This window comes from Bacillus songklensis (genome assembly GCF_042649685.1).
Classification (GTDB): domain Bacteria; phylum Bacillota; class Bacilli; order Bacillales; family Bacillaceae_H; genus Bacillus_BA; species Bacillus_BA songklensis.
Map to the genome: position 1 here is coordinate 377,243 of NZ_JBHRZT010000020.1, position 57,146 is coordinate 434,388.

The following is a 57,146-nucleotide window of genomic DNA, read 5'->3' on the forward strand; positions in this document are numbered from 1 at the left end:
GCAGGCAGCGAATAGCCGATGCGTCCCTCTTTACTTAGTTCAAAAATGAGCGGTTGGTTTTCTTTATGCATGGAAATCCCCCAATTCCTTCACAAGTTGATCAATTTCTTGTTTTGTACGAAGTTCTGTCACAGCGAGTAACATATGATTTTCTAGTTCAGGATAATCGCGCCCTAAATCATAGCCGCCTATGATGCCTTTTGAAAGAAGATATGCGTTCACCTCTGAAATCGGTCGATTGAACGAAACGACGATTTCATTGAAGAATGGGCCGGTAAATGCGACATTCAATCCTTTTTCTTGGATTGCATTCATTGCATAACGCGCTTTATGAATATTTTGCAAAGCCATTTCTTTCACGCCTTTTTTTCCTAAAGCCGTCATGGCAACAGATGCTGCCAGCGCATTTAAAGCCTGATTGGAACAAATGTTAGAAGTCGCTTTATCACGGCGGATGTGCTGCTCGCGTGCCTGCAATGTTAGTACAAACCCGCGTTTTCCGTCTTCATCCGTTGTTTGACCGACAAGACGTCCCGGAATTTTTCTCATTAATTTTGTGGTTGTCGCAAAATATCCACAATGAGGGCCGCCAAACTGTGCAGGAATGCCGAATGGCTGTGCATCACCTACGACGATATCAGCTCCCAATTTCCCTGGAGGTGTTAACACCCCTAAAGCCAATGGATTGCTTGATACGATAAACATGCCTTTTTCCTGATGGGCAATTTTCTCAATTTCTTTTAACGGCTCAATTTGACCAAAAAAGTTTGGATATTGAACGACGACGCATGCCACATCGCTGTCCATTTTTGCAGCCAATCCTTCTACATCGGTCACTCCGCCTTTTGTTGGAATCTCGATAACCTCTAAATACTGACCTTTAGCATACGTTTTTAATACATCACGAGCTTCGGGATGAACGGATTTCGATACTAAAATTTTTTTATTCCGTGTCTGGCCTGCACTTAACATAGCGGCTTCCGCTAATGCTGTCCCTCCATCATACATAGAAGAGTTCGCAACATCCATTCCTGTCAATTCACAAATCATCGTTTGGAATTCAAAAATGGCCTGCAATTCACCCTGTGAAATTTCCGGCTGATACGGAGTATATGCCGTATAAAACTCTGAGCGGGAAATAACATGATCCACAATGATTGGCATGTAGTGATCATACACCCCTGCCCCTAGAAAGGAAGGATACTCTTTCATATTGATATTTTTAGCTGATAACTTGCTTAATTCTTTCACAAGTTCTGATTCAGATGCCGCTTCTTTTATGTTATATAATCCCTGAAAACGCACACTCTCCGGAATATCCGCAAACAACTCATCAACGGATTCTACACCAATTGTTTGCAGCATTTCTTTTTTGTCTTGTTCTGTCATTGGCAAATATCGATGCATCATACCTTTAGTTCCTCCCCTATTTGTACCGCTTATTTTGAACGCTTATAAAACGGTGTTGACACCACTCTTGCCTTTAGGCGTTTTTGTCTAATTTGCACTCCCACTTCTGTTCCAAGACCTGAAAATTCGGATTTTAAAAGCGCCACTCCCACATTTTTTTTAAGTGTTGGAGATTGAGTGCCTGTTGTAACCTCTCCGATTTTCTCATCTCCGATGAACACTTCGTAGCCATGTCGCGGAATGCCTTTATCAATCATTTCGATCCCCACAAGTTTTCTAGGAGCACCGCTTTCTTTCTGTTCTTTTAATACTTCTTTTCCGATAAAATCTTCTTTGTTCGTTTTCACGGCAAAGCCGATGCCCGCCTCAATCGGCGTAATATCTTTTGATAACTCCTGACCGTACAGCGGTAAATTCGCTTCAAATCGAAGAGTATCACGCGCACCCAGGCCGCAAGGAAGAACTCCCTCTTCTTTTCCAGCTTCTAAAATAGCATTCCATAGAGTTTGAGCGTCTTCTTTCCGGCAATAAATTTCGAATCCATCTTCCCCTGTGTAACCAGTACGGGAAACCAACGCTTTTACCCCCACCAATTCCACATCATCTTTAAAACGAAAAAACTTGATTTCTCCTAAATTTTCAGTTGTAAGTTTTTGTAAAACCCCTTCTGCCACAGGCCCTTGGAGCGCCAGCTGTGCGATATCGTCCGATACGTTCCTTAACATAACATCACCGCTTACATGCTGCTGAAGCCATTTGAAGTCTTTTTGAATGTTTGCAGCATTGACAACAAGCAGGTAGTCGCCATCTTGCTTTTTATAAATGAGCAAGTCATCTACTGTACCGCCGTCTTCATAACACATAGCCGTATATTGCGCCTTGCCGTCTGTTAATGCGGCAACATCATTTGTCATCACTTTTTGAAGAAACGCCAGGCTGTCAGACCCAATAACCGTTATTTCTCCCATGTGTGATACATCAAAAAGACCTGCTTTTGTTCTTACGGCTTCATGCTCTTCTTTAATGGAAGAAAACTGAACAGGAAGTTCCCATCCTCCAAAATCTATTAGTTTTGCACCTGATTGCTTGTATATATCATATAGCGGTGTTCTGTTCAGCTCTGTCATTTACAGCTCCCCCTTTAGTTCTTTTCAGTGAATATAAAAAAGGACAGACTACTCCCTAATATATTAGGAAGTCTCTGTCCTTTCACCTGAAAGTTTACCCGTCATCTGTCGTTTTATAGGTTTGCCTCGTGGGTGGCTTATATTGCAAGCACTCTCCAGAGTTGCGTCAAATAAGAGTCTTTTTGCCTGAGAGATTCGCTTTTTACTTGCTCCTTCGGCGCTGCATTTAAGCAGTCTCTCCCCTTATTCTCATTCGCCCATATAAAATTGTCATTTGTTGGTCATACTATTTGAAAACTACTTCAATACTCGATTCAAATCTTAAAATAAAAATAAGTTCGCAAAGTTCAAATGCATTGTTTATTTAAAAATTTCTGAATTACATTTACATCCTATCATTAATCTTTACAAAAGTTCAATAAAAATTTGAGGAAAGGGGTGTTTTACCATGAGCGTTGACATTTTGTTTGATGAAGAATGGACAAATCAGTTTCTCGAAAAGACAGAAGAAGACGGGCCTTGGGCTGATTGGGAACTGTATAAGCTGGCCTACCATATTCAAAAGCAAACGGTTATTCCTAAATTTGAAGGACTGCAAGCGCCCAAATATCTAGCTGATTTAGTTCCTCTTCCTCACCAATTAGAAGTAGCAAAACAAGTAGTAGAACAAATGAACGGAAAAGCCATTTTAGCGGATGAGGTAGGATTGGGAAAAACCATCGAGGCAGGTCTCATTTTAAAAGAATATATGATTCGCGGTCTCGTAAAAAAGGCATTGATTCTTGTTCCCGCTTCCCTCGTTTCCCAGTGGACAATGGAATTAAACCAGAAATTTTATATTCCTGCCGTTGCCCAGCGCAAATCATACGTATGGGACCAATGCGATATTGTGGTGTCATCAATCGATACAGCCAAACGCCCGCCTCACCGCGATCTTGTTTTCCAGCAAGACTACGATTTGGTGATTATCGATGAAGCTCATAAGCTAAAAAACAATAAAACCAAAAACTATGAATTTGTTCAGCAGCTGAAAAAGAAATTTTGCTTGCTATTAACAGCGACGCCGATCCAAAACAGATTGGAGGAAATTTTTAACCTTGTCTCCCTTTTGAAACCAGGGCATCTAGGAAACCAAACCTTTTTTGAAGAGTTGTTCTCAAAGAAAAACCGCGATGTGCAAAATGATGAGCACTTACGCGAACTTGTTAGCAAAGTCATGATTCGCAATCGGAGAGCAGACACAGGAATTGAGTGGACAAAACGAATTGTGCAAACAGTGCCGATTGAATTTTCAGCAGAAGAACGTGAACTTTATGAAAAAATTCTCTCTTATAAAGGAGATTTCCTTTCAAACAGTGCCTTTTCCATTTTAACGCTTCAACGAGAAGCTTGCAGCAGTCGTGAAGCGGTTTATATGACATTAAAAAACATGTTGAAACGCGAATCGGAAGAATACCAGCCTCCTCATCAAATGATTGAAGAGCTCTTAGAGATGATCGGGAATATTTCCCAAAATGCGAAAGCAGAAAAAGCGCTGGAACTTATTCAGCAAATTAATGATAAAGTCATCATTTTTACTGAATACCGTGCCACTCAGCTTTATTTACAGTGGTTCTTGAAACAACATGGCATTTCTTCCGTTCCCTTCCGTGGAGGATTCAAGCGAGGCAAGAAAGACTGGATGAGACAGTTATTCCAGCAAAATGCCCAAGTGTTAATCGCAACAGAAGCGGGCGGTGAAGGGATTAACTTACAATTCTGCCATCATATCATCAACTTTGATTTACCATGGAATCCGATGAGATTGGAGCAGCGCATCGGAAGGATTCACCGTCTCGGTCAACAACAAGATGTACACATTTATAATTTTGCTATTGCCAACACGATTGAAGAGCATATTTTAAAGCTTCTCTATGAAAAAATTAACTTGTTTGAACGAGTGATTGGTGAATTGGACGACATTTTAACACGACTTGAAATCAAGAACTTTGAAGAGCATATCCAGGATATTTTCCTGCACTCGAGCAGTGAAGGAGAAATGAAGATCAAGATGGATAATCTAACGTCCATCATCGAATTTGCCGAACAATTAAACGAAGGAGAGCCGCGTCATGCAGCAACATGAGATTCATTCTTTTTTAAAGCGCTACTTTACAGCCAACCATTGTGAGATTGTGGAGGAAACTCCTTTCTACTTAACAGTACAGCTTACCATTGAGATGGATAAGGAGCTCATGAATCGTCCTTTTTATTGGCACTATCTTGAAAAAACCGGGGGTATTCCAAATCCAGCAAAACTAACTCTCATTACGGATGCCAACTTTGATGATTCAAACATACGTGGAGAACGCATTCACTTTGGTTCTCCACGTTTACATCAAATATTTGCCTCTACTCAAAAATTTGGAGCATTTATCCGTTTATATGAGAATGTCCATCAAACCAAACCGGCCCAAATGCCCTTGCATCCTTGGGTCGGAATGAACGTAAAAATTTCTTATCACTGCAACTTAAAGAAAGATATTATGATGTCACTAGGGCTTCATCTGATTACCGGCTCAATTGTTTTATCTTTTCAAGAAAAACTGGAACAACAGGAATTATCAGCGAGAATTCCCGACTACTGTTTCACCCTTTCTCCTCTCATTAAACCGAAAAGCGGTTTAAACCGACTAAAGCAGTTTATTCGCGGGGAAATTGAACAAGATAATGATGAGTGGGCAGCCGAGGCCCAAAAAAAATGGAATGAAGATTTAGCACTGCTCAATCATTTTTATGAGGATATGGATGAAAAGCCAGAATGTTATGAAGTAGAAAAACAAGCGTTACAGGAGTTGTATGAACCTAAAATTATCGTCAACACCATTAACGGAGGTTTATTTTATTTAACGGATCAAACAACTAAGCAGCTCACTTCAGCTTAACCTCAACGACGAAAGGATGTGCCCCATTCTATGAGGCCGTTATGGACAGTTGTGTGCCTATGTTTAGGACTAATGCTCCCCCTCTCTGTTTCTCCTTCGATTATGATAACAGAGGCTGCTCCTCCGCCTGAGCCCATTCCTTCTTATGCAAAATGGAGCCGGCTGGCGATCAAAGAAGCTAAAAAACGATATCCGACTGCCCAAATTAAAGATTTCTTGTACGTGGGACGCGCAAAACAGGGAAGAGACAAGACATCAGAACGTTTTAAGCTTTGGGTCCAAAACCAAAATAAAGAATTTGGCTTATTGGTGACAGTTGTATTTGATACAAACACAGAAAAAGTGCAATCCATCTCATTTGTAGAAACACCGAATTAAAAGAATCCCCCAATATCGCTTTTGAATCAAAATTGTTACGGCATCCTTTGATTCAATGAATTTTTTATGATGATAAGATTTTAAAGGGTGCCCCCCGAACGACATGATTTGTGACGTTTTGGGACACCCCTTCTTTATGATTTCTTTTTTCGGTACCACATCATAATAGCAAAAGGAACGACTCCAAACCAACGGTGAATAAAAGAATCACGCTCTTCTTTTCGCTTTCGTCGTTGCTGTATCCGTTCTTCCTTCGGCTGGTCAATATAACGAACAAATTGCTGGGTCACAAATTTCACATAATCATTTGTAGACATCGTTCAATACCACCTCATTCATTATTATGTCCGAGGAGCTTCATCCTTAATCAATGAAAGGATTTCTTCACAAACATGGTCCACCTGTTTTCCTGTTGTGTGAATGGTAATATCCGCTTGTTCGTAAAACGGTTGACGCCACTCATATAATGCCTTTGCTTTCTCAAAATTTTGATGGTGGAGAAGAGGGCGTGTATGGTCATCTTGTAAACGGGCCCAGATTTCTTTAAAATCACAGTGCAAGTAAATGACAGTTCCGCCCTCTTTCATCCATCGGCGGTTCTCCTCTTTCATAAAGAGCCCTCCACCCGTTGTAATGATGATATCGTTCGTTGGAAGCTGTTCAAGAACAGCCGTCTCAAATAAACGGAATTTTTCTTCTCCTTCTTCTGCGAAAATATCATTAATGGTTCTCCCGGTTTGCTGTTCGATATAATGATCCGTGTCCACCACCGGAACATTAAGTCTTCTAGCTAATTCAGCACCAACAGTGGTTTTGCCAGAGCCCATGAATCCTACAAGATATAAAGCTTTCATTTTTCTTCCCCCTTGATTATAGCTTTTTCCATTTTATCATTTTACCGCTTTCTCTTTCTATTTCCGCTAATACTTTATGTTGCCTGTCAGAGGAAAGCTGACAATGAATTTCAATCGTCATCCATCCATCTTGCACTGACCGCAATATATAGGTCACCTCACCTTGAGGATACAATTGCGTTTCCCTCTCTCCTGGCACATCCTCTTCTCCAAAACTCCGAGGCGCATCCACAAGCGCCAGCTCCAATAAATTCTCCATCTCATAATAATCACTCACACTTTTTGAAAAAAGGGCTTCAGCTACATATACTTGCAGCTGCTGATGCACGACGAAGAAAATAAGCAATGACAGCAGTAACGCCAAGGGCAGCACGAAGCCCTTTTCATCACGAGGCACTTTGTCCCCCATCGCTATTGAAAAGACTGATTCTTTCCGCATACAAACGATTCTCCAAATCACGAACCTGAACTATAATTCCATGACTGACTTTGATAAACTGAACGGATGAAATGTTTTGCAGCAACACCTCATGTCCGGTTCCCACTACTCGCCGGCGTATCATCTGACCGTATCTCTCATATGTTACTTTTTGTTGTCTATAGTTGGTGAAAGTCAATTTCTGATCGTTACATTCAACATCATATCCTTCCCGTAATTCAAGCGTTAACTGCTGCAGAAAAATGTCCCATTCCAATTTAGATAAGGAAACAGCCACAACTTGCTGCTCCTTTGTCATTTTGATTATAACCGGCAAAAAAGACATCATCATTAAAAATAAAGAAAAAGTGATTAACATCTCTAAAAGTGTATAGCCGCCCTCTCTTCTCATCTTTTTATATAATCACACCTCTTTTTACTCTGTTTCGATAAATTTTCCCAGTAAATACACACTTTAAATAGCGATTGCTCTTCAACTTGCCAGCTCACTTCATATACAATTCCATTTAACAGTCGACGAGACGGGGAAGGAGAAGCCCCGTCATACTTATACTCCAGCACTTTCTCATGCAATAACTTCACAGCCGCTTTATCAATATCAATGTCCTTCCTCTCCTGCTTAATCTGGATATATAACGGAAGTATGTGTGCAAGCAGCAGGAAAAGAATTGAAAACGCAACGAGCATTTCAAGCAATGTATAACCCCTACAACTTTTCAGCATAAAAACGTCCCTTTCCGAGCATAAACACCATTTCGTAAGTAAGAGAACCAGATGAGATAAAAAACGTCCCTGATTTTGAAATATTGCCATTGCCAAGAAACTTAATTTGAGATCCTAATGTAGCAAACTGAATACGAAGACGTGAATCGTAAGATCGTGTGAAAAGAGGGCTCGATATGCTGCCTGCGACGATAAAATACTCATTTTTGTCCGATGAAAACCTTAGAGACACCGCTTGTCCTCTTGTGATAGCCGCCTCTTGTGCATAAAATATATCCGTTTCTAATTGCTTCATAAACCAATGCAGCCGGTAATACTCCATAAGCGGCTCTATTTTGACAATGGTTACAAACATGATGGCATGAACAATGGCCAGAACGATCAGCACCTCGAGGACGGTAAATCCGTTATGATGTAGTCGCTGTTGTGGCTGTGTCACTTTCTTTTACCTCTCCATTCACAATCTCAATTCCATCTCCGTTGGGACACTTGGTTTCCTTAATGTAGCCGTCAGTTTTTAATTGATCGAGGGTAGGAATTTTATTTTCATTTTCTATTTTATATACTTCTACTTGAGCTTGTACTGTTTTGATATAAGCCTCACATCCTTTATCATTAATCGCGCCATTGTTCTTCAATAAATTGGGAACCGTAATTAACAGCAAGATAGAGATCACCAACATGACCACGAGCATCTCGATTAATGTAAACCCGTTTTTCTTCACGAGCTGTCTCCTCATTTCTTTTCCTCCTTTTCTTTTATCCCGCATTAACGGGCAGTAAGACTCCCACTTCAAAACTTAGCGTAATCGAAGAAGTTTAAGTGGGGATAACTGCTCTAATCTGGCTGCGGCTCCTAGCTCCCACTACGTTTCACTCCTTCCTACAGAACCAAAAAGCGGTTCTTTGTCAGGAGCTCCAACGCACGTCGGAGCTAAACAGTCGCCTCGCTTTCTCGTGTAAAAGCCCGATAAGATCAACTAACCATCAGTGGGGGATGAAGCCCCCCCCCACTAATGGAGGTTTCCTTTATACAGTTGACATCATTTTCAGCATCGGAAGCATAATCGACAGGTACATAGCTAAAACAAGCAATCCAATCAAGGAAAACAACAAAGGCTGCATGATGTTTAACCATTTGAAGACGAGTTGCTCCAGTCTTTCTAAAATGAATTGGCTATGGTTTCCCAGCTCCTTTGCCAGATCACCGTTGGACTGGCCATGTGCAATCACATTGGCAAGCTGGGCATCATAATATTTTCTCTTGAACATGATTTGTTCTAAAGCAGCACCTGAAACAAGCTGTTCCTTCAGAAAAGCCGCTTCTACTTGAAAAAAAGGGTAATGCCGCTGTCGTTCAAATAAACTCAAGCAATCATTTACGGATAATCCTCCATTCAATAAATTGCTGATATGGGTCGAGAAGAAATAAGAATTGAACATAGGAACGATCTTTTTAATTCCAGGAATCTTCAACAAATAACCCATTCGTTTATATGGAGGCATTTTTTGCATATAGACACGGTACACCACAAAGGAAATCGTCAAAAACAAAAAGGAGAAAACACACCCGTATGGAAAAGCACCTACAAAATTGATTAGTAAAGCTAAAGGTAGTGACATTTCTGTCCCCATGGAGGAATATAACGTTTGAAACTGTGGAAGCAAAACGGTTGCCAACACAAAAAAGATGATAAATAAAAAGGAAAATAACATGAGAGGATACTGCACAACTTTTTTCATTTTTTCCATGCTTGCCAACTTCCGTTGCAGCATCCATGCCCCTTCTTTCAAAGCAAATGTCAAATCCCCGTGTCGTTCAGCAAAATATAAATAACCCAAAATATCACGATGAAATGCCAAAGATTCAAAAGTATCATGAAGGGACACACCATTTTTTAATTGTTTTAAACAACGATCAATATCTTCACCAAGCTTTTGAGGAATCTGAAAACGTAAAAATTCCATTGCTTGCGACAACGTGTAGCCGTGATCGAGAAGCTCGGATAATTTCAAGAGGAAGAGGGCTTGTTGTTCCAAACTCCATTTTCTTTGCAGGCTCTTCATTCATCACTCCCCCACCCATCCAATGCTTGCGGGTACAAGTAACCTAGAGCAATCCCTTTTTTAATGGCATCCCGTAATGTGGCATAGCAATAACTGACTTCTTCTCCTCTCGCCCCTTTCATAACCTGGTTCAATGTTTTTCCGTATAACAGCTCATACACACTTGCTTGCCGGTGCCTTCTCATTTTCCTGCATAATGGATGACACACATCCGTACAAAATGGACATTGCAGGTCGACCAGCCTTTGAGCTGCTACGGCAACAAGGGTTTGCTCAATTTCTTGAAATCCGACTCCAAATTCGAGAAGCCGGTAAATGGCTCCAGGTGCATCTCTTGTATGCATAGTCGTCAAAACTAAATGACCTGTCAATGAGGCTCTTACAGCAATTTGCGCTGTTTCATCATCCCGAATTTCCCCCACCATAATAATATCGGGGTCATGCCTTAAAATGGCTCGCAAGCCAGTCGCATACGTAATACCTGCCTTCTCATTGACCTGTACTTGCAATACTCCTTCGCTTCGGCGTTCAATCGGATCTTCAAGCGTAATAATATTGCGATTGAACAGCTTTTTTGATTCATTTAAAAGGGTATACAAGGTGGTGGTCTTTCCAGAACCCGTTGGACCTGTAAAAATAATGAGTCCATGCGAATGTTTTAAAAGGGAGATTAATTTTCTTGTTGTACTTGGAAAGAGTGAGAGCTGATAAAGAGGAGTGACGTGGTTTTGTAGAAGAACACGTATCACGAGGCTTTCATCAAAAAAGGTAGGTAATGTGGAAAATCGTAAGCTGACAGGAGCATCATCAATGGTAACAGTTAACGAACCGCTTTGAGGTTTTCGTTTTTCTCCAATATCCATCCCGCCTAAAAACTTAAAATGGGCAATCAAGCGTTCACATCTTTGTTTGGACATCACTTCCTTTACCATTAATTCTTTTCCCAGTCGCACTTGTATAACCGCATCTTCTTCCCGGGGAATGACATGCACATCGGAAACGCGATACGTACAAGCATAACGAATCAATTGTTCAGCCATTTTCTCGATATTGGCTACAATAGGAATCTCCTCCTTTTCTTTTTGATACATCTACACTATTCTCCATTTTCTCCCTTTTTCCTACAATATTTTTGTAAAGATATTGTAAATAAGAGACTGAAAGAGATTTTCTTATCTATTAAAACAAAATTGTATCCATAATTAACGCCTCCTGTTTTATTCCGCCTTTAATCAATTCATTTACATTGCATCCGCTTTGCATAACGTTTGTATAGTTATTTACATAGTCTCTTGTGAACTTTTTTTAAACTTAAGGCGTTAATTTGTTTCTTCCGTTTTCCACACTGGAAAGGTGTATTATAATGAAACTATATTGGGCACTAGGAGTGAGACCAAAATGGAAGAGACTTTAAAAGTAACAAGCATTCTTTCTGATCCGACCCGTTTTCATATTTATGAATACATTTCAAACCAACGAAAAGATGTAACTGTTCAGGAAATTGCCGATTTATTTCATATCCACCCAAATGTCGCAAGACTTCATTTATCAAAGCTGGAAGAGATTAATCTCATTATCTCTGAAACCAAAAAAACAGGAAAAGGCGGAAGACCAAGCCGCTTTTACCGTTTATCAGACGATGTCATTCAACTCTCTTTTCCTTATCGGGATTATCAACTGTTATCGAATATTGCGGTTCATGCTATTGGAATGCTTGACGAGCAAGGACAAAAATTATTCAATGACAGTGCTTACGAATATGGAATAACATATCTTAAGAAGCATTACTCTCACTTATATACAGACATCAACTCTTTAAGTGATGAAGAAAAATTGAACATCATCAAAGACGCTTCTGCCAGTACAGGCTTATTTCCCATGATATCGATAAAGGAAGATGGAAAAACGGTCATCTTCGAAATCCGAAACTGCCCTTTCAAGGAATCCGCTTTCATTCATCATGAGGCTGTCTGCAACATGCACAATGCTTTCCTAAAAGGAATGTTTAGCGTATTGTTTCCTAGTCTATTATTTGAAGTGCACGACAACATGGCTTTAGGTTGTGAAACATGCACCTATTACGTAAGTGTCACAACCTAGAAACAAAGTAATATTTACAATTGTATGAAAAATACATTATAATAATGTAAGTAATTGACATGTGGGTGTAAAGGAGGGGATGGATATGGACCGTATGTACCGTGTTTTGGCGTTTTGGACCGGGATTTTTTCCGTCATGTTCTATCTTGGACACATGCATACTACGTCTCTTATTTTCTTAGGTCAAACAGGCTTTTTTGCACTTTTAAGTTACTTAAAGCTTTCAGAGCGCATGTATATCTACATCTTTGGAGCTTACTTAACGGTTTTCTTTGCTGGCTTTACATATTGGACAACATTCATGATGGTTCCAGGTGCTGGCGGGCATTAATAAGAACGCCCCTTGTTGAATTACTTCAACAGGGGGTGTTCCTTTTTTATGGTGTTCTATTAAAAGAAAAGGGAGATGAAAAGAGCTTCTCTTTTTCCAGCCTTATTCCTTTTCCCTGAACGATTACATGAAAATGATTACTCATTCCATCATCCATTATTAAACTGCGAATTGCCCTGTTTTGCTTGCTTATTTCAGAAAAAGGATTCAAATCTACATTTTCTTCCAATAAATCCAGTATTCCAATCGATAACAAAAATTCATGCTGTCGACCAAAAGCAGCCACTTCCGCTCCCCATTGTTTTCCTTTATCAATAAAACTGTCGAAATGAATATGGGTTGTTAAATCCATTTGGCCAGCATACAACAGCGGGTTAGAAACGAGCTGGTGCTGAAAATAGCCGCGTAAACTCCCATGGCGGCGCAACGGATGACGAAGCTCTTGAAATGTGTAGCCGTAATCAACCGTTACCATCATGCCCTTTTCAAAAAGAGAATGTAGTTCTTCTAATTTTTCTAACATCATAAGCGGAATTTCCATCCGCTGGTTATTCGTTAACTGAATGTTGTAATCTGCTAAATATTGCTGAATGCATTCATTTTCGACCGGTGTAAATACTTCCGTCAACTCGCCTTCACTATCAATCGATATCCATACTTCATACAGTTGGTCCTCTGCTCGTTGAATAACTTCTACAGGCAGGGCATCAAACCACTCGTTAGAAAAAATTATTCCTTGAAAGGTGCCAATTGTTGATTTTAGTTCTTTTAAACTGCTGAAATACTTTAACCGGGAATATGATTCAAGCTCATCCTGCTGGAGTTGTTGATGGTAAAAGCTTTTTTCCACCACATAATACGTAACTTCCGGAAAAGTTTCTGGAGAGAAGCTTTCCCATTCCTTTAACACATACTTAGCGAAGCGTCCGTCCCCTCCTCCAATTTCACAAATCACAGGTGGAAGCTTCCCTTGATTGATAACTTTACAAAAAAAGCGGGAAAATACCTTCGCAAAAACCGGGAAAGCATGAGGAGTCGTAGTAAAGTCCCCTTCTTTTCCAATCTTCACATCTTTTTTCATATAATAACCGTGCACCGGATGGTACAATGCATTATGTATAAAAACAGAGTAAGGAATTCTCTTGAGCGGTGATTGTATAATGAGTTCTTTTATAAATTCCCTCATCTCATTTACCTATTTAAAATCCATTTAAAAAAGGATTGTTATCCATTTCGTTGCCGATTGTTGTTTCACGTCCATGGCCGCACAATACGATTGTATCTTCAGGCAAAACAAGGAGCTTATCGTGAATACTTTGTAAAAGCTGCTGATGATTCCCTCCTGGTAAATCTGTACGCCCGATACTGCTTTCGAATAAGACATCTCCTGAAGCAATCATTCCAGCTTTTTTAAAATAATAGGACACGCTGCCTGGTGAATGGCCAGGGGTTTCGTATACTTCACATGTAAAATCCCCGATTGTCAGCACATCTTCCTCTTTTAAAAGATGCGTAGCAGGCTTAACCGCAATAGCTCCCATCATGAAAAATTGCGAACCATTCAAAGCAGGATTTGTTAGCCATTCCTGCTCATGACTATGAACATACACCGGAATGTTATACTTTTCACGTACCACATCTACTGCCCCAATATGATCAAAGTGAGCATGCGTCAATAAAATGGCCAATGGCACCAGTTTTTCTCTTTCTATTAGCTGATTTAGCTTTTCTCCTTCTTCCCCTGGATCGATAATTATACATTCTCTTTTTTCATTTTGAATGATATAACAGTTTGTTTGCAGCGGTCCTAATGGAACTCGACTATATTTCATTTTGCAAATCCTCCTTTTCATTCATTCTTTTCAATATTTTACAACAATTTTCACAAAGATTAAACGAATCGCTTTTTCATTGTGACATAGAAGTGCCATTTTTTCGCCTCGACAAATGTTTTGAAAACATTTAAAATAAAAAAGAGTAAAGAAAGCGTTAGCAATTATACATTAGCTTTGTTAAGGAACATTGTTGATTGAACATCTCGACTCATTCATCCGGAAGCTCTGCTCCGTTCGTCTTTTGGCAAATGCCGAAGAGAAGTTAAAAATCAACACTCAACTTTAACGCAGCTGCAGAATTGGCTATAAGTGAGAAAATATCGGTCAATCAAAGGGGGGTTTTTCATGGGCCTTGTCATCATTTTTGGACTTACAGCACTCCTTGCTCTATACGGTGCCTTTACAGCATTGCGTAATAAAAACTTACTTGGAGCAGGATTTGCTTTAGCGACAGTTGGTTTCTTCGGATGGTTTACAGTTATGACTGTATTACATCATGGATTCCCGGCTGCGCACTAAATGATTACATAAAAAAACAAGCCGTTACAGGATAACGGCTTGTTTTTCAGATTGTCGAGAAACCCTTTAGGGTTCTCGACAATCTGAACCGTTTCCTATTGAAACGGTGAAAAATCATGGAACTACGAGAGATCACTCTCTGAAATCACCCTTCATCCCACCTTTTTGGTGAGGTGGAGGGCGATTTTCTTCATGTTTTGGCAGGCGGCTGTGAAAAAGGCCTGCTCTTGGACAGACTTCCCCCCTCGAAACCGAGCGTATCGATAGCCATGAAGTTCTTTGGCGTCGGCAAAACTCCGTTCAATCGTGGAACAGCGAAGTGTATATAATCGTTTTCCTTCTTTTGTTCGTTTATGTTGACGAGTGATTTCTTTATACTCTTCCCAAATGTGGCGTGTCACGGTTCGTTGTCGAATAAGAAAGAATACATCTCATTGGACAGACATAAAAAGAAGGCTGTTGAGAAAAACTTTCTCAACAGCCTGGAAAACCTTCGCTAAATAGCCAAGGTTTTTGTTTATCCCGCATCAACGGGCAGTAAGACTCTCACTTCAAACTTAGCATCATCGGAGAAGTTGAAGTGGGGGATGAAGGAACCCTCCGCTGATGGAAGTTTCCTTTATGTGAAATTTATAAGATTGACGATTTTTTTTGTCTTCAAATTCATGATTTGTTCCAATTGATACCCCATTAAACTCAATTTACCGTTTGGAGACAATCTAAAAGGAACATTCAAACCATATACATAGATGCGACTAATATCCCAATACATTCATGATAAATGGACGAAAACTGCGATAAAGGTAAAGGATTAATTCCTTTGCCAAGTTCAATTGTAAAACCTGGCTTGTTCCACTTCAATATAAACCAATCTTTATATCCTGCATAACTATCGATATTTCTTACAGATCGATACGGGCTTACTCGTTCAAATTCAGCTGCCATTCGCTCAGATTCGGGAGGCTCCTTCTCCATATATCCCCAATAAAACTCTTTTCCTTGTGTATGAAGAGCAAGAACGAGATTCGGGTTCAGGCTTTCCGTTAAACGAGCCATACAAAGCACTTCAGGTTCTGACATCGGATAATCCCCGCCAAAATCCCGTGGATGGGGTCCCTTTAACATTTTTCGCTGTGTTTCTTTTTCCCAATTTGCCGGAAACTGCTTATTTAAATCCACTCCTCTTATGTTCGCTTTCCATCCTTGGAAATCATCAAAATTCTTATTGGTATAGATAACAAAGGACCGATACGGTTCAACAATGGAAGCTGGTCCATCCACGACTAAATTTACCCCATCGGGATTAACCATCGGAACGACTGACAATGTCACATTGTGATATAACATACGAGCTTCCTTTCCATAAAAATCACTACCGGCTTGAACAGCCTCAGCATATTCCTTTACAAATCTCATCAACACATTTGTTGTGATCCATTCATTTGCATGAAAGGAAGCATTCATGTGAACGTTTTTTTTCCCTTTGCCGATCATAAGATGAAAGATCGGCTGCCCAAGAACGCTCAATCCAACCTGCTTCACTTTAACAAAGGGAAATAACGTGCGTAAGACTGCTAACTCCTCATATAATCTTATGGAGTTATATGGTGTCGTTCTTTCATCACAAATATAAGAAGCTGGATCACGTCTCATTTTCCTCCCCCTTTTGTCTTTTCTTTTTCCATTTATATGAATTTTTTCTTCTCCTCAACACAAAAAAAGCTTTGAGGCGCAAAGCATCGAAGCTTTTTCTCTTGACATGGTTAAGGAACAAGGTTGTTTGGCTCATTCGTGCGAATGAGCCCAAAATCGACACTGGTCTTTTACATGGTTTTCTTAGTTAATTTTTTGTTCTTTCTCAGGATGATAGTTCGTTCCTTCATAAAAACGAAGCAAATCCCCGTATACAATTTCGTCCGAGTAATCTAGCTCTTGTTTCGCTTTTTCCATATAAGGTTCGCAGTACTTTGAATCCGCTTCTTGTCCAGTTTTCTTATCGTAACATTTGTTTTCCGTATACACGTACTTGCCTGTAATAAAACTTCCGTCACGAAGAACTGTAAAATTCATTTTTTCTTTCGAAAATAGATCTGTTCCAAAGTGAACATCATTTTTCGTATCAATGCCAAGTAAATGAAGAATGGTCGGTTTTAAGTCAATTTGGCCTGATACCTTATGGACCGTTCCTTTATACTTCCCACCCGGAATATGAATAATGAGGGGAACACGCTGCAGCTGTGTTGACACAAGCGGTGTTACTTCTTTACCTAAGTATTGCCCGATCGCTGCATTATGATTTTCGGAAATGCCATAGTGATCACCATACATCATGATGATGGAATTATCGTATAACCCTTCTTCCTTTAAACGAGTGATGAAATGTTTGACTGCTTCATCAGTATATCGAACCGTTGGAAAATAACGATTTAATGTTCGGCTGTTGGAAGTGTATTCATCCACCATCCCATCTTCCTCGTTTAACTCAAAAGGAAAGTGATTGGTCAATGTAATAAACTTTGTATAAAATGGCTGCGGCAATGATTTTAAATGGACAATGGATTGCTCGAAGAAGTCTACATCTTTTAATCCCCAGCCAATTGAATTTTCAGGTGTCACTTTATAATCAGTTAATGAGAAATAACGATCAAACCCTAATCTCAGATACATAATATCGCGGTTCCAGAAACTTTTGTTATTGGCATGGAGCATAGCTGTATAATAACCGTGCTGTTTTAGGATTTCTGGTATGGCATTATATTCATTTCCGGAATGAGTAAAAAAGACTGAGCCCCGTCCAAGCGGGTATAAAGAGTTCTCTACCAAAAATTCCGCATCGGACGTTTTACCTTGTCCCGTTTGATGATAAAAGTTATCGAAATAATAACTTTCCTTTAGGAAATCATTTAAGAATGGTGTAATTTCTTGTCCATTAATTTTCCGATCAATCACAAAGCTTTGCATTGACTCTAATGATATTAGAATCACGTTTTTTCCCTTTGCAATGCCAAACAGCTCTTTACTGGGCTCTTTTTGATTTGCTTTTAAATAGTTCTCGATTTCAACAAATTCACTGCTATCTGCTAATGCGCGCTGTGCTTTTGACTTAGATTGTAAAAGAGCATCATAAATATGATAGTTATAAGTCCCAAGGTTTTTCACCAACATCTCACGGTCAAACGTACGTGTTAACAACTCAGGCCGTTCTGTTTCTGCAAGAGCCAAGTTCGAAACGAACACAACCACAACGGCAATGCAGTAAGCAAAACGCTCTTTTTTCGTAAACGTAACCGTTGATTCTTTTTTATTCAGCCCTCGAGCTAACAAGGTCAATACTATAGTGTCGGCAAACATAAAAATATCTGTTGACTTGAAAAGTTCAAATGTACTATTTCCTAGTTCTCCCATATTACTTGTTTGAAATAAAACGGGCCATGTTAAAAAATCATTGAAGAAACGATAAAACATAACGTTTCCAAATAACACAAATGAAATGAAAAGGCTGATGACCACTATGTAGTGATTTCTTCTTTTCGTACTCTTAAAGAATAACCCGATTCCAAAAAACATAAGTAAAAAACTTAGTGGATTAATGAATAAAATGAATTCTTGCTTTGTATTTTCAATCTCGATGTTAAAGCTGGTTTTGTAAACGATGTACGTCTTTATCCATAATAAAAATACCGCTGTTAAAGCAAATGACAGCTTCGACAAAGAAAATCTAAGCTTCAACTCAATACCTCCTCCGTTATAATTGAAAACGGTAAGGGCTAAACGGAACTAATCTTATGTTTTTTACAAAAAAGCAGTTTGCCCTCCATATTAAATAAGCAGAATAGTAATGTTACTGTTTTATTCAATTCATTACCAAATTAGACGGATTTAATTGGAAAAAGTTCCAAAATCAAGATTAGGAACATTTAAAATTATAACGATAAACATAAAAAAGAGTCTCCACTTATAGAGTGGAGACTCTTTTCCCTTAATATACTACCGTTTTTTTATAGGGAAAACCAGGCATTAAGCCTGAATCATTTTTTCTTTTGCCAACCATGCCCCGCCAATGACACCGGCATCATTTCCCAAAGTAGCAATTGTTAATTCTGCTCCTTCAGCTACTCGAGGAAAAGCAAAGCGTTTAAATTGCTCTTTTAGTGGAGTTAACAATGTATCCCCCGCTTTAGAAACCCCGCCGCCAATAACAATTTTCTCTGGATTTAAACCATTTGCCAGGTTTGCAAGGGCTAGTCCTAAATGAAATGCTAATTCATTTACGACTGTAAGCGCTAATTCATCCTTCTCTTTCGCCGCATCAAAAATCATCTTTGCTGTAATTGTGCGGTTTTCTTTATAGGCTTCTCGTAAAATGCCGGATGTCTCTGTTTTTTCAAGAGCTGCCATCGCCAGACGGACAACTCCTGTTGCTGATGCAACAGTTTCAAGGCATCCCGTTTTTCCACAGTTGCAAGGTGCTCCTCCTTCTGGAACAGATGTAACATGTCCAATTTCACCAGCTGCTCCGTTCACCCCATGCACGATTTCCCCGTTGGCGATAACACCCCCGCCAACTCCTGTGCCAAGCGTTACACATAATAAATCTTTCGCGCCTTCGCCCGCACCTTTCCACATTTCTCCAATAGCAGCAATATTTGCATCGTTATCCACTACTACCGGCAAAGATGTTTCCATTTCTAAGCGATCTTGCAATGGAAAGTTGTTCCAGCCAAGATTGACTGCTACATAAATGGAACCGTTTGCTGAATTAACCGGTCCCGGCGCTCCAATCCCGATTGCTGCCAACTTGCTTTTGACCTGGCCGATTTCTGCTAATTTTCGATCAATGGCTTTTGCAATATCTGTTGGAATATTCTTTCCTTGCGCACTAATGTCCGTTGGGATTTCCCATTTATGAATAATCTCACCATAATGATTAATAAACGCCATTTTGATCGTTGTCCCGCCGAGGTCAACCCCCACTAACCATTTTTCATCCATGTTACTCCATCCTTTTTTCTTTCTGAATTTGTATTTCGTGCCGTAAAAGCAACAAAGCTGTTTGATAGTCTCTCACGTCTACCAGTTGTGACTGAAACAGCTCTTTTAATTCTGCCTCCATCAATTCCAAATCAGCTACACGATCGCCTATATAGATGATTGTGCCATACTTTTTCAGTAACTGTTGAACATCATAAATCGTTTTCATCTCGTCACCTGTTTTCATTGTTAAAACATGTACATACTAAAGTATAAAGGAAAGTTCAAGCACGTCAAGAATCTATTGAACACGCGTTTGAACTTCCCTTAATAATTGCTGGTATTGTTCATTTTTCGGTTCCAATTTTGCTGCTTTTTCAATTGATGTTCGCGCTTTCTCTACCTCCCCTAAACTTAAATAAATAAGGGCTAGGTTATAATGAGCCTCATGAAAGGAAGGATCATATCGAACTGCCGTTTCAAGATTGTTCCTCCCCTTTTCAATCTCATTTTTCTTAATTTGCGCATAAGAGAGTAAAAAATAAATTCGGCTATCCTTAATACTCTTTTCTTGAAAAGGCTGCAACACATCCAGTGCCTTATCATACTGCTTGTTTGCATTAAAATTCTGCGCAATTCCTAACGCATACTCGGTATCCTTTTCTAGGTTTTTAGGACTAAAACCATATAATAAGGAAGCGATAACAATCACACCACTGATGACTAGTCCTAGTACCTGCTCTTTTGGATTTCGATGTTTTGGCAATGATACGATGCTTGCCGCGAGAAACCCGCCCACTAGACCGCCGATATGTCCTGCATTATCAATGCCGGGTACAACAAAGCCAAAAATCAGATTGACAATAATGACCGCAATAATGTTATATCCCATCGTTCGCAGGAAGAGTTGGCGATGAATTTTCCCCAAATAGAGCAATGCCCCAAAACATCCAAAAATAGCACCTGAGGCCCCTGCCGATACAGTGGAACTAAAAAGAAAGCTCCCTAATACTCCCGTAAAACCAGAAAACAAATAAATGAATAGAAAACGAATGCTTCCATACATTTTTTCGACCATAGGTCCAAGATAGTATAGGGCAAAACTGTTCATTAACAAATGAAGCATACCGATATGCAGAAAAATTGGAGTAATAAAACGCCACCACTCTCCATCAAAAATGAAGGGATTGAATTTCGCTCCATATTCGATTAAAGTAAGGGTGTTTTCACTTCCACCTTTAAATTCGAGAACCAGAAACATCACAATCTGTGCAGCCAGCAAAACAAAAGCCAAAAAAGGCTTTCCATATTCAAAAAGCTCCCGTTCCTTCTTTTTTTGGTTGGTAATATAGGTTATAACTTGCTGCTTTAAATGCTCATTATAGAGAAGTAATTGGCCATCTTCGTGGGAAGGATAGACTAGAGAACAACCTGTTAAATGTTCATACTCTTCCTTGGTGTTCCATTCTGCTACCAATATGGTCTCGACCTTTGTCGGTGCTTTTTTCCCCATCATTTGTTCGGCTTTGGATAAAGGGCTCCACTCATTGACAGGTTCATAATCGCTAATATAAATGTTTTTAGTATGAAGCTCCTTTTTGAACCATTGTTTTCGCAGCTGCTCAGATTTTTCATATACATACTCTATGTCCTGCTCGATCACATTGGACCATGGAAAATTTTGACGCAGCAAACGAACAATTGTGACAGGTTTTCGTTCATTTGCTTGAAGCCATACTTCTTGGAAGTCTCCTGATATATGAATGATTTCATATGGCCCGTTTTCTATTAACTGCTTTAATAATGACCAAAACACCCAGTCTTGCCTTATCCCCAATGCTTTCATCTCCTCCTGTACATTTTCCCTAATGTAAACATCGCAAAAAAAACTTAAAAAATCAACTATATCAATCCACATAAACAAACGGACATGAATAAAAAACATTCATGTCCGTTTGTTTACGCATAAGAGTTGGCAAGTAATCTTACGGTCTCTTGCCAACTAACTGCTTATACGAAAACCTTTGTAAACCAATACGAAATGAGAGAGCAAAAAGGTCACCAAAAGGATCAGAAACTGAAACGAGCCATCCATGAAATCTTTTGATTTTACTGGATTTCATAGGATGGCCCTTGGCTTAATATTGAAACATTTGTTTTAATAACCGTTCCCTTACAAAAGGCATACTAAAAAAGGAACGAACAGCCAGCCCCCGAACTGCTTGACTGGATAATACAAAATTTAATAAACGATATCTTTTACGATAACCAAAAAACACGAGTATACTAATTAGCAATAATGTCAGGAAACGTTGCATCTCATTTACCTCCCTTATCATTATTACTTTTTCACATTGATCCGTTTTTTATCCATGTTTTTCTATGGCGGTCATACCCAGGCATACCATAAGAGGCCGAGGCAGATAGCCAGCACATTCGAAAGTCCGTTTACCATATCATTATTAAACAGTGAACACCCTTTTAGAGGAACCGTACGTGTACGACAATGTGTGGTTCGTTCGGTTTCAAGATGACAAACAGGACAACTGTAGGTGATTTGAATTACCGCGCCTAGAACGGTGTCAATCAAGTTCCCCATAAAGCCGAGGATTGTTACTATCATAATGTCCACTCCCGTGAGAGAAAACGATAGAAGGTGTGCCACATATACAATGAGAAGTGAACCAATAAGAGCAGAGAGCGTTCCCAACATGGATACTGCCCCTGATGTGCCGCGTTCAACCTTACGAAAAGTAGTCAGCAAGTAGGGTTTACCTTTACTTAATGTTCCAATCTCTGATGCCCATGTATCTGAATTAGAGGCAGCCAGGCTGATGATAAACAACTTTTCAAACAAATGATATTCCGTTATGAAATATAAGAGGCTGATTACAGCGGCGGCTCCTCCATTAACCATCACTTGAACGAAATCTCTTTGATCGCTTTTCTCTAGTTTCTCCTCAAGCTTTTTCTTTCTATCTTTTCTAAACTTACTCCAGATGGTAGATGTGCCAAAAAATGTTCCAAGCAATACGAGCCCTTTTAAATCAAATCCTACATAAATGGCACTCCCCACTGCTACCGCCGCCAAGACTCCCGAGGCAGACAACGCTTTCCCCCAAAAGCCCAGTAGTGCAATAATGACAATACCTATGTAAATCAATATGGACTCAATCATGACAAACAATAACCCCTTCATTTGTCACGATGGCTTCTACGGGAATATCATGTTGTTCAAAAGGAACTTCTTGTTGTAATTGGATGGAAAAGGCTAATGCAATTTTTTTGCCATGGAAATGGACAAGATACCGGTCATAGTATCCTCCTCCATAACCAATCCGATAACCATCTTTCGCAAATACCACACCTGGAACAACTATTAAATCGATATCCCTTGCATCATAGTATACGGTTTTGGAAACAATCGGTTCTTTCAACCCAAAATATACAGTTTCTAATTGCGAGAAAGAAGTAATCTTATAAAATTTCATTGAGTAATCTTTTGGATCGCACTTTGGCACAACAACAGTCTTTCCAGATTCCCATGCTTTTTGAATGATAGATGTTGTGGAAACTTCTTTTCCGCGTGAGATGGTCAGAGCAATAACGGTTGATTCTTGCCACCAGTTCGTTTCAAAAAGAGTATTCGCAATCTCATCAGACCACGTTTTATGAGTTTCCGAAGTTAGCTGTTGAAGGCTTTCCTTTACTTCATTTCGAATGCTAGCTTTTATATTCATACAATGGTCCCCCTGCCGTTTTTTCTCATAAAGAAAACTTGCCGATTGGTGAGCCTGTCAAGGCGAAGACAGAGGCCTAGTTGTCCTTATACTTCATTCCTCGAATTGGCGGCCTCATCGTATCGGCCCCATGCTGCCAATTTATCCCGCATTAACGGGCAGTAAGATCCCCACTTCCAAACTTAGCGTAATCGGAGAAGTTTAAGTGAGGATCACTGCCCGTAAAAGCCCGATAAGATCAACTAACCATCAGTGGGGGATGAAGGCCCCCACTGATAGAAGTTTCCTTTATAATATCTTAACGTATAAAAAAACAGCAGGAATAACTCCCTACTGTTTACTTTGTTTCACGGTGTAATGTAGCTTTTTTATCTCTTGAGCAGTATTTTTTTAGCTCAAGACGATCTGGGTTGTTACGTTTGTTTTTCTTAGAAATATAGTTACGCTCACCGCACTCTGTGCAAGCTAAAGTGATATTTACACGCATGTTTTTCCCTCCAAACTTTAAAAGCATAAATCAGACTATAATATAATATCATTTTTCTCCCTGAAATTCTAGTGTGTTTTTTTGAAGAAATTTATTTAGCATTTGGGAATTTCGGGATTCCCGCCCTTTAATTAACCAATAAGTGGCCGTAGCAGTCTCATAAGGTGCCAAATTACCTTCCAATGTAAAAGCACTTATCACATTTTGCGTAGAAAATGGCTGAAAACATAGTTTTCCCTTTTTTATATCTTTCCATAAATAAGAAAAGAAATCCTGTTTCTTTGACCTCATAGAATATTGGACAATTCCCTTTTCTTTATATTTACCGTTACAAACAAATATACTGTCTAAGGAATGGTGGAGTATTGCCTGCCCGTTAGGAGCATAATAAACAATGTCATTTCCCTCCTGGCACTCCAATTCTTGCTGCAGATACACTTTTACCTTTTGGCTGTGCCCACTTTGGTTACTTATATTTACTTTCACATACAATACCTTACATTGGTTAATGGAAGCATCAAACGTTTGACAGTTTAATGTTAAATAATATTCTTCAAGTATCGAATTTTTAGAACAAGACAAGGGATGGATCCAGCAAAAATCCCCTTCTGTCCAAATTCCCATTTTAGTTGAGATTCCCTCAAAGTTCAAGCAATTTTCTTTATCATCATGAAGAAATAACGGCTGAAAGTTTTGAAAGATTGTATCCATAGCGCTACACCTTCTGATACTCTTTAATTTTATTGATGAAGTAAGACGAAAACTGTTGAGCCGTAAACTGCTCCTCCGCTTCTGAGTAAACGTTGATGGCTGATAATTTATAATCTGGCATAATCAATGTCCATCCTCCTGAATGATAAATTTTCATTCCCTCTATTAATTCAACCTCATATTCTTTCACATCTTCCAATATCTTCCTCATAACTCTTCCCTGCATATTCGTTGGACAAAATACACATTCTTTCACTGCGTGAATGTTGGGGACTATGGCAAGGAGTTGAGAAAATGATAAAAATTGAACCGCTGCCAATTCAAGCAACTGGGAAAAAGCGTAAAAAGCATTTGTCTGAAACGGTCTTGTATCAATAAATGCTTTCTTCGCATTTCTTTGTAAACTTGCACGCACTACCTTTTCCGTTAAGGAAAAGAGAATAGGCTCACTTATGGTTACTGAGGTACTCAATTTATTTCGAGTGAGATAGTAATTAAACATGTAAAGAATGAATGATTCTGTTTCGGTCAATTTACTTCCTGTTTCATCAATAAGTTGAAATCGTTCCCCGGTTTTGTTAATCATCATGGCAAAGTGGGCACCTGCGTTCCTTACTTTCTTTATCATGTCTTCTTCATCCATTTCTTGATAAAGATCACAGTCCACATTTAAGTCATCACATAATCTTTTAAACAGTTTTTGGATAAAGTGAGGGGCCGTTACAATTACACGCAGATTCGAACCAATAATGGCGGGAATACAAATCGACTCATATAAAGTGGTTAAGTAACTGTTGAAAAACTCTTCTGATTTCCTCAGATTACGATTTCCGCTTTTCTCCTCTTCATTTCCTTCTTGCTTCCTTAACAGTTGTTCAAGCTTCCATTCTAAATTACGGCTAAACAGGCGACCATCTTCTTCGTAAAATTGAACAAATATTTCATTTGAATGATGAACGGCCTTCCTTCCTATATAAATTGCTCCGTCTACTCTCTCCCGTACTGCAGCATATTGAAGCAATGGAACAGCAACAACATGGAAATCTTCCACTTGAAATCCGCACTCCAGAAGCTTTATTACAATCTGTTCTTTAAAATACTCTACTCCTTCTTCACAACCAATCACAACTCGTTCATATCTTCTCCATAATTGTTTTAGTGCTCTGGCAATCGATGCGTAAAAATCAGCATCCAGTACAGAAGGATAAATGGTTCCATTGATAATGGATGGTGGATTGTAAAAGAATGTTGCAGCTAATTGAGTAGGATCACTTTGTATACTGACAGGCTCTGTAAAAACCTTATATAGCATTACATTTTCTCCCTGGCTGAACCGTTCCTTATCTTCTATTTTTCTATCCCAATCAATAATTGCTTTTTGCAAGATAGAGCTTTTCCCCACTGATACACCTGGCAGCAATACCGATTCCTGTATAAGCGCATTGGCCTGAACGAAACCATTTGAAGCGATGACCGTGTGAGGACCTATAACCGCGTCTTTTTGTATAACGGTATGATTCCCGATAAAAACGGGTGCCCGTACCGAGGCTGAACGTTCAATCGTTACATTTTCTCCAAGCCAAATCCCGCTCTTTATTTCTTGCCCGTTTATGAAAGCTGAGCATTTCCTATTTAACAGGTCCTGCTGTGCTTGATAGTAATGATTGACTTCTCCTATATCTATCCAGTAGTCTTCACTTAAATAGTGATATATGTTTTGGCTGCTTGAGAGTAAAAGTGGAATCAAATCCAGGCTTACATCCGTTTCAATGTTATCTTTTATATAAGATAGTACATTGGGTTCAATAATGTAAATGCCTGTATTAATGTAATCACTCAGAACTTCATGCCTCCTTGGCTTTTCAATCATTTTCTCCACTTTTCCATCAAATCTTGGTACCACTATTCCGTAGCTGAAAGGATTTGATAACTTTTTGGTAATGATGGTCATGATCCCTCTTTTTTTCTTGTGGTAATCAAGAGCCCTCTGGAAATCGATCATTGTTAAAGCATCTCCGCTTACAATCAAACAAGAGTCATTTATAAACGGTGCGGCATTTTTGACTGCCCCCGCCGTTCCAAGCGGTGTTTCTTCCAGAAAATAAGAAATTGTAACTCCCCATCTGCTTCCGTCTCCAAAATAGTTCATAATAGAGTCGGATAAATAGCTTAATGTAATGGCAATATCGTCAATCCCGTGGTGCTTTAAATGCTCAATCGTATATTCCAATACAGGTTTATCCAATAAAGGTAGCATTGGTTTTGGCGTATGGTAAGTGAGAGGACGAAGTCTTGTACCTTTTCCGCCAGCTAATATTATGGCTTTCAATTCACTCTCCCTCCTCCCTTTTGAAATGAAAAAATGTTCCTTTCAAAAAGCCTTGTCGTATCCCTGGCGATTTGATCCCAGCTAAACATTGTTTCAGCCCTCTTTTTTCCGTTTTTACCCAGTTGATTTGCCCATTCTTCATTTTTTAACAAGAATATAATTTGTTCCGCCAAATGCTGGGCATCACTCGGTCTAACCTTCACACCCGATACCCCGTCTTCAACAATAGCCTGCAATCCTCCTGTATCTGTAACAACAGTCGGTTTTCCAACAATCATTCCCTCAAGGGCTACAATCCCAAAAGGCTCATAGAGACTTGGAAATACGACTACATTACAAAGATCTAGCAGGTGGTTTCTTTCTTCATCCGTAATGTAACCAATAAACTGAACATGCCCACCCAATCTTTTTTCTTTCACAAGTTCACGATACTCGTGTAATAAGGGACCTTTTCCCGCAATTACAAACCGAACATTTGGAATTTTTCTTATTACGAATTCAGCTGCTTCAATTAAAATATGAAACCCTTTTTCGTATACAATTCTTCCAATTGAAAAAACGATTGGACTATCAGAAGATAGCTCATATTTTTTGTGTATGTTGAATGACTGGCATTGTGCCAAAAACATTTGCGCATCTATTCCATTAGGAAATACGGATATTTTTTTCGGTGATACATAGAATAAATCGACAAGTTCATTTTTCATATACTCACTGCACACAATGACAGCTTGAGAGTGATGGATTAATCTTTTCTCTTTTTCATGTACAGTCTTTTGCAAAGTTGTATGAATTCCGTTATTTCGTCCGTGCTCTGTCGCATGAATGGTAGAAATCAGTGGTATATTCAGTTGTTTATGAATGATTTGTGCTGCACTTCCTACAAGCCAATCATGTGCATGAACGAGATGAAACTTAATCTTTTTACATAGGATTAAACTTTCACGTACCATTGCTGCATTTAGACTATTGACCCATGCAAAAAAATCCGAATGGTGTGGTTGTAAACTTAATACCCGATAGACATGGACTCCCTGGAATTTTTCATAAGCCGGCAGTCCTTCTACAAATGTTGTCATCACCACTACATGATGACCTTGCTTGGCTAATGCACGGGACAAATCAAACACATGACGTGAAAGCCCACCAACTACAAGGGGGGGAAACTCCCAGGAAAGCATTAAAATATTTAACTGTTCTTTTTCTGTTTGTTGTAAAGTAAACCTCTGATTTTTAAAGGAGGTTCTTAAGAACTTTAAATAGTCAACAGTAAGAGTATGAAAAATCGAATCACTTATTTGTTTAGAGATTGGGACTTCTTTTCCAAACGATTCGTAAAATTGTTTAAATTGTCTTATATGAATATTCAGATGGGCAACAATATATTCTTTCTTTCCATTATTTTTCGTCAAAAGCTGCGCCCATTCTTTACTAGAAACGAGCAGCCATTTTTTGAGCATCTTCAAAAAACGGCTGCTCTCTATGTGGTCCATACACTCCCATAGTATTTGCTCCATTTGATGCATAGCCGAATAAGCCTCATGGTTTTGCTTATTCAACCATCGCTCACTAAACTCTTTATTAAGCTCTATCTTCATATTTATTTTAGAAGAACAATGTAAATCTTCTATGAAGAATTGTTTAGGTAATTGAAAATTCCCCTCTTCTTCTTGGAACATTTTGAAAAAGGAAAAGATTTTTTGACAGCCCGCTCTATGAGATACTTGTATGATCATTACATCTGGTAACGCTTTCATTTCTCCGGAAACTTTTTTGCATACTCCCTCTTTATATGGGATAAGCAAAACATTTCGGGATGTCAATAGAGGAAAGGAATCAAACAAGACCTCTTTAGGGAGAAACTGTTCATGTAAAAACGTATATTTGATTCCCTCTTCATGAAATAGTTCTTCAATTTCCTCTGTAACAAATCCCTCTTCTGCCCAAAAACCCATCGGTCTCTTCTGAAAATATTTTTCAAAGATTTTGATACCAAGATTAATTTGAACTTGTTTTCCCTTTCTCGTTGAGAGATAAGGAAGAAGACAATGACTGGCCGTCGTGGGAATACATTCAATTTCCCCTGCATCATATAACGCTCTAAAACCATTAATGAGATTACAATCCCATCCTAAGAACAAGGTCACTAAATCTCTCCTGTTTAGCTTCTTTAAATATTGTAAAAAAGAATCTTGAAACATAGGGTGATCCCATATTTCTAATACGATAGGAGAAAAAGTAATGGTGCATGGGGGGATTGTTTTTGTATTTAGATGCCGAAGCAAAGGGATATACCATTGAATCATGTCTTCAAATAAGAGTGTTTCATCGCAATATGATTCACTTGTTTTGTACAAATACGGAAAATGAGCGTGGATCACTATTAATTGATGTTTCTTCATCATTTTTCACCTTACGTTTTTTCATAGCAAGAGTATGCGCTGAAAATTTGAGACCATTCTGGCGGAGCTGGACGATTTAGCTGCCACTCTGAAAATATTTGATCAATGCAGTCTTCCTCATTTATCTCGTTATGGGATAAATGAACAAGGTTAGAGCGCAGTATTGTGTAATAAGACGTCTTTAACTGAACAGCAATATCCACAATATAAGACTTGTTGACCGGTAAATATAAAAACATATGCTGCTCTTCCTGCTTAATCCCATACCGTCGCCACTTATGAGCATTGTGGCCATTAAACATAATGTTCGTTACATCATAGACAATGACATATTGTGTCATTTCCTTCCACTTACATAGAAAACATTCTTCAAACAATTGCCGGGATAAGGAGGAAATGTTCCAATGAACATATAAGCATGAATCATTCCATCTTATTGCTTTACACAGATCGATATCTAGTTTCTCTAATGTCAAAACAACTCACCTTTATTTGTCTAACCTTCGTTTATTTTTCTTTCCTTAATCTTAACATTAAGCCACCATGGTCACAATAAACGCAATTTGTCGATTTAAGTAAATATTATTAACATTACCGGCCGCTTTTACGAATATCGAATATTGGTCTTTTACAAGAAGAAGTAATGCTCGAGGACTCTCATGCCGAAAGAAAACATCCCGCAGTTATGTAACCGCGGGATGTTCTTTTTATTCGTTTAATTCATATCGTTTACCTTTTACAAGATAAAAAACACTTTCAGCTATGTTTGTAGCATGGTCAGCAAAGCGTTCCAAATAACGAGCAATAAACAGAAGCTGGGTGATTTGAGGAAGAGCTTCCTGTTGTTCTTTTGCAATGCTTAACAACTCAATAATAGTTTCACCATACAGGTCATCCACTTCATCATCCATTTCAGCCACTTTCTTAGCCAGTACTACATCTTCATCGTAGTAAGACTTTAAGGAAAGTGAGAGCATGCTGCCCGCTAATTCGTACATTTTCGTAATATGTTCAAGCGGTTTAATGAGCGGTTCTTTGCCAATCCGGATAGTCGATTTAGCAATATTGACTGCAAAATCTGCCATGCGTTCAATGTCTGTCGCAATTTTGATTGCTACAATGATACGTCTTAAATCAATGGCAACCGGCTGCTGTTTAGCGATTAACAGGATAGCCAAATCATCAATTTCCTCTTCTAGACGATCAATTTTATAGTCTTCATCTATCACTTCTAAAGCTGCCTCAATATCCCTGTTAGTTAAAGACTGAAAGGAGTGATTCAAGGCTTCTTCTGTTAAATTCCCAATTTCCAATAACTTTTCTCTTAACGCTTTTAACTCATCATGAAATCGTTCACGTACTGCCATTCATCCCATCTCCTGTCTCATAGAAGTCTTCCAACGGTTAATATTAACCGAAACGGCCTGTAATATAGTCTTCTGTTCTCTTATCAGATGGGTTAGAGAAAATCTTGTCTGTTTCTGTAAACTCCACTACTTCTCCATTTAAGAAGAACGCTGTTTTATCAGAAATACGAGCTGCTTGCTGCATGTTATGTGTAACAATGATGATGCTAAAATTTTCCTTTAGTTCTTGGACTAACTCTTCTACTTTTAATGTAGAAATTGGGTCAAGCGCAGATGTCGGTTCATCCATTAAGATAACATCAGGCTCAATAGCGAGACAGCGCGCAATACATAGGCGCTGTTGCTGTCCGCCCGATAATCCGTACGCATTTTGATTTAAACGGTCTTTTACCTCATCCCAGATCGCTGCGCCTCGCAAACTTTTCTCAACGATTTCATCTAGGATTTTTTTGTTGCGGATACCGTGAATTCTTGGACCATATGCAATGTTATCATAAATGGATTTCGGGAATGGATTTGGCTTTTGAAATACCATTCCTACTTGTGTACGTAAATCTTCAACACCATAAGATTTATCAAAAATGTTGCGTCCACGGTAGTTAATTTCACCTGATGTGCGAACGATTGGGCTTAATTCAACCATGCGGTTTAAAGTTTTAATATACGTCGACTTACCACAACCGGAAGGACCGATAATGGCCGTCACTTCGTTCTCGTAAATATCAAGATCGATATTTTTTAAAGCATGCGTTTCACCGTACCATAAATTCAACCCTTTTGTTTCGTACACAATCTCTTTCTTTTTATTCATATCTTGTGTGTTTTTCTCTCTTACAACTGTATTTGTTTCCATATAATTGGTTCCTCCTTCATCCAACTAACAATAGGAATATGCCGATGTGAACAAATTAATATCTCTTTTGAAACTTATTACGAATGAAAACAGCAATTGAGTTCATCAAAATTAAGAATGCCAATAAAACGATAATTCCCGCCGCTGCCACAGATTGGAAATCTGCTTGAGGTCGGCTCGTCCAGTTATAAATTTGCATCGGGAGTACTGTAAATGAATCTAATACTCCAGTTGGCAAATACGCAATAAATGTTGGAATTCCGACTACTACGAGTGGAGCTGTCTCTCCGACCGCACGAGATAAAGCAAGAATACTCCCTGTTAAGATTCCCGGAATCGCTGCCGGCAATACCACGTTTTTGATCGTTTGCCATTTTGTCGCTCCCATTCCAAGAGATGCCTCACGTAATTCCTTTGGAACAGAACGGATGGCTTCCTGCGCCGCTACAACGATTACTGGTAGAATAAGTAAACTCATCGTTAATCCTGCCGCTAAAACGCTGCGCCCTAACGCTAATTGACGTACAAACACTGTTAACCCTAAAAGACCGAATACAATGGACGGAACACCGGCCAAGTTTGAAATGTTTAATTTAATAAAATCATTAAAACGGTTCTTTTTAGCATATTCTTCAAGGTAAACGGCTGTCCCTACCCCTAAAATAAGTGATACAGGCGCAACAACTGCCATTAACCATAAAGAACCTACTAAAGCGGCTTTAACCCCTGCTTCTTCCGGTCTGCGGGAAGCAAAATTTTGTAAAAAATCCGCGTCTAACCAACCTAATCCTTGAGTCAATATCCGATATAAAAGTATAGCTAACACTGCTAAACCAAAAAGAGTGGCACAGAAGAAGATAAATTTAAAAATGGAATTAAAGAGAAGACGACTTCCCATTCTCTTTTGGACTAATTCACGATCCATATACATAATTAATACTCCTCCCTAAAGCGTCGAGAGATATATTGGGCAAGTAAGTTCATGACCAACGTAAAGACAAACAATGTCATACCAACAGCATAAATACTGTAATAAATCGTTGTTCCGTAACCGACATCACCTGTTGTCACTTGAACGATGTAAGCTGTCATTGTTTGAATAGACTCCGTTACGTCAAACGTCATGGCAGGAGATGCTCCCCCCGCTACTGTTACAATCATCGTTTCTCCGATTGCACGGGAAATTCCTAATACAAACGATGCAATGATACCAGATAAAGCAGCAGGAAGAACCACTTTCACCGCTACTTCAAATCTTGTTGCTCCTAACGCTAACGCTCCCTCTCTCATAGAATTAGGGACGGAACTCATCGCATCTTCAGATAATGAGGCAATCATAGGGACAATCATGATACCCACGACAATTCCGGGACTTAGAGCATTAAAAACCGACAGATCTGGAATTAGTTTCTTAAGCATTGGCGTTACAAACGTTAAAGCAAAGAAACCGTAAACGATTGTAGGAACACCTGCCAGCACTTCTAAAATCGGCTTAATAATTCTTCTTGTACGATCTGAAGCATATTCACTCAAGAAAATGGCTGTTGCCAGGCCAATCGGCACTGCTACAACAGTCGCAATACCTGTAATTAACAATGTGCCTGTAATAAGAGGCAATACTCCGTAGTTTCCTTTTGCTTCAATAAAAGGAAGCCATTTTGTACCTGTTATATAATCCAAAAACGGTACACGAGAAAAGAATGTTGCTGTCTCAAAAATTAAAGTAAATAAAATGCCAAGTGTCGTTAAAACAGAAATAGCAGCAGTGACCAATAAAACAATCGGTACTGCCTTTTCAACCAACATCGTCGAATTATTCTTTTTCTTTTTCTCTAAAATCATTTCACGAATAGAACCATTTTTTAGTTCACTTTTCATGACAGCCAATGTCGCAAACCCCTTTCCATCACATGGAAAGATGAGAAGCTGAGCCAATTAGCTTCTCATCTTTATAATTTTAATGATTACTTAATGCCTTCAAGTGTTTTTAATTGCTCTTCATATTTTTCTTTCGGAAGAGCTACATAACCAACTTCTTCAGCTAAACTACCTTGATCTTCAAGAAGGAACTTCATGAAGTCGCGCACTTGCTCCTTCTCTTTAAGTGAAGCTGTATTTACATAAGTGAATAATGGACGTGATAATGGTGCATATTCACCAGATTCAATTGTATCGTTGTTTGGTTCAACAGGACCATTACCGCCGTCGATAGGAACCACTTTTAATTTATCTTTATTTTCAGCATAGTATGCATAACCGAAGTAACCGATCGCGTTTTTATCACCTGTAACACCTTGTACTAACACGTTGTCATCTTCAGAAAGCTGTGCAGATTCAACGATTGGTTTTCCTTCTAAAATCACTTCATCAAAATAGTCGTAAGTACCAGAGTCATGACCTGGTGAGAAGAATTTAATTTCCTCATCCGGCCAGCCTTTACGGATATCAGACCATTTTTTCGTTTTGCCGTCTTGTACCCACATTTTCTTTAACTCATCAACCGTTAAGTGGTCAACCCAGTCGTTTTCTTTGTTTACTACTACTGATAAACCGTCATATGCTAATTGGAACTCTTGGAATTCTACGCCGTTGTCAGCGGCTGCTTTTTTCTCTTCATCTTTAATTGGACGAGATGCATTTGAAAAATCAGTTTCGCCTTTAGTGAATTTTTCGAAACCACCGCCAGTACCTGATACACCCACCGATACTTTTACGCCTGGTTGAGTACCCATATATTCTTCAGATGCTGCTTCCATAATTGGGAATACAGTTGAAGAACCGTCCATTGCAACATTGCCCTCAAGCTGCTTATTTTCATCACCAGCTTTTTGCTCTTCTTTAGCTCCGTTAGCCCCTTCATTTGCTTGGCCACACGCAGTTGCAAAAGCTAATAGTGAACCAACCATGATTGATAACGCTAAAAACTTAAAGCTTTTCATTCCTTAATTCCTCCTACGACATATCGTTGTTTTGTCCTACGTGTATTAGAATAACTCCCGACTATTAAAGAAGTTTTAATGATATGTAAAGGTTTTGTAAATAAACAAAAAAAGAATGTATATTTTTTTACTTTTCCTTGTCAAAAGGTACATCGATGTATACTTGCCCTTACATATCTTTCTATATAGTATGTACAATATTTTTTTTCTCAAAAAAAAAAACCGAAAGCATTGAATTAGCTTTCGGTTTTGAATGATCTTATTCATTTTCAGTTTGTTCACTATTTTGTGCTTCTTCATCGGCATTCTTCGTTTGTTCGTCTGCCTGTTCTTTTATTTCTTGCTTCTTCAATTCAAAATAGGCATCCAAGGCTTTTCGGCCAACAATTTTACTCATAGGATGGCCTGCGCTGCCATCCCAAGGAGTCACGACAGCAAATGCTATCTCAGGATTATCGTAAGGAGCGTAGCCTATAAAGGTAGCATTTATAGTCGGAATAAGCTTCTGTCCTTTTTTTCGTTTTGGCCCATCATAAAAGGCTTCGGCTGTCCCGGATTTACCGGCAGGTTTGTAAGGGGCATTTCCAAAGTATGCATAGCCCGTTCCCCCCGGTTCCTGTGTTACTTTCCGGAACCCTTCCTGCACAAGTTTAATATATTGGTCTTTCATTGTAATTCGATTTAAAATGGTTGGTTCAGACGAATAAAGGGTACTTGGTTCATCCTCTTCATTAACAGCCGGGTCACGTATTTCTTTTACGATTTGGGGCTTCATTCGATAACCGCCGTTTGCGATTGTTGATACATACTGGGCAAGCTGTAAAGGTGTATACGTATCGTACTGTCCAATCGCTAAGTCTAAAAGCAATCCCGGCGTATAATCAGACCCCTTAAAACCGGCCATTTCATTCGGAAGATCAATGCCTGTTTTAACTCCCAAACCGAATTGACTGTAATATGAACGCATCGTTTCGAAATGCTCCGGCTTAATGCCTCGCAGCGCCATATTATGATGGTACTGAAGTCCCGCCAGACTCATGACAGTTTTGAACATATAGACGTTGGAAGATTGTTTTAAAGCCGTTTGTATACCAATACTCCCCATGTTTTTCCATGATTTTTTCTCTTTTGCTGTTCCCGCAAATTTTAACGGTTCATCCCGAAAAACCGTTCCCGGACTAATAGCTCCGGAATCAAGACCTGCTAAAATGGTCGCTCCCTTTACTACAGACCCCATTGTGTAAGATGTTGTCATATTACCTAACGCAAAGTCTTTGATTTCTACTTTTCCCTGATCGTTCATCGTATATTGCTTACCGGCCATCGCCAAGATTTCTCCCGTACGCGGGTCCATCATCACGATAAAACCGCGATCTAACAATCCTGTACCAGGTTTTCGTTTAGCCTTTAACAATTCATCTGTAAGAATTTTTTCCACTTCTGTTTGCAAGTTCATATCAATTGTTAACACGAGGTCTCTGCCCTGTTTTCCTTCAGAAACAACTTCCGTTCCTAATAAATTGCCGGATTTATCAGTTATATTTTTTACTTTCGCCTTTTCGCCGCTTAAAATATCTTCGTACTGAGCTTCGATATAACTCTTTCCAACCCGGTCATTTCGGCTATAATCTCTTGCTAGAAAATAGTCAAGCTGCTCGCGCGGCAGTCCTTCATTGGAGGAAGAGATATTTCCCAGCATTGATTTTAAAGTGTCACCATAAACATAATGTCTATCCCAGTATGTCGTCGTATCTACACCTGGAAGATCTTCTAAATGCTCGCTTATTTTTGCATATTCCTTAGGTGTAACTTCTTCATCTTCACTTTTGATATTTTGAGGGGTAAGAGCATACCCGCCGTCCATCTCTCGTTTAATGGCAAGTACTTCTTTTTCAGATTCCGGAATTTCATTTAAATCTTCTGGTGTAATTCTTGAAAGTTGAAGATTATAAATGTCTTTATCTGTAAGCTTCCCTTTTTTTAATTTGGCTAACTCATCTTTTCGGATTTTTTTCTTCGCTTCCTCCGGATGCTTTAGAATCCAATAGTCCTTTAAATCCCGCTCTGTGACTTTACTAGTATCTTTGTCGATATATTTTGCAAGTTGCTCGGCTACCTTAAGCCTTTCTTCTTGTGTGGTCCCCTGGAAACGAGTATACGTAATCGCATTTAAAGGGGTATTGTCGACCACGACACGGTTATAGCGGTCATAAATTTTCCCTCTCGGTACAGGAGCGTTCACTGTCACGTTTTCTGTTTTCGCTACTTCGCGCTGATAATTTTCCCCGTACACAATCTGGACAAGTCCTAATCTTAAAATCAATATTGAAAATAAAATAAACACAACAAAAAATAAAAGATTTAATCTAATAGGTACATGTGTTTTTTTCTTTCTCTTTCTTTTCATGGAGACACCTTCAATTTACATATTTGACCTCTTGCAATTTTCATATAAAACCAAAATAAGGAACTAAATGGTAAAAAATAAACAACAAATAGAAATAGACACCTCATAAGGTGTCTATTTCATTCATTTATTTATTATTGTAAAAGAAACGGCGCAAAATTTCTATAGTAAAAAATGTTTAAGCTGGAGATTCTCCGTCCCTTTCATTTAACATAGGCTGTGTAACGGGCTGTTTGGCAGCCTCTGTCTGGTTTTCAGGTCTAATTTTAACCTGTCTGACAAACAAGTATATAAAAGCATGTCCTGAGCCGATCAAGGCCAGTAAAACTGGAACACTTTGTTTTTCGTTAAAAAAGCTTACCGCAGCAATGAACAATAGGATGGATACGATTCTTCCGGCATTTAAAAACAGTTCACGTACGACGATGTATTCGACTCTCTTTTTCTTTACATCCTCCGCCTGCCCAATCACATCGTACGTAATGGACATATACGGAACAAGCAGCAAAGGATAGGCAATAGCAATAGTTGCTGCATACACAATTAGCTTTATGTATGATATATCAAATATAATTAAACCTACAGAAAAGTATAAGATCAAGCCTCCAGCTAAAATCGATCTCAACCTCTTTTCCTTCTTTACAAAGCGTGATACCACATAGTAACTGACAAACGCCACTGCCGAATTCACCAGGCCGAATGTTCCTAAAGCCAATTCACTGCCTGTTGTAATAAACACAAGAACAGAAATCACGAAGATAAAGGTTCCTTCCCGTAAACCTTGAAAAAAGTGGGCTTTTAACACGAGACTCCAATTTTTATTCGTTTTTCGTTCTGCTAATACTTGTTTAAACAAATAATGTCCTTCTGCGGCTCTTCTTTTGAGAAAAAAACTCAATATGACAGCACTGGAAAACAATATGAGAGAGATGGTAAATACGATTTTATAGCCGATAAAGCGATAGAAAGTGGAAATGATGAATCCCGCGGCAATTGGACCGATCATTCCAGCCAGCGAGTTAAGGATTCCGAGGAATCCATTAAAGAAATCACGAGTTTCAGGTTCCGTAATCTCAAAAGTCAATACATTGAATCCAAGCCAGTAAAACCCGTATCCTACGCCTAACAATCCGCCTAGTAACAATAAAAACTGAGCGACATCTGTTCCGATATAAAGGACCGTGATATAAAACGACGCCAGAAACGAAACCCCCAGGCGCAGTACAATTACTCTGTCTATTTTTTTGGCTAATTTCCCCGCCAAAATGAAAGTAAGAGGCTGCAATACAACAATTGCCAAATTATACAAAGCAATATCAAGGAAATTCCCCGATTGCTTCCATAAATAAATATTCACAAAGGTGTTGGACATCGCAATCGCTAACCCGTATAATCCCCCGATTAGAAGAAGCAATATCAATTCTTTGTTTACTTCTACATCACCAACTACTTTTTTCATGAAGGCCATACAAAAAACTCCCTTTCTTTCTTATGAACTAGTGTGTCAAATTTACAGGGAGTTATTCTAAATTCCATTTCTTCTGTACAGAAGAAATGGAATTTAGGCATTTTCATGTGGCAATAAGCATGTAAAACGGTATAGGAAGGTTGATTTAACATGATATTCAACCCAATATATGTAAGTTACAACACTAAAAAAGCTGATGAACGCATCCATTCATCAGCTTTTTTAATGTTGTGATTATTTCGCAGCAGCGTATAATTTTGCTACTTCATCCCAATTTACCACATTCCAGAAAGCTCCAATGTAGTCAGGACGACGGTTTTGATAATTTAAGTAGTAAGCGTGCTCCCAAACATCCAGGCCAAGAACTGGAGTTTTCCCTTCCATTAATGGGCTGTCTTGGTTTGGAGTGCTTGTTACCTCTAACTCTCCATTGTTTACAACTAGCCAAGCCCAACCTGAACCGAAACGAGTTGTTGCTGCTTTTGAAAACGCTTCTTTAAATGCTTCATAGCTGCCAAACTTGCTGTTGATAGCATCTGCTAATTCACCAGTCGGCTCGCCGCCTCCGTTTGGAGAAAGAAGTGTCCAGAATAAAGAATGGTTTGCATGACCGCCGCCATTATTGCGTACAGCTGTGCGGATTTCCTCAGGGACAGCGTCCAGGTTAGCAATTAATTCTTCAACGCTTTTACCAGCTAAGTCAGCTTTTCCTTCTACTGCAGCATTTAAGTTTGTTACATATGTGTTGTGATGCTTCGTATGATGGATATTCATCGTTTCTTTGTCAATGTGCGGCTCAAGAGCGTCGTAAGCATAAGGTAATTGCGGTAATTCGTATGCCATAAAAAATTCCTCCTTTTAAATATGTAAAAAGTGGGCGCCATATTTGCCCTTCAAGCTAAGATTAGCAAATTTACCCTCCTGTTTCAATGATTATGCTTTGGAATACATTGAATTTTACAACATTTCTTATAGTAACCATTCATCCTTTCTTTTAAACGCCGAAATAAAAGAGATAACAAAAAAAGGCTTTTTGAATAAAAAAGCCTTTTTGTTATCTTATTCACTTATGCTATCAAAAGAAAAGATTTAAAATTTGATAGACAATCGCTGCGATGACGGCTGAAACAGGCAGCGTGATGATCCATGTTAATACAATGCGTTGGGCTACTCCCCACTTAACATCTTTCACACGTTGAGCAGATCCTACCCCCATAATAGCCGATGAGATAACGTGGGTTGTACTGACGGGAAGGTGCAGCATAGTTGCGCCGAAAATAACTATTGCAGATGAAAGATCAGCTGCTGCTCCATTGACGGGACGAATTTTCATGATTTTTCCGCCCACCGTCTTGATGATTTTCCAACCGCCTACAGAGGTTCCTATTCCCATTGATAGGGCTGCCCCTATACGTACCCACATCGGAATATCTGTTGAAGTCTGAAACCCGCCGGCAATAAGAGCCATCGTGATGATCCCCATCGCTTTTTGAGCATCGTTTGTTCCATGTGTATATGATTGCAAAGCAGCGGTTGCAATCTGCATTGTACGGAATCCTTTATTGGTTTTGGATAAGTTAAAGTTCTTAAATATAAATGCAAAAATGGTCATCATAATAAATCCAACGGCCAAGGCTAAAAACGGAGAAAGAACTAACGATTGCAAAATCTTGATAAAGCCCTGGTAGTTTAAAATATTGAACCCGGCTGCCGAAATGGCTGCACCGGCAACCGAACCGATAAGCGCATGGGAAGAACTGCTGGGAATCCCGTAATACCAAGTAATTAAGTTCCACGCTATCGCTGCAATAAGAGCAGCTAAAATCACAACAGATCCATTCCCCAGTTGGAACGGGTCGACAATATCTTTCGTGATGGTCTTGGCTACTCCCGTAAATGTTAGAGCACCGATAAAGTTCATGGACGCCGCTAAAATAATAGCTGTACGCGGCGGCAGCGCCTTTGTTGAAACAGAAGTTGCAATTGCATTAGCCGTATCATGGAAACCGTTGATAAAGTCAAATGCCAGTGCAAAAACAACAACTAAAATAGTTAAAATTAATATTGTATCCATTGACCCAAAACTCCTTACGCGTTACGCATGATAATCGTTTCTAGAGTGTTGGCTACATCTTCACAGCTGTCTGCAATTCCTTCTAGCATTTCATACAATTCTTTTACTTGAATGATTCTAATCGGATCTTTTTCCACAACGAATAAATTTTTAATAGACGCTCGTAATAACTCATCGCATCTTGATTCTAAATCTTTAATTTGAATGGCATGTGTACGGATATCGAGTAATTTTTTGCTTGTTAATAACTCAATCGCTTTTGCAATTTCGATTGAGCTTTGGTGGATATTACTGAAGAATTTTGACATATACTCGTCTATATTTGTGATAGAGTACATTTCTAAACGAGCCACCCATTGCTCCAATCCATCTAACACATCATCCATTTTCATAGCCAGTTGTAAAATATCTTCGCGTTCAATCGGTGTGATGAATGTTTTATTTAAAGCGACAATCAGTTCATGTATATATGTATCACCTTTATGTTCGTATTCCTTCATCACACCAGAAAACTCTTTTAAATCACTTGTATTTTTGATTTGGTAGTCTACAAAGTACTGAGTAGACTCCTTTACATTAGATGAAATGCGGGAAAGCATTTCAAAAAAGACATCTTTTTTTGGTGAAAAAATCATAAAAGGAAACCTCCAAATCCGTTTATATAACTTAAAGAGCCAACGGTCATATTTTAGCATTTTTTGTCGAATTTACAATCGATTTATAAAATCTTTACAATTTCTTTACAATAGTAGAAAGCCGTATCCCTTTTAATTTATTGTGTTCATTTCAACGTTTATTTACTAATAATAAAGGAAATAAAAAAAGCCCCCTGAAAAACAGGAGACTTAGTAAGCTCATATGTATGGCGGAGGAAGAGGGATTCGAACCCCCGCGGGCTTTGACACCCCTGTCGGTTTTCAAGACCGATCCCTTCAGCCGGACTTGGGTATTCCTCCGTTTCAAGCGGGCTTTTTTAATTGTCTAGCTGCGAAAGCCAAACCGTACGGCTGTTTCACTTCTTCCTGCGGAGTCAAAAAGCGACTCCTTCTCAGATGCTCCAACATCCTATCGGTTTAAGCGGGCTTTCTCCGCTTTTCTTGCACTGGTGGACCCTGCAGGACTCGAACCTGCGACCGGACGGTTATGAGCCGTCTGCTCTAACCAGCTGAGCTAAGGGTCCAAATGGCTCCACAGGCAGGACTCGAACCTGCGACCAATCGGTTAACAGCCGATTGCTCTACCACTGAGCTACTGTGGAATATAAAGATAAAATAGCGGCGGAGGGGATCGAACCCCCGACCTCACGGGTATGAACCGTACGCTCTAGCCAGCTGAGCTACACCGCCGAATGGCTCCACAGGCAGGACTCGAACCTGCGACCAATCGGTTAACAGCCGATTGCTCTACCACTGAGCTACTGTGGAACATCAAATAATTTTAACGACATTAAAAATTTATCATGATTTTCCATGCTTGTCAAACAGTTTTTAAAGGACTGTAATGAGAAAGTAAACGATCATCACCGCTTGAATCATTCCTTTTGTAATAGCTCCACTGAAAAAACCGACAAGAGAACCAAAGCCGATATGGATCGCCTCAAAAAAGGATTTTCTCTGAAAAATCAATTCAGCAAGGACCGCCCCTACAAAAGGACCAATAATAATGCCGGCTACAGGTATAACAAAAGGACCAACCATCAACCCGATTGTACTCCCCCATATGCCAGCCTTTGATCCTCCGAATTTTTTCACTCCAACCAAATTGGCTAAATAATCTGCCGCAAATAAAGCTAATATGAATAGTCCCTGGATCAGCCAAAACAAGGGGCCAAACGGCTGGAACCCAAACAATACACCGTATAAAATAAAGCCGGCCGCAATAAATAACACACTTGGAATGATAGGATAGATAAGCCCGATAAATGCAATGACAAATAAAAGAGCAATAATGCCCCAATACACAATGGTCACGTTTTCACACACCTCTTATCCAAAAATAAACGCAGGAACGTTTCAAGGTCCCTGCTCTTTATTATAAGCCTTCTTTTCCCAATATTAAACGCGCAAACCTTATATTTACGTTAAGGCAGCCTTCCAGATTGTTTTCGTTTGAATCCGGCCTTCAATATAAACATTGCGGCAAATATGAGGGATTAATACTATCCATAAATAAACTTCCTGTAGAGCCTGAGCATAACCCTTTATTTTGAAAATTTCTTGTATTCGTTTTTGTGGACCGCTACAATGGGAGTGGGTAAAGGAGGTGAGGAAGTGAATGTATATAAACAGCTATTGATAAGCTTATATTCGCCTAAAAAAATGGCTGTGTTCCGTTTTCAATCCATCGGAAAAACAATGAAGTACATATTCATCCTGACATTCATTTCGATTCTGCCAACTTCCCTTTTCCTTGGATACGGCATCCTGAAAAGCGCCGACATTACTCAAGAAATGCTCACTAAAGAAGTACCCGAATTTACTATTTCAGATGGTAAACTGCAGACAGATCCTATAAAGCCCATTATCAAATCTGATGGAAACATTGTCTTTATTTTTGATTCTTCAGGAAAAATAACGAGCCAAACGATGGACCGTTATCCATATGCAGTCGCCTTATTACAAAATGAATTGGCCGTAACCGCCAATCATGAACCACATCTCTATTCATATTCTTTATTTCAAGGGATGGACTTATCGAAACAAAATATTCTTTCTTATTTAAATACATTAAACAACGGGCTTATTGTCTTTGTTCTTCTTATAATTGTCGGCTTATACATTTTAGCCGTCGGGAGCAGGTTTATCGGCATCACTATTTTTGCTTGCATAGGAATGATCTTTAAAAACATGCTTCATCGAAAAATGATCTATAAACAATTGTGGACGATCGCGGCCTACAGCGGAACCCTAACGACTTTACTATTTACGGTTACAAAAGGGCTCTCTTTTTATTTACCGGGACAAGCATTTTTCCATTGGGCGGTTTCCGGTATTTTTCTCTTTTTAGCAATCAAGCATATTCCCGCTCCAAAAAAACAGTCACACCTCTAGAGGTGTGACTGTTTTTGACTATGGATAATAAATTTCGCTGTAATGGACGTTAAAGATGAGGCCAATCCTGTTAATTTCATCCCGATTTCATGCGTGTTATTCATATGTTCAATTTGCTCTTTAGAGGCAGACAGCATTTGCTCTGCACTTGCCAACGTTTCTTGCGATATAGAAGCAAAGCCTTCAGCGGACTGTTCCATTTGAGGCAGGGTAGAAAATAATACATTAAACTCCTCCTTCATTTCCTCTAAAGCCTTATTTACATTGCTTATTTCTTTCATCAAACTATCAAATGTTTGTTTGGAATCTAAGGAAATGGCTGCATTGAGCTGGCTTTTTTGCAGCATATCATGAAACTCTTTGGAGGCTTTTGCTGATATCTCTTCCATCGATTGAATGAGGCTGGTAATTTCCTCCGTCGCATTTGTGGATTGATCGGCTAACTTTCTGACTTCACTCGCTACTACGGCAAACCCTTTTCCCGCCTCTCCGGCTCTTGCCGCTTCTATTGCTGCATTCAAAGCAAGCAATTTGGTTTGTTCTGCGAACTGTTGAATCAGGTTGACAATTTTAGCGATCGACAAAGAATGCTCTTTTACTTCTTCAATTGTATGAGTCATATCCGTAAACTCTTTTTCAAATCGATTCATCGATATAATTATACGGGAAATGTCCTGTTCCCCTTGGTAAGCCCGATTGTTCATTTCATCGGCTGTTTGGGTAATGTCGGTCATATTATGTATAATGTGATGAATTTTCCCCTTCATTTCCTGGAACATATGGATGCTTCTTTCAGAACTGGTGGCAGTCTGTTCAGCACCTTGTTTCACTACAAAAATAGATTCTTTGAGCTCATCATTGAAATACAAAGCTCTCTCCGATGCACCTTTCAATTCATTCCCTGTTTCATTTAAAGCGACCGTTGTTCCATTAATCTGATCAAGCATCATTTTCATTTGTTCAATCATTTGATTAAAACTTTTTACAAGCGAAGAAATCTCGGGAATGGAGGTAGTAATGCTGATTTGCTCACTCACATCTCCTTCTCGTACCTTTCGCATTGCCTTTCGCATTGTCATTAACGGTTTTGTTAAGCTTCTTACTAAAAAGATAATAACAACAGAAGTAATAATAACACTAATAATAGAAGCAATCAGCATAAAAAGTGCTAAATGGTTGATGGTTCCCAAATAATCAGCAGTTGGAACAGCCAGTAAATAAATGCCTTTTAACTCCGGAATTTGTTTGAAGGCTAGTGTATAATCGTTCCCTTGAAAATCGAAATGGAGAACACCGTGCTCTTGTTTCTGTACCTGCCCCAACACTTTTTCAGGAAAAATCAAAGGACTCCCTTTGCTCACTGTAAACGGTGTTACTTCCTTTTGCTTCAACAAGAAAAAATGGCCTGATAATCCATCTTGCGTTAATTGGGCATCCTGCGATTTTACTGTATAGTTGAATTTCTTTAAAAATCCTTCTTCATCGTTAATAAAAGTAAACATTAAACTTTGAGCAATTTCATACATCGTAAAGGCTTCGCGCTCAAGCCGATTTTCGATAATGGTAATCGTCGTGCTCCGCGACTTCTCGTAAGAAACGAAACCAAGCAGACTAACAGATGTGACAAGCAAACTCAAAATGCTTATAAGCAGCCTATTTTGCAAACTCAATGTCAATTCTTTCCGACGCCATTTTGTATGGTTTTTTCTCTTCCATTTGGGAAAGGCAATCGTTTTCTTTATTTTTATCCATTGTTTCCAATCCACAATAATCCCCCTTTTCTCACATACTAAAGTATGACAGAGAATTGTAAAGGGCATGTAAAAACTATATGAATTTTGGTTAAAAAGTACTAATATTGTCTAAATTTGTCTTTTTTTAAAGCTTACTCATTCCCATTTTTATGACTTTCATCATGTCCATTTTTGTAAACAGCCAAATAGAAGCAAAAAGGATTAACAAAAAACAATAAACAAACATCTGGGTCACCTCCACCATCCACTCTCCAAATACGATTGGTCCCAACGCGACTCCGATAAAACGAACAGTTCCATATAGGGACACAACAAATCCTCTTTCTTCATCCTTAACAACAGATGTGCTCATCATATTGGCACATGGCAGCACAAATCCCAATCCCCCAAAAGCAATGGTTGTTAAAAACATTAAAGAAGACAAATCGTGCTTAAAGATAAGCAATGCAAAGGATATACTAACAAGAAGCAGGCCGATTAATAAAAGTTTGGTCATGAATTGACGATTATTTTTAATTTCCCTGCCCGTCCAATACGATGCAATCGTCATAGCACCTAATGGAAAAGCAAAGGCAGTGCCTTTAAAAAATCCATCAATATGATACGTCTCTTCAATTAAAAAAGAGAGATAATAAAGCGTCCCGAATAATAAAAAAAGACCTAATCCCCCGGTAAAAAACAAAGGAGACAACCATGCTTTTTCTCTTTGCAGTACAACCTTCAGCTTATGGATATAGTCTCTAATCGAAACGGTATTGCGCGCTGTCTCACTTTTCCCTACGTACCGCAGTATTCCATATAAAATAAGAGCAGCGACAAGAGGATAAACATAAAAAGCGCTGTACCAGGCAAAAAGGGCAGCTGTTGCTCCAATTATTGGCGCTATTACTTTCCCGATACCGTTGTACACTTCCAGAATGCCAAGCACTTTGCTTCTTTTTTCCTGTTGAAATAAATCTCCTGCAAGCGCCATTGCCAATGGAGTCGTTCCGGCTGCCCCCACCCCCTGGACGATTCGCCCCATTAGCAATAAATAAAAACTGCTTCTTTCATTAGGTAAAAACCCGCTGATAATCGCCGCCATACTTCCTCCAATAAACAGAATCATTGAAGTAATGATCAGTCCTTTTCTCCCATATTGATCTGACAGCACTCCGACAAGGGGAATCAGAACGGCAGCAGAGACTGAAAAGCTGCTTAAGACAAGCCCTATCTCAAAATTTGTTAACTGTAAGGCCTGCTGAATGGTCGGCAAGATAGGAATGAGCATTGAATTTCCAAGTACCATAATAAACGGGAGTAACCCCAATGTAATAACGATATATTTTTCCTTCATTTTTCTTATCCTCTATCCCTTCATATTTTTTTGCGGACAAGCATACATATTACAAAGACTTCTTTGTCTCTCGCATTGCGCCTTTCCGTTTAACGCCAACATCAAGAAAAACGACACGTCAGCACCAAAAAGTTGAAGAATGATAAAACATGCTCAGTCATAAAGGAGCTATTTCTGGGGGGAGACTATGAAAAGATTAGGTTTTTTAATGGTCATGATCTTTGTTATATATGTTGTCCAATACGATATTAGATATGGGACTCTTCCACACGATAAAGCCGTAGCGGTCAATACGAAACCTACTAAGGAATCCTTCCGGGAAAAGAATTCCCAATCTGACGTTTTATACTTAACTGTCAAAGTGAAAGCAGGCGATACAGTCTTATCAATCGTTGAACAGCTTGCCCAAGATTCCGTTCCCGTTTCCATTGAGAAAGTCGTAAAAGACTTTAAAACGTTGAACAAAGGAATGTCCCCACAGAGCATCCAAATCGGCAAAGAGTATAAGTTCCCCCTGTATAAGAGGACATAATCATCGAGCCTTCCCATACGCTTAAAATAGACATCGAGCCACGTTTTTACTGAATGGAACGGACAGAAAAATTTTTGGTTTTATGGATTTCTCTTGTCGGGTCCTTTCAGGCGAATGACTCAAATGGTACGCCTTTTATACCTTTTGAGTCATCCGCCCCATCATATTCCTTGTCAAAAATTTGATGTGATTGGTACAATAGGGGGGCATTCAATTTTTTCTACTAGTTATTTTCTCGATAAAGCGTTATTCTATTTATTGAATAAGTCTTTTCTGTACGAGTTGGATCTTATTTAAAGGAGAGATTAACACGTGAGTGAAATTATACATCGTACTAAAACCCGCCCTGTTAAAGTCGGTAATTTAACAATCGGCGGTAATAACGAGTTAGTCATTCAAAGTATGACAACGACCAAAACACATGATGTAGAAGCGACCGTTGCGGAAATCAAGCGTCTGGAAGAAGCAGGCTGCCAAATTGTTCGCGTGGCCGTTCCAGATGAACGTGCAGCGAATGCCATTTCCGAGATCAAAAAGCGCATCAACATTCCGCTTGTGGCGGATATTCATTTTGATTACAAACTTGCCTTAAAAGCTATTGAGGGCGGAATCGATAAAATTCGTATCAATCCGGGGAATATCGGTCGCCGTGAAAAAGTGGAAGCAGTCGTAAATGCTGCTAAAGAGCGTGGAATTCCAATTCGCATAGGAGTCAACGCGGGGTCTCTTGAAAAGCGCATACTGGGAAAATATGGATATCCTACTGCTGACGGTATGGTGGAAAGTGCCCTTCACCATATTAAAATTTTAGAGGATTTAAATTTCCATGATATTATCGTTTCGATGAAAGCTTCAGATGTAAACCTGGCCATTGAAGCGTATGAAAAAGCTGCAATGGCATTTGATTATCCGCTTCACCTTGGAATTACAGAATCAGGTACACTGTTTGCAGGTACGATTAAGAGCGCAGCCGGGCTTGGTGCCATCCTTTCTAAAGGGATTGGCAATACACTTCGCATTTCGCTAAGTGCTGATCCTGTTGAAGAAGTAAAAGTAGCTCGTGAACTTTTAAAAGTATTCGGCCTATCTTCAAATGCTGCTACGTTAATTTCTTGTCCTACTTGCGGACGCATTGAGATTGATTTAATTAGCATTGCCAATGAAGTAGAAGAATATATTTCAAAAATTAAAGCTCCGATTAAAGTCGCTGTACTTGGTTGTGCGGTAAACGGCCCTGGTGAGGCACGTGAAGCAGATATCGGAATTGCAGGAGCGCGCGGTGAAGGATTATTATTCCGTAAAGGAGAAATCGTTCGTAAAATTCCTGAGGAAACAATGGTTGAAGAACTCAAAAAAGAAGTCGACAAAATTGCAGAAGAATATTATGCGAAACAAGCGGCCGAACAAAATGCATAATACATTGAACAGCGGATGAATCTAATTCATCCGCTTTTATGTCCTATCCTTTATCCGTTAGAAAAACGGCAGGATAAATACTCCGATAACAATGGAAACGATCCCGATACCAATCGCCCATGCCCCTAATGAATTTGCTCCTCTTCTGCGTGCGATAAAGCCTAAGATAACACCTGCAGCGCCTAATAATACCGGCATAAAGAATAGTGAAAGAATGGATAGAACCAAGGCTAAAATTCCGTAGCCTCTTCCCTCTCCGGCTCCTTCCCGCTCATGATCAGTGCGGTTTCTCTCTATACGTTCTCCTCTTGCAGGAACTGGAGCGGCTACTTCAGCGGCCGTTTCTTCCATAAAATCTGATTCATATAGATCTTCGTATGCTCTTCTATGGTATTCTTTGTTGTCCAATGCTTATCCCTCGCTTTCTTTATCCCGTTCTAACGGGCAGTAAGTTTCCCATTATACGCCAAGGATAACTTGCTCGTAAGAACCTGATAAGTTCAACTAACACCCGATAAGGGGCCCACCGAGTAAAAGTGAACTTTATAAGGAGCATTTATAGTATCCGAAAAAATAAGACAATTATAGTTGTTAATGTTTTCTTTATCAGCGGTTCGCTCTTCTTATGGTACACTACATATAGCACCATTGTATGAAGGAGTTGTAAGCATTGCAGAAAAAATTCGGTATTGATATTGATGGAACAGTAACATGTCCCACTACTTTTATCCCTTATTTAAACCAATCATTCGGGCTTAACTTGACGTTAGATGATATTAAGGAATATGATCTTGTTCCCGCTGTCAAAGTAACTGAACAAGAGCTGGCAAAATGGTTCACCGAGAATGAAGCAAACATTTATGCAAATGCTCCATTGGCTCAAAACGCTCAAAAAGTATTGAACGAGTGGAAGCATCAGCATGAATTGATTTATATAAGTGCCCGTCATAAACACTTATTGGATATTACCCAAAGCTGGTTTCAATTGAATAATATTCATTTTCATCACATTGATTTAGTCGGGTCACACGATAAAATTGAAACCGTTAAGAAGCATAATATCGACGTGTTTTTTGAAGATAAGCATGATAATGCATGTGATATCAGCGAAGAGTGTGACATCCCGGTTATCTTATTTGATACTCCTTATAACCGTCTGCCTGTTCCTAAAAATGTCGTTCGCGTTTATGATTGGATGGAAGCTAAACAATGGATTGACCACTGGTTCAATCATCGAACCCAATAAAAAAACTCGCCTGTTGGCGAGTTTTTTTATTGGCATTCATTACACTTGCCGTATATTTCAAATTTATGGCCCGTCACATCAAATCCTTTTAAATCGTCTGCTAAATGCTCCATTGGACAAGTCTCAATCTCTTTCGTTTTTCCGCAATCAAGACAAATAAAATGATGATGATGATGTAAGGTCGCGCATTTAAACCGGAAATGTTTCTCTCCCGACAACTCCGTCATTTCAAGGATACCGAGATCCACAAACAATGATAAATTGCGATAGATCGTATCAAAGCTCAATCCCGGATAGTCTTTTTTCATGTGTTCCAATACATCTTTTGCTGTTAAATATTTATTGAATCTAGAAAAAAGGGTCAGCATTTCTTCACGCTTTCCGGTATATTTATATCCTTCCTGCTTTAATAATTCAAGAGCTTGGCTTATGTTCATCTATTGCTCCTCCTCCGTCCTTTATTGAGAAGGATTGATCCTATTAAAATCAATACTGCAATGACAACAATAACTCCACCTGGTGCCAGGTCCAAATAATAAGATAAAAACAATCCTCCTATAACTGCTATTTCACCAAATAAAACAGATAAAAAAATCGTTTGTTTAAAACCGTTTGCCAGTCGAATGCTTGACGCCACAGGCAATGTCATCAAGGAAGAAACCAATAAAATACCAACAATCCTCATGGATGCAGCAATAACTAAAGCGACCATTATAATAAATAAGAAGTGAATCCATTTTGCTTTTACGCCGGATGCCGCTGCGTGCTCCTCATCAAAAGACAAAATAAATAATTCTTTATAAAAGGATATAACAAGAGCAACCACAACAACAGCAATAAATGCAATAGTCCATAGATCAGATCTGCTTACAGCACTCACACTGCCAAATAAATAATTGAACAAATCTGTATTAAAGCCATCCGCTAATGAAATAAAAATGACGCTGATTCCGATTCCTCCTGACAAGATAATCGGAATGGCAAGCTCCTGATAATGTTTATACACTCCACGAAGCTTTTCAATAAATAACGATCCTAAAACGGAAAATGTCATGCCAAGATATAGCGGGTTTAATCCCTGAAACAGTCCGAACTTTTTCTCGAGCAGCAGACTCGCGGAAATGCCCGCTAATGTAACATGGCTCAAAGCATCAGCAATAAGCGATAAGCGACGCACCACAATAAAGACCCCTAAAAGCGGGGCAAGCAATCCAATTAAAATTCCAGTTAAAAACGCATTTTGCAAAAACTCAAACTGAAAAATACTCTCTATCATGCTCGCTGACCCCCATGTTGATGGTCATGATTCAAGACATGAACGTGATGTCCGTAAAATAAGGATAAATCATGCTCACACAAATAATTGAATTCCGCTGCTTCCCCATGGAAATGCAAATGTTTGTTCAGGCAGGCCACATGTGTTACTTTTTCCGTAATCGTCCCCGTATCGTGTGTAACTAATAATAAGGTGATGCCATGCTCCTTGTTCAAGGACTCTAAAAGTTTATAGAAGTTTTGAACATTTTGGGCATCTACTCCGACAGTGGGCTCATCTAAAATCAACAACTCGGGTTCACTGACCAAGGCACGAGCGATAAAAACACGTTGCTGCTGCCCTCCTGACAATTCTCCGATGTTACGATGGACGAATTCACTCATTCCTACAGCTGCAATTGCATCGAGCACCTTTTGTTTATGATGGGATTTCATAAAACGAAACAATCCTAACTTCGATGTTAATCCTGTAGAGACCACTTCAAATACTGTGGCTGGAAATCCGGTATTAAAGCTGTTTGCCTTTTGGGAAACAAAACCGATTTTGTTCCAGTCTTTAAATTTTTGAATATCTTGGCCAAACAGACGGATTGTGCCGCGATATGGCTTTTGAAGTCCCAATATACACTTAATAAGCGTGGATTTGCCGGAACCGTTTGGACCAACCAATCCTAAAAAAGCCCCTTTTGGGATCATTAAATTAATATCCTCTAATACCGCTTGTCGATCATATTGAAAAAAGAGATCTTTGATTTCAATCACATTTTGCTCTTCTATCATCTTTATCACCAAACTTCTTTAAGAATCATTACGATTTAACCATTATTGTAGTATACATCATTAAAATGCCTTTTGTAAACTGTAAATAACTATAAAACACTCGCTGTAAACAGCAGGATGTTTTAATGGATAGCGGGCCACGGCATAAATAACTTCTTTCTCAGCATCAGTATAGCGCCTTTACATGAACGATAAATTTAAAATGATAACGAGCGCGGCAAAATTAATGAAAGATCATGAATCCGGAGCAATATAATCTAAAATGGGAGAAATTTCATTTTCTCATTCCGCCGTTGCACCTCTTTCCCGTTCATCCCATACATTATAACGATATGATAAGGAGGGAGAACCATGAAAATTTTTCAGCAGATCGTAAATCATAAAATCAATCATTTAACGATAAAAGAACTACTGAAATACAGTAAAGAATATAATATCTCCTTAGTGGAAGCACAAGCACAACATCTTATTTCCATTATTAAAGAAAAGCCGATCGATATTTATAACGAAAAAGAGCGACACGAACTAATTAAAAAAATTGCCCGTGTAACCAATGTTCAAACAGCCAAAAAGGTACAACAATTACTTCAAGAACTTATGAAGTAATAAGCAGAAGCTGGCCTGAAAACATGTTCCTTATGTTTTCAAGCCAGCTTCATATAAGGTGAAATTCCACTCTTTCTTAACTTCCCATTAATTTTTCTTGCAGCTGAGGGTCAAAGGTTTGAGAATGGAGCATTTCAATTTCCAGCTTATATGGGGGCTTTTTCTTATTTTTATCTTCTCCTACATAAGGGGTCTCTAAAATCTTGGGTATATCGCTTAGGGACGGATGATGAACAATGTAGTTTAACGCCTTAAATCCGATGTGGCCGAATCCGATATTTTCATGGCGGTCTTTTTTCGCGCCCCGCTCATTTTTACTGTCATTAATGTGTAATACTTTAATGCGATCTATGCCGACAACTTTGTCAAATTCATTTAATACTCCATCGAAATCGTTGACAATATCGTATCCTGCATCATGGGTATGACATGTATCAAAGCAAACGGACAATTTATCGTTATATTTTACACCGTCCATAATCATGGCAATTTCCTCAAAGCTTCTTCCGCATTCAGAGCCTTTTCCAGCCATTGTTTCAAGTGCAATTTGTACAGTCTGTTCAGGCACCAATACCTCATTTAAACCTTCAATAATTTTCTTAATGCCAACTTCCGCTCCCGCTCCAACATGGGCACCTGGATGCAAGACAATTTGTTTCGCTCCAATTGCTGCTGTACGCTCAATTTCCGAACGTAAAAACTGTACACCCAATTCAAAGGTTGCCGGATTTGTTGTATTTCCGATATTGATAATATAAGGAGCATGGACAACGATGTCTTCGATTCCATGCTCTTTCATATGTTGAAGACCAGCTTCGATGTTGAGCTCTTCAATTTTTTTGCGTCTTGTATTTTGCGGAGCACCAGTATAAACCATAAACGTATTCGCTCCATAGGAAACAGCTTCTTCACTAGCTGCCAGCAACATTTTTTTACCACTCATTGATACATGAGAACCAATTTTTAACATAGCACACCTCTGTCTATTAAACTTGCATACAGCCTATCTTATCATACCTTTTCTTTCTCATTCAAAAAAGATGCTGCCTTATTCTCACGAATGAGGCAACTATAAAGAATCAACCTTTCCTTTGGCGGAGTCTACAAAAAGACCCGTCATTAAAATCCTTGATTTTACCGGATTTCTCATGAAGGGTCCTAATGAATTGTCTTGTTTATTTTTTCTTTGTGCGTCTTTGTTTTTTAGCGAACTTTTGAATTTCTTCTTGACGCTTTTTCTTGTAACCAGGCTTCACCTTTTTCGGTTTCTGAATATACTTTCTTGCGTGAACCTCAATCTCATCCACCTGTTTTTGACGTTTCTTTCGGCGATTTCGATCCTCAATATCAATCCATTCATTGCCTTGGAGGTCTTTGTTACTAAATTCAATTCCCATTTTCTCTAACTTCACGATCGCATCTTCATCCCGCAGTTCATAAATGGTAGCGGCAATCCCTGAATGGCCTGCACGAGCAGTACGGCCGACTCGATGGATGTAAAAGTCTAAATCTGAAGGAATTTCATAGTTAACGACATGACTGATTCCCTCAATATCAATGCCTCGTGCCGCTAAATCTGTGGCTACCACGTATTGATACTCAAGATTTTTAATTTGTTTCATCATCTTTTTACGCTCACGCGGTGTTAAATCTCCGTGGATTCTTCCAACACGCAATCCTTTTGCCGTTAACGCATCCGCTACCTCTTCTGCCATTTTCTTCGTATTTGTAAACACGATGGCTAAGTATGGATTATAGGACACTAACATATCATGCAGTAACTTTATTTTATCGCGATGACGAAGCGGAACAAGGACATGTTCAATCTTTGCAGCTGTCACTTGTTTGGGAGCAACATGCGTGTATTTAGGGTTTTCTAAATATTTTTTTAGGAACGGTTTCAGTTTTTCTGGAATGGTGGCAGAAAAGACTAGTATCTGAAGATTTTCAGGCATGGAACCGGCAATGCGGTCTACATCCTCAAGGAACCCCATATCTAGCATCAAATCCGCTTCATCCACTACAAGGGAAGTGGCCGTGTGAATATGTAATGCTTGTTCTTTAGCTAAATCATGAATTCTTCCCGGCGTTCCCACTACAATTTGAGGCTGTGTTTTTAACTTTTCAATTGCTTTCTGTTTATCCGTTCCCCCAATCAAGCATTTTGCTGTGATTTGTTTGCCTTCTTCACAAAACTTAGTGATTTTCAACACTTCATGATGAATTTGATTCGCCAATTCACGGGTCGGCGCTGTGATCACCACCTGCACTTCTTCTCTTTCCGGCTCAATATTTTCAATAAGCGGTAATAAGTAAGCATGCGTTTTCCCTGTCCCTGTCTGTGATTGTCCAATGGCACTCTCGCCTCTGAGAAGAGCCGGGATCAACCGTTCTTGAATTTCGGTCGGTTCGTAAAATCCTAGTTCTTTAATCGCTTCTATGATAAACGGCTGAAAATTAAAACGTTCAAATTTTGTCGTATCCATTTTTTTCTCCTTTACTGTTATTTAGCACGACCTGAATATAAGCACAATATATGATTATAATGGATTTTTCAGTCTCTGACTACTTATTCTTAGGGATAAAACAAATCTCCTTTATTTCGTCAAGCGCATATAGTATAGATGAATACTCTTATTAAAGGAGGTGTATCTCTTTGTTGCCAAGACGACCATTTCCACCCATGCCATCTCGAAATTTCCCTGCACATTCATTTTTCCCAAATCAAGCGATGATGAACCGTCCCCCAGGAGGGCTTTTATCCCGCATCTTAGGTAGGGGAGCTCGCTCTGTTCCCAATACAACTAATGCTTCAGCTATGGGTTCCATATTAGGAAACCTTCAAAATGCCGCTAATCCTGCTTCCCTCAGTTCGATGATGACAAATGTTCAAAAAGTATTGAAAGCCGCCGAGTCAGTGGGACCGATGGTTCAGCAGTACGGACCAATGATTAAAAACATCCCGGCTATGTTCAAAATTTATCAAGCTTTAAAAAGTGATGATATAAGTGAAGACAATACTAACGCATCAGACAGTAAAGACAAAACCCGGTCAACGAGTAATAAAGCAAATAAAGAGGACTCTAATCACATAGACGAACTAGATGCCCTAGAAGCCGAATTTATTGAAAAACCCGCAAAAGGCGCTTCCAAACCGAAGCTTTATATTTAAGCATCATTAAAGTTTCATACACCAATCGGGGACAGTTCAAATATCTGCTCCTCTTGTCGAAAAGGTTTTTTCAAAGAAGGCGCTTCTCGACAAGTTCACTTCCTCTCTTATATAATAGGGAGAGTCATGTTTCCTATTTGTAAGGAGGATTCGAAAATGGAAGTTATTAAAATCGCACCGCGTGGATATTGTTACGGTGTCGTCGATGCAATGGTCATTGCACGCAACGCTGCTTTAGATAAATCCCTTCCTAGACCCATCTACATTCTTGGAATGATTGTTCATAATAAACATGTGACAGATGCCTTCGTTGAAGATGGCATCATCACGTTAGATGGCGCCAATCGTCTTGAAATTTTAGAGAAAATCGACAGCGGAACTGTCATCTTTACAGCCCACGGGGTATCACCCGAAGTGAAAAAACGTGCAAAAGAAAAAGGGCTTGTTACCATTGATGCTACATGCCCTGATGTGACGAAAACCCATGATTTGATTCGAGAAAAACAAGCTGAAGGATATGAAGTGATTTATATCGGGAAAAAAGGTCATCCAGAGCCCGAGGGTGCAGTCGGCATCGCTCCTGATATCGTTCACTTAGTAGAAACGATTCATGATGTAGGAGCTCTTGATATTAAGAGTGAAAAAATTATTGTGACAAATCAAACGACCATGAGTCAATGGGATGTTGCGGACATCATGGAAAAAGTGCGGGAGAAATATCCGCACGTTGAAATTCACAAGGAAATTTGCCTTGCCACACAAGTAAGGCAAGAGGCTGTTGCCGAACAAGCAAAAGAAGCAGACGTGACCATCGTAGTCGGAGATCCAAAAAGCAACAACTCAAACCGCCTTGCCCAAGTATCCGAACAAATCGCTGGAACAAAAGCTTACCGAATTTCAGACATCTCCGAATTGAGAATCGAATGGATTAAAGATGCCAAAAAGGTGGCAGTGACTGCTGGGGCTTCTACCCCAACCCCTATTACGAAAGAAGTCATAGCCTTTTTGGAGCAGTTCGATCCAAACGATCCATCAACATGGAAACTTGAACGAAATGTACCTCTTTCAAAAATTTTACCAAAAGTAAAGACCCCAAAATCTTAAAGAGGGTCCCTTTCGTAAGCTGCAGATAGAATGGAAAATGAACAAAAGGATGTCCAGAAAGCTTGAAAATCAGGCCCTCTGGACATCCTTTCTCGTTTATTTATCCCGCATTAACGAGTAGTAGGCCCCCACTGATGGAAATTTCCTTTATACAAATGTAAAAGGATTGGTATCCACTTTAGAAGAAAGAATTTCACAATTGAATTTATTCTCATCACACATCTTCGATAAAACATTTGTTACACCTTTTATCATCACTTTCTCCACATGATGGCCAGGATCAATGACATTCAGTCCCATCATCATCGCATCGTGCGCAACATGGAAATATAAATCTCCGGTTACATATACATCTGCACCTTTAAATTTCGCACTTGTAATATATTTGTTTCCATCACCGCCCAACACAGCTACCTTCTT

The 57,146-nt window shown here is 39.2% G+C and carries 60 protein-coding genes, 5 tRNA genes, 1 pseudogene and 1 riboswitch (2 of these 67 running past the window's edge); of the genes and pseudogenes, 13 read left to right on the plus strand and 53 right to left on the minus strand.

Annotation, left to right across the window (positions count from 1 at the left end):
* The 3 genes in view from gcvPB to gcvT are tightly spaced (at most 29 nt apart) and all read right to left on the minus strand, a layout consistent with a single transcriptional unit that may run on beyond the window.
* A protein-coding gene (gcvPB, locus tag ACFOU2_RS04925) for an aminomethyl-transferring glycine dehydrogenase subunit GcvPB (protein WP_377912762.1) crosses the window boundary here: on the minus strand, positions 1 to 71 show its 5' end (the start). Its footprint begins 1,387 nt before the window's first position; the window shows 71 of its 1,458 coding nt (coding positions 1-71); the start codon lies at positions 69 to 71; the stop codon falls past the left edge of the window.
* Complete coding sequence (gcvPA, locus tag ACFOU2_RS04930) at positions 64 to 1,410, minus strand: aminomethyl-transferring glycine dehydrogenase subunit GcvPA (RefSeq protein WP_377912764.1); 1,347 nt, start codon at positions 1,408 to 1,410, stop codon at positions 64 to 66. Before gcvPA ends, gcvPB begins: the two co-directional genes overlap by 8 nt.
* Before the next feature lie 29 nt (positions 1,411 to 1,439).
* Positions 1,440 to 2,537, minus strand: coding sequence for a glycine cleavage system aminomethyltransferase GcvT (gcvT, locus tag ACFOU2_RS04935; protein WP_377912766.1), 1,098 nt, complete (start codon positions 2,535 to 2,537; stop codon positions 1,440 to 1,442).
* Between the two features lie 164 nt (positions 2,538 to 2,701).
* A riboswitch (glycine riboswitch) is annotated at positions 2,702 to 2,790 on the minus strand.
* A 195-nt stretch (positions 2,791 to 2,985) separates the two neighbouring features.
* On the opposite strand from gcvT, the gene ACFOU2_RS04940 reads away from it, so the two are divergent.
* Genes ACFOU2_RS04940 through ACFOU2_RS04950 form a run of 3 tightly spaced genes read left to right on the plus strand, consistent with a single transcriptional unit; the run spans position 2,986 to position 5,839 of the window.
* Positions 2,986 to 4,662, plus strand: coding sequence for a DEAD/DEAH box helicase (locus ACFOU2_RS04940; RefSeq protein WP_377912768.1), 1,677 nt, complete (start codon positions 2,986 to 2,988; stop codon positions 4,660 to 4,662).
* Positions 4,649 to 5,461 carry a YqhG family protein gene (locus tag ACFOU2_RS04945; protein WP_377912770.1) on the plus strand — a complete coding sequence of 271 codons (813 nt, stop codon included), beginning with the start codon at positions 4,649 to 4,651 and terminating at the stop codon, positions 5,459 to 5,461. Before ACFOU2_RS04940 ends, ACFOU2_RS04945 begins: the two co-directional genes overlap by 14 nt.
* Before the next feature lie 30 nt (positions 5,462 to 5,491).
* Positions 5,492 to 5,839 (plus strand): YqzG/YhdC family protein, encoded by a 348-nt coding sequence (locus tag ACFOU2_RS04950; RefSeq protein WP_377912772.1) that lies wholly within the window; start codon positions 5,492 to 5,494, stop codon positions 5,837 to 5,839.
* A 134-nt stretch (positions 5,840 to 5,973) separates the two neighbouring features.
* Here the strand turns inward: ACFOU2_RS04950 and ACFOU2_RS04955 are convergent, their stop codons facing one another.
* From ACFOU2_RS04955 to comGA, 9 genes are all read right to left on the minus strand, one after another.
* Positions 5,974 to 6,156: a YqzE family protein gene (locus tag ACFOU2_RS04955; protein WP_377912774.1), complete on the minus strand. Its 183-nt coding sequence runs from the start codon at positions 6,154 to 6,156 to the stop codon at positions 5,974 to 5,976.
* Positions 6,157 to 6,180: 24 nt separating this feature from the next.
* Positions 6,181 to 6,693 carry a shikimate kinase gene (locus ACFOU2_RS04960; protein ID WP_377912776.1) on the minus strand — a complete coding sequence of 171 codons (513 nt, stop codon included), beginning with the start codon at positions 6,691 to 6,693 and terminating at the stop codon, positions 6,181 to 6,183.
* Between the two features lie 16 nt (positions 6,694 to 6,709).
* The gene (gene comGG / locus ACFOU2_RS04965) at positions 6,710 to 7,090 is read right to left on the minus strand and encodes a competence type IV pilus minor pilin ComGG (RefSeq protein ID WP_377912778.1); all 381 of its coding nucleotides are present in this window, start codon (positions 7,088 to 7,090) and stop codon (positions 6,710 to 6,712) included.
* Positions 7,080 to 7,523, minus strand: coding sequence for a competence type IV pilus minor pilin ComGF (gene comGF / locus ACFOU2_RS04970; RefSeq protein WP_377912780.1), 444 nt, complete (start codon positions 7,521 to 7,523; stop codon positions 7,080 to 7,082). The genes comGG and comGF overlap by 11 nt, the downstream gene beginning before the upstream one ends.
* A complete protein-coding gene (gene comGE, locus ACFOU2_RS04975) occupies positions 7,520 to 7,855 on the minus strand; it encodes a competence type IV pilus minor pilin ComGE (protein ID WP_377912782.1) in 336 nt (111 codons plus the stop codon). The genes comGF and comGE overlap by 4 nt, the downstream gene beginning before the upstream one ends.
* Complete coding sequence (comGD, locus tag ACFOU2_RS04980) at positions 7,839 to 8,294, minus strand: competence type IV pilus minor pilin ComGD (protein ID WP_377912784.1); 456 nt, start codon at positions 8,292 to 8,294, stop codon at positions 7,839 to 7,841. Before comGD ends, comGE begins: the two co-directional genes overlap by 17 nt.
* On the minus strand, positions 8,263 to 8,595 hold the full coding sequence (comGC, locus tag ACFOU2_RS04985; RefSeq protein ID WP_377912786.1) for a competence type IV pilus major pilin ComGC: 333 nt from the start codon (positions 8,593 to 8,595) through the stop codon (positions 8,263 to 8,265). The genes comGD and comGC overlap by 32 nt, the downstream gene beginning before the upstream one ends.
* Positions 8,596 to 8,884: 289 nt before the next feature.
* Complete coding sequence (gene comGB / locus ACFOU2_RS04990) at positions 8,885 to 9,922, minus strand: competence type IV pilus assembly protein ComGB (protein ID WP_377912788.1); 1,038 nt, start codon at positions 9,920 to 9,922, stop codon at positions 8,885 to 8,887.
* Positions 9,919 to 11,013 carry a competence type IV pilus ATPase ComGA gene (comGA, locus tag ACFOU2_RS04995; RefSeq protein ID WP_377912790.1) on the minus strand — a complete coding sequence of 365 codons (1,095 nt, stop codon included), beginning with the start codon at positions 11,011 to 11,013 and terminating at the stop codon, positions 9,919 to 9,921. The genes comGB and comGA overlap by 4 nt, the downstream gene beginning before the upstream one ends.
* Positions 11,014 to 11,320: 307 nt before the next feature.
* On the opposite strand from comGA, the gene ACFOU2_RS05000 reads away from it, so the two are divergent.
* The gene (locus ACFOU2_RS05000; protein WP_377912792.1) at positions 11,321 to 12,022 is read left to right on the plus strand and encodes a helix-turn-helix transcriptional regulator; all 702 of its coding nucleotides are present in this window, start codon (positions 11,321 to 11,323) and stop codon (positions 12,020 to 12,022) included.
* Positions 12,023 to 12,107: 85 nt separating this feature from the next.
* Positions 12,108 to 12,353 (plus strand): DUF2626 domain-containing protein, encoded by a 246-nt coding sequence (locus ACFOU2_RS05005; protein WP_377912794.1) that lies wholly within the window; start codon positions 12,108 to 12,110, stop codon positions 12,351 to 12,353.
* A 46-nt stretch (positions 12,354 to 12,399) separates the two neighbouring features.
* Here ACFOU2_RS05005 and ACFOU2_RS05010 read toward each other — a convergent pair whose 3' ends face one another.
* Positions 12,400 to 13,539 (minus strand): class I SAM-dependent methyltransferase, encoded by a 1,140-nt coding sequence (locus tag ACFOU2_RS05010; RefSeq protein WP_377912796.1) that lies wholly within the window; start codon positions 13,537 to 13,539, stop codon positions 12,400 to 12,402.
* Between the two features lie 13 nt (positions 13,540 to 13,552).
* On the minus strand, positions 13,553 to 14,185 hold the full coding sequence (locus ACFOU2_RS05015; protein WP_377912798.1) for an MBL fold metallo-hydrolase: 633 nt from the start codon (positions 14,183 to 14,185) through the stop codon (positions 13,553 to 13,555).
* Positions 14,186 to 14,533: 348 nt separating this feature from the next.
* On the opposite strand from ACFOU2_RS05015, the gene ACFOU2_RS05020 reads away from it, so the two are divergent.
* Complete coding sequence (locus ACFOU2_RS05020) at positions 14,534 to 14,707, plus strand: DUF2759 domain-containing protein (RefSeq protein WP_377912800.1); 174 nt, start codon at positions 14,534 to 14,536, stop codon at positions 14,705 to 14,707.
* 152 nt (positions 14,708 to 14,859) lie between these two features.
* Here ACFOU2_RS05020 and ACFOU2_RS05025 read toward each other — a convergent pair.
* The 30 genes and pseudogenes from ACFOU2_RS05025 to ACFOU2_RS05170 all read right to left on the minus strand — a co-directional run.
* Positions 14,860 to 15,120, minus strand: a pseudogene (locus ACFOU2_RS05025) (transposase); the annotation flags it as partial.
* Positions 15,121 to 15,439: 319 nt separating this feature from the next.
* Positions 15,440 to 16,360: a M14 family metallopeptidase gene (locus tag ACFOU2_RS05030; RefSeq protein WP_377912802.1), complete on the minus strand. Its 921-nt coding sequence runs from the start codon at positions 16,358 to 16,360 to the stop codon at positions 15,440 to 15,442.
* Positions 16,361 to 16,543: 183 nt separating this feature from the next.
* Positions 16,544 to 18,436 (minus strand): LTA synthase family protein, encoded by a 1,893-nt coding sequence (locus tag ACFOU2_RS05035; protein WP_377912804.1) that lies wholly within the window; start codon positions 18,434 to 18,436, stop codon positions 16,544 to 16,546.
* A gap of 288 nt (positions 18,437 to 18,724) precedes the next feature.
* Entirely contained in the window at positions 18,725 to 19,699 is a 975-nt protein-coding gene (locus ACFOU2_RS05040; protein ID WP_377912806.1) for an ROK family glucokinase, read from the minus strand.
* A gap of 1 nt (position 19,700) precedes the next feature.
* Entirely contained in the window at positions 19,701 to 19,907 is a 207-nt protein-coding gene (locus ACFOU2_RS05045) for a YqgQ family protein (protein ID WP_377912808.1), read from the minus strand.
* A 72-nt stretch (positions 19,908 to 19,979) separates the two neighbouring features.
* Entirely contained in the window at positions 19,980 to 21,515 is a 1,536-nt protein-coding gene (locus tag ACFOU2_RS05050; RefSeq protein WP_377912810.1) for a rhomboid family intramembrane serine protease, read from the minus strand.
* A 301-nt stretch (positions 21,516 to 21,816) separates the two neighbouring features.
* Positions 21,817 to 21,996 (minus strand): hypothetical protein, encoded by a 180-nt coding sequence (locus ACFOU2_RS05055; protein WP_377912812.1) that lies wholly within the window; start codon positions 21,994 to 21,996, stop codon positions 21,817 to 21,819.
* 71 nt (positions 21,997 to 22,067) lie between these two features.
* Positions 22,068 to 22,856 (minus strand): DUF92 domain-containing protein, encoded by a 789-nt coding sequence (locus ACFOU2_RS05060; RefSeq protein ID WP_377912814.1) that lies wholly within the window; start codon positions 22,854 to 22,856, stop codon positions 22,068 to 22,070.
* A complete protein-coding gene (locus ACFOU2_RS05065; protein ID WP_377912816.1) occupies positions 22,849 to 23,418 on the minus strand; it encodes a 5-formyltetrahydrofolate cyclo-ligase in 570 nt (189 codons plus the stop codon). Before ACFOU2_RS05065 ends, ACFOU2_RS05060 begins: the two co-directional genes overlap by 8 nt.
* A gap of 337 nt (positions 23,419 to 23,755) precedes the next feature.
* Positions 23,756 to 23,905 (minus strand): 50S ribosomal protein L33, encoded by a 150-nt coding sequence (rpmG, locus tag ACFOU2_RS05070; RefSeq protein WP_377912818.1) that lies wholly within the window; start codon positions 23,903 to 23,905, stop codon positions 23,756 to 23,758.
* Between the two features lie 48 nt (positions 23,906 to 23,953).
* Positions 23,954 to 24,529, minus strand: coding sequence for a hypothetical protein (locus ACFOU2_RS05075; RefSeq protein WP_377912820.1), 576 nt, complete (start codon positions 24,527 to 24,529; stop codon positions 23,954 to 23,956).
* A 91-nt stretch (positions 24,530 to 24,620) separates the two neighbouring features.
* On the minus strand, positions 24,621 to 26,945 hold the full coding sequence (locus ACFOU2_RS05080; RefSeq protein WP_377912822.1) for a sugar phosphate nucleotidyltransferase: 2,325 nt from the start codon (positions 26,943 to 26,945) through the stop codon (positions 24,621 to 24,623).
* The gene (locus ACFOU2_RS05085; RefSeq protein WP_377912824.1) at positions 26,942 to 29,347 is read right to left on the minus strand and encodes a glycosyltransferase; all 2,406 of its coding nucleotides are present in this window, start codon (positions 29,345 to 29,347) and stop codon (positions 26,942 to 26,944) included. Before ACFOU2_RS05085 ends, ACFOU2_RS05080 begins: the two co-directional genes overlap by 4 nt.
* Positions 29,348 to 29,358: 11 nt before the next feature.
* Positions 29,359 to 29,823: a DUF4912 domain-containing protein gene (locus ACFOU2_RS05090; RefSeq protein ID WP_377912826.1), complete on the minus strand. Its 465-nt coding sequence runs from the start codon at positions 29,821 to 29,823 to the stop codon at positions 29,359 to 29,361.
* A gap of 231 nt (positions 29,824 to 30,054) precedes the next feature.
* Positions 30,055 to 30,714, minus strand: a complete 660-nt coding sequence (phoU, locus tag ACFOU2_RS05095; protein WP_377912828.1) for a phosphate signaling complex protein PhoU — start codon at positions 30,712 to 30,714, stop codon at positions 30,055 to 30,057.
* A gap of 43 nt (positions 30,715 to 30,757) precedes the next feature.
* Positions 30,758 to 31,525, minus strand: a complete 768-nt coding sequence (gene pstB, locus ACFOU2_RS05100; protein WP_377913584.1) for a phosphate ABC transporter ATP-binding protein PstB — start codon at positions 31,523 to 31,525, stop codon at positions 30,758 to 30,760.
* A 97-nt stretch (positions 31,526 to 31,622) separates the two neighbouring features.
* On the minus strand, positions 31,623 to 32,492 hold the full coding sequence (gene pstA, locus ACFOU2_RS05105; RefSeq protein ID WP_377913586.1) for a phosphate ABC transporter permease PstA: 870 nt from the start codon (positions 32,490 to 32,492) through the stop codon (positions 31,623 to 31,625).
* A gap of 8 nt (positions 32,493 to 32,500) precedes the next feature.
* Positions 32,501 to 33,445, minus strand: coding sequence for a phosphate ABC transporter permease subunit PstC (pstC, locus tag ACFOU2_RS05110; protein WP_377913588.1), 945 nt, complete (start codon positions 33,443 to 33,445; stop codon positions 32,501 to 32,503).
* 86 nt (positions 33,446 to 33,531) lie between these two features.
* Positions 33,532 to 34,506, minus strand: a complete 975-nt coding sequence (locus ACFOU2_RS05115) for a PstS family phosphate ABC transporter substrate-binding protein (protein WP_377912830.1) — start codon at positions 34,504 to 34,506, stop codon at positions 33,532 to 33,534.
* 259 nt (positions 34,507 to 34,765) lie between these two features.
* Positions 34,766 to 36,913: a peptidoglycan D,D-transpeptidase FtsI family protein gene (locus ACFOU2_RS05120; protein ID WP_377912832.1), complete on the minus strand. Its 2,148-nt coding sequence runs from the start codon at positions 36,911 to 36,913 to the stop codon at positions 34,766 to 34,768.
* 178 nt (positions 36,914 to 37,091) lie between these two features.
* A complete protein-coding gene (locus ACFOU2_RS05125; protein WP_377912834.1) occupies positions 37,092 to 38,381 on the minus strand; it encodes an MFS transporter in 1,290 nt (429 codons plus the stop codon).
* Positions 38,382 to 38,615: 234 nt separating this feature from the next.
* Complete coding sequence (sodA, locus tag ACFOU2_RS05130; protein ID WP_377912836.1) at positions 38,616 to 39,224, minus strand: superoxide dismutase SodA; 609 nt, start codon at positions 39,222 to 39,224, stop codon at positions 38,616 to 38,618.
* Between the two features lie 232 nt (positions 39,225 to 39,456).
* The gene (locus ACFOU2_RS05135; RefSeq protein WP_377912838.1) at positions 39,457 to 40,455 is read right to left on the minus strand and encodes an inorganic phosphate transporter; all 999 of its coding nucleotides are present in this window, start codon (positions 40,453 to 40,455) and stop codon (positions 39,457 to 39,459) included.
* Positions 40,456 to 40,469: 14 nt separating this feature from the next.
* Entirely contained in the window at positions 40,470 to 41,090 is a 621-nt protein-coding gene (locus tag ACFOU2_RS05140; protein WP_377912840.1) for a DUF47 domain-containing protein, read from the minus strand.
* A gap of 228 nt (positions 41,091 to 41,318) precedes the next feature.
* Positions 41,319 to 41,411: transfer RNA gene (locus tag ACFOU2_RS05145), tRNA-Ser, on the minus strand.
* Positions 41,412 to 41,558: 147 nt separating this feature from the next.
* Positions 41,559 to 41,635, minus strand: a tRNA-Ile gene (locus tag ACFOU2_RS05150).
* A gap of 3 nt (positions 41,636 to 41,638) precedes the next feature.
* Positions 41,639 to 41,713, minus strand: a tRNA-Asn gene (locus tag ACFOU2_RS05155).
* 14 nt (positions 41,714 to 41,727) lie between these two features.
* Positions 41,728 to 41,801: transfer RNA gene (locus ACFOU2_RS05160), tRNA-Met, on the minus strand.
* Between the two features lie 3 nt (positions 41,802 to 41,804).
* A tRNA-Asn gene (locus tag ACFOU2_RS05165) sits at positions 41,805 to 41,879 on the minus strand.
* A gap of 63 nt (positions 41,880 to 41,942) precedes the next feature.
* A complete protein-coding gene (locus ACFOU2_RS05170) occupies positions 41,943 to 42,425 on the minus strand; it encodes a DUF456 domain-containing protein (protein ID WP_377912842.1) in 483 nt (160 codons plus the stop codon).
* A gap of 300 nt (positions 42,426 to 42,725) precedes the next feature.
* On the opposite strand from ACFOU2_RS05170, the gene ACFOU2_RS05175 reads away from it, so the two are divergent.
* On the plus strand, positions 42,726 to 43,505 hold the full coding sequence (locus ACFOU2_RS05175; protein ID WP_377912844.1) for a DUF1189 domain-containing protein: 780 nt from the start codon (positions 42,726 to 42,728) through the stop codon (positions 43,503 to 43,505).
* On the opposite strand, the gene ACFOU2_RS05180 is transcribed toward ACFOU2_RS05175, so the two are convergent.
* Together ACFOU2_RS05180 and ACFOU2_RS05185 are read right to left on the minus strand one after the other, a co-directional pair.
* Complete coding sequence (locus ACFOU2_RS05180) at positions 43,502 to 45,325, minus strand: methyl-accepting chemotaxis protein (protein WP_377912846.1); 1,824 nt, start codon at positions 45,323 to 45,325, stop codon at positions 43,502 to 43,504. The two genes, ACFOU2_RS05175 and ACFOU2_RS05180, sit on opposite strands and share 4 nt — an antisense overlap.
* A 58-nt stretch (positions 45,326 to 45,383) precedes the next feature.
* The gene (locus tag ACFOU2_RS05185) at positions 45,384 to 46,595 is read right to left on the minus strand and encodes an MFS transporter (protein WP_377912848.1); all 1,212 of its coding nucleotides are present in this window, start codon (positions 46,593 to 46,595) and stop codon (positions 45,384 to 45,386) included.
* Between the two features lie 187 nt (positions 46,596 to 46,782).
* On the opposite strand from ACFOU2_RS05185, the gene ACFOU2_RS05190 reads away from it, so the two are divergent.
* On the plus strand, positions 46,783 to 47,127 hold the full coding sequence (locus ACFOU2_RS05190) for a hypothetical protein (protein ID WP_377912850.1): 345 nt from the start codon (positions 46,783 to 46,785) through the stop codon (positions 47,125 to 47,127).
* Between the two features lie 321 nt (positions 47,128 to 47,448).
* Positions 47,449 to 48,543, plus strand: a complete 1,095-nt coding sequence (ispG, locus tag ACFOU2_RS05195; protein ID WP_377913590.1) for a flavodoxin-dependent (E)-4-hydroxy-3-methylbut-2-enyl-diphosphate synthase — start codon at positions 47,449 to 47,451, stop codon at positions 48,541 to 48,543.
* Between the two features lie 57 nt (positions 48,544 to 48,600).
* Here ispG and ACFOU2_RS05200 read toward each other — a convergent pair whose 3' ends face one another.
* Entirely contained in the window at positions 48,601 to 48,894 is a 294-nt protein-coding gene (locus ACFOU2_RS05200; protein WP_377913592.1) for a DUF4190 domain-containing protein, read from the minus strand.
* 319 nt (positions 48,895 to 49,213) lie between these two features.
* Between ACFOU2_RS05200 and ACFOU2_RS05205 the strand changes: the two genes are divergently transcribed.
* Entirely contained in the window at positions 49,214 to 49,789 is a 576-nt protein-coding gene (locus tag ACFOU2_RS05205) for a hypothetical protein (protein WP_377912852.1), read from the plus strand.
* A 26-nt stretch (positions 49,790 to 49,815) separates the two neighbouring features.
* Here ACFOU2_RS05205 and ACFOU2_RS05210 read toward each other — a convergent pair whose 3' ends face one another.
* Genes ACFOU2_RS05210 through ACFOU2_RS05220 form a run of 3 tightly spaced genes read right to left on the minus strand, consistent with a single transcriptional unit; the run spans position 49,816 to position 51,844 of the window.
* Positions 49,816 to 50,226, minus strand: coding sequence for a Fur family transcriptional regulator (locus ACFOU2_RS05210; RefSeq protein WP_377912854.1), 411 nt, complete (start codon positions 50,224 to 50,226; stop codon positions 49,816 to 49,818).
* On the minus strand, positions 50,223 to 51,065 hold the full coding sequence (locus ACFOU2_RS05215) for a metal ABC transporter permease (protein ID WP_377912856.1): 843 nt from the start codon (positions 51,063 to 51,065) through the stop codon (positions 50,223 to 50,225). Before ACFOU2_RS05215 ends, ACFOU2_RS05210 begins: the two co-directional genes overlap by 4 nt.
* Positions 51,062 to 51,844, minus strand: a complete 783-nt coding sequence (locus tag ACFOU2_RS05220) for a metal ABC transporter ATP-binding protein (RefSeq protein ID WP_377912858.1) — start codon at positions 51,842 to 51,844, stop codon at positions 51,062 to 51,064. The genes ACFOU2_RS05215 and ACFOU2_RS05220 overlap by 4 nt, the downstream gene beginning before the upstream one ends.
* A gap of 351 nt (positions 51,845 to 52,195) precedes the next feature.
* On the opposite strand from ACFOU2_RS05220, the gene ACFOU2_RS05225 reads away from it, so the two are divergent.
* Positions 52,196 to 52,450, plus strand: a complete 255-nt coding sequence (locus ACFOU2_RS05225; protein ID WP_377912862.1) for a DUF2624 domain-containing protein — start codon at positions 52,196 to 52,198, stop codon at positions 52,448 to 52,450.
* Positions 52,451 to 52,526: 76 nt separating this feature from the next.
* On the opposite strand, the gene ACFOU2_RS05230 is transcribed toward ACFOU2_RS05225, so the two are convergent.
* Complete coding sequence (locus ACFOU2_RS05230; protein ID WP_377912864.1) at positions 52,527 to 53,420, minus strand: deoxyribonuclease IV; 894 nt, start codon at positions 53,418 to 53,420, stop codon at positions 52,527 to 52,529.
* 205 nt (positions 53,421 to 53,625) lie between these two features.
* Positions 53,626 to 54,936 (minus strand): DEAD/DEAH box helicase, encoded by a 1,311-nt coding sequence (locus ACFOU2_RS05235; protein WP_377912866.1) that lies wholly within the window; start codon positions 54,934 to 54,936, stop codon positions 53,626 to 53,628.
* Between the two features lie 170 nt (positions 54,937 to 55,106).
* On the opposite strand from ACFOU2_RS05235, the gene vrrA reads away from it, so the two are divergent.
* Both vrrA and ACFOU2_RS05245 read left to right on the plus strand, forming a co-directional pair.
* The gene (gene vrrA / locus ACFOU2_RS05240; protein ID WP_377912868.1) at positions 55,107 to 55,622 is read left to right on the plus strand and encodes a VrrA/YqfQ family protein; all 516 of its coding nucleotides are present in this window, start codon (positions 55,107 to 55,109) and stop codon (positions 55,620 to 55,622) included.
* Positions 55,623 to 55,778: 156 nt separating this feature from the next.
* Positions 55,779 to 56,726 (plus strand): 4-hydroxy-3-methylbut-2-enyl diphosphate reductase, encoded by a 948-nt coding sequence (locus ACFOU2_RS05245; protein WP_377912870.1) that lies wholly within the window; start codon positions 55,779 to 55,781, stop codon positions 56,724 to 56,726.
* Positions 56,727 to 56,873: 147 nt separating this feature from the next.
* On the opposite strand, the gene ACFOU2_RS05250 is transcribed toward ACFOU2_RS05245, so the two are convergent.
* Positions 56,874 to 57,146, minus strand: the 3' portion of a protein-coding gene (locus ACFOU2_RS05250) for a Nif3-like dinuclear metal center hexameric protein (protein ID WP_377912872.1). The gene runs 849 nt beyond the window's last position; only the last 273 of its 1,122 coding nucleotides appear in the window; its start codon lies off the right edge, out of view; the stop codon is at positions 56,874 to 56,876.

What these genes read in the sequence shown, in the direction of transcription:
- ACFOU2_RS04960 (WP_377912776.1), bottom strand. Translation starts at nt 6,693, where the DNA reads ATGAAAGCTTTATATCTTGTAGGATTCATGGGCTCTGGCAAAACCACT.
- pstC (WP_377913588.1), bottom strand. Translation starts at nt 33,445, where the DNA reads ATGAAAAGTGAACTAAAAAATGGTTCTATTCGTGAAATGATTTTAGAG.
- ACFOU2_RS05210 (WP_377912854.1), bottom strand. Translation starts at nt 50,226, where the DNA reads ATGAACATAAGCCAAGCTCTTGAATTATTAAAGCAGGAAGGATATAAA.
- comGF (WP_377912780.1), bottom strand. Translation starts at nt 7,523, where the DNA reads ATGAGAAGAGAGGGCGGCTATACACTTTTAGAGATGTTAATCACTTTT.
- ACFOU2_RS05245 (WP_377912870.1), top strand. Translation starts at nt 55,779, where the DNA reads ATGGAAGTTATTAAAATCGCACCGCGTGGATATTGTTACGGTGTCGTC.
- gcvPA (WP_377912764.1), bottom strand. Translation starts at nt 1,410, where the DNA reads ATGATGCATCGATATTTGCCAATGACAGAACAAGACAAAAAAGAAATG.
- ACFOU2_RS05185 (WP_377912848.1), bottom strand. Translation starts at nt 46,595, where the DNA reads ATGAAGGAAAAATATATCGTTATTACATTGGGGTTACTCCCGTTTATT.
- ACFOU2_RS05180 (WP_377912846.1), bottom strand. Translation starts at nt 45,325, where the DNA reads ATGCCCTTTACAATTCTCTGTCATACTTTAGTATGTGAGAAAAGGGGG.
- ACFOU2_RS05235 (WP_377912866.1), bottom strand. Translation starts at nt 54,936, where the DNA reads ATGGATACGACAAAATTTGAACGTTTTAATTTTCAGCCGTTTATCATA.
- ACFOU2_RS05060 (WP_377912814.1), bottom strand. Translation starts at nt 22,856, where the DNA reads ATGATTGAGTCCATATTGATTTACATAGGTATTGTCATTATTGCACTA.
- ACFOU2_RS05075 (WP_377912820.1), bottom strand. Translation starts at nt 24,529, where the DNA reads ATGGGAATTTGGACAGAAGGGGATTTTTGCTGGATCCATCCCTTGTCT.
- ACFOU2_RS04940 (WP_377912768.1), top strand. Translation starts at nt 2,986, where the DNA reads ATGAGCGTTGACATTTTGTTTGATGAAGAATGGACAAATCAGTTTCTC.
- comGE (WP_377912782.1), bottom strand. Translation starts at nt 7,855, where the DNA reads ATGCTGAAAAGTTGTAGGGGTTATACATTGCTTGAAATGCTCGTTGCG.
- pstB (WP_377913584.1), bottom strand. Translation starts at nt 31,525, where the DNA reads ATGAATAAAAAGAAAGAGATTGTGTACGAAACAAAAGGGTTGAATTTA.
- ACFOU2_RS05230 (WP_377912864.1), bottom strand. Translation starts at nt 53,420, where the DNA reads ATGTTAAAAATTGGTTCTCATGTATCAATGAGTGGTAAAAAAATGTTG.
- phoU (WP_377912828.1), bottom strand. Translation starts at nt 30,714, where the DNA reads ATGGCAGTACGTGAACGATTTCATGATGAGTTAAAAGCGTTAAGAGAA.
- ACFOU2_RS05005 (WP_377912794.1), top strand. Translation starts at nt 12,108, where the DNA reads ATGGACCGTATGTACCGTGTTTTGGCGTTTTGGACCGGGATTTTTTCC.
- ACFOU2_RS05115 (WP_377912830.1), bottom strand. Translation starts at nt 34,506, where the DNA reads ATGAAAAGCTTTAAGTTTTTAGCGTTATCAATCATGGTTGGTTCACTA.
- ACFOU2_RS05020 (WP_377912800.1), top strand. Translation starts at nt 14,534, where the DNA reads ATGGGCCTTGTCATCATTTTTGGACTTACAGCACTCCTTGCTCTATAC.
- ACFOU2_RS05225 (WP_377912862.1), top strand. Translation starts at nt 52,196, where the DNA reads ATGAAAATTTTTCAGCAGATCGTAAATCATAAAATCAATCATTTAACG.
- ACFOU2_RS05030 (WP_377912802.1), bottom strand. Translation starts at nt 16,360, where the DNA reads ATGAGACGTGATCCAGCTTCTTATATTTGTGATGAAAGAACGACACCA.
- ACFOU2_RS05085 (WP_377912824.1), bottom strand. Translation starts at nt 29,347, where the DNA reads ATGAAGAAACATCAATTAATAGTGATCCACGCTCATTTTCCGTATTTG.
- sodA (WP_377912836.1), bottom strand. Translation starts at nt 39,224, where the DNA reads ATGGCATACGAATTACCGCAATTACCTTATGCTTACGACGCTCTTGAG.
- ACFOU2_RS05200 (WP_377913592.1), bottom strand. Translation starts at nt 48,894, where the DNA reads ATGGAAGAAACGGCCGCTGAAGTAGCCGCTCCAGTTCCTGCAAGAGGA.
- ACFOU2_RS05120 (WP_377912832.1), bottom strand. Translation starts at nt 36,913, where the DNA reads ATGAAAAGAAAGAGAAAGAAAAAAACACATGTACCTATTAGATTAAAT.
- ACFOU2_RS04955 (WP_377912774.1), bottom strand. Translation starts at nt 6,156, where the DNA reads ATGTCTACAAATGATTATGTGAAATTTGTGACCCAGCAATTTGTTCGT.
- ACFOU2_RS05135 (WP_377912838.1), bottom strand. Translation starts at nt 40,455, where the DNA reads ATGGATACAATATTAATTTTAACTATTTTAGTTGTTGTTTTTGCACTG.
- ACFOU2_RS05010 (WP_377912796.1), bottom strand. Translation starts at nt 13,539, where the DNA reads ATGAGGGAATTTATAAAAGAACTCATTATACAATCACCGCTCAAGAGA.
- ACFOU2_RS05215 (WP_377912856.1), bottom strand. Translation starts at nt 51,065, where the DNA reads ATGATAGAGAGTATTTTTCAGTTTGAGTTTTTGCAAAATGCGTTTTTA.
- comGA (WP_377912790.1), bottom strand. Translation starts at nt 11,013, where the DNA reads ATGTATCAAAAAGAAAAGGAGGAGATTCCTATTGTAGCCAATATCGAG.
- comGB (WP_377912788.1), bottom strand. Translation starts at nt 9,922, where the DNA reads ATGAAGAGCCTGCAAAGAAAATGGAGTTTGGAACAACAAGCCCTCTTC.
- rpmG (WP_377912818.1), bottom strand. Translation starts at nt 23,905, where the DNA reads ATGCGTGTAAATATCACTTTAGCTTGCACAGAGTGCGGTGAGCGTAAC.
- ACFOU2_RS05015 (WP_377912798.1), bottom strand. Translation starts at nt 14,185, where the DNA reads ATGAAATATAGTCGAGTTCCATTAGGACCGCTGCAAACAAACTGTTAT.
- pstA (WP_377913586.1), bottom strand. Translation starts at nt 32,492, where the DNA reads ATGGATCGTGAATTAGTCCAAAAGAGAATGGGAAGTCGTCTTCTCTTT.
- ACFOU2_RS05125 (WP_377912834.1), bottom strand. Translation starts at nt 38,381, where the DNA reads ATGGCCTTCATGAAAAAAGTAGTTGGTGATGTAGAAGTAAACAAAGAA.
- ACFOU2_RS04950 (WP_377912772.1), top strand. Translation starts at nt 5,492, where the DNA reads ATGAGGCCGTTATGGACAGTTGTGTGCCTATGTTTAGGACTAATGCTC.
- ACFOU2_RS05065 (WP_377912816.1), bottom strand. Translation starts at nt 23,418, where the DNA reads ATGAATATAAAAGCTAGCATTCGAAATGAAGTAAAGGAAAGCCTTCAA.
- comGC (WP_377912786.1), bottom strand. Translation starts at nt 8,595, where the DNA reads ATGAGGAGACAGCTCGTGAAGAAAAACGGGTTTACATTAATCGAGATG.
- ACFOU2_RS05140 (WP_377912840.1), bottom strand. Translation starts at nt 41,090, where the DNA reads ATGATTTTTTCACCAAAAAAAGATGTCTTTTTTGAAATGCTTTCCCGC.
- ACFOU2_RS05000 (WP_377912792.1), top strand. Translation starts at nt 11,321, where the DNA reads ATGGAAGAGACTTTAAAAGTAACAAGCATTCTTTCTGATCCGACCCGT.
- gcvT (WP_377912766.1), bottom strand. Translation starts at nt 2,537, where the DNA reads ATGACAGAGCTGAACAGAACACCGCTATATGATATATACAAGCAATCA.
- ACFOU2_RS05190 (WP_377912850.1), top strand. Translation starts at nt 46,783, where the DNA reads ATGAAAAGATTAGGTTTTTTAATGGTCATGATCTTTGTTATATATGTT.
- ACFOU2_RS05220 (WP_377912858.1), bottom strand. Translation starts at nt 51,844, where the DNA reads ATGATAGAAGAGCAAAATGTGATTGAAATCAAAGATCTCTTTTTTCAA.
- ACFOU2_RS05055 (WP_377912812.1), bottom strand. Translation starts at nt 21,996, where the DNA reads ATGCAACGTTTCCTGACATTATTGCTAATTAGTATACTCGTGTTTTTT.
- ACFOU2_RS05045 (WP_377912808.1), bottom strand. Translation starts at nt 19,907, where the DNA reads ATGAAAACGATTTATGATGTTCAACAGTTACTGAAAAAGTATGGCACA.
- ACFOU2_RS05040 (WP_377912806.1), bottom strand. Translation starts at nt 19,699, where the DNA reads ATGGATGAAAAATGGTTAGTGGGGGTTGACCTCGGCGGGACAACGATC.
- ACFOU2_RS04945 (WP_377912770.1), top strand. Translation starts at nt 4,649, where the DNA reads ATGCAGCAACATGAGATTCATTCTTTTTTAAAGCGCTACTTTACAGCC.